The 55605-nt window shown below is 39.7% G+C and carries 64 protein-coding genes, 8 tRNA genes, 2 riboswitches and 1 other annotated feature (2 of these 75 running past the window's edge); of the genes, 60 read left to right on the top strand and 12 right to left on the bottom strand.

Going from position 1 to position 55605, the window contains the following annotated elements; genetic code table 11:
• Positions 1–353 carry the 3' portion of a Fur family transcriptional regulator gene (locus ACXAHI_RS05790; RefSeq protein ID WP_474846615.1) on the top strand. 58 nt of this gene lie to the left of the window's left edge, so only the last 353 of its 411 coding nucleotides appear in the window; the start codon falls outside the window, past its left edge; the stop codon is at positions 351–353.
• 22 nt (positions 354–375) lie between these two features.
• Here ACXAHI_RS05790 and ACXAHI_RS05785 read toward each other — a convergent pair whose 3' ends face one another.
• Entirely contained in the window at positions 376–948 is a 573-nt protein-coding gene (locus ACXAHI_RS05785; protein ID WP_474846613.1) for a 5' nucleotidase, NT5C type, read from the bottom strand.
• 158 nt (positions 949–1106) lie between these two features.
• On the opposite strand from ACXAHI_RS05785, the gene ACXAHI_RS05780 reads away from it, so the two are divergent.
• Entirely contained in the window at positions 1107–1514 is a 408-nt protein-coding gene (locus tag ACXAHI_RS05780; RefSeq protein ID WP_474846611.1) for a hypothetical protein, read from the top strand.
• A gap of 44 nt (positions 1515–1558) precedes the next feature.
• Here the strand turns inward: ACXAHI_RS05780 and ispG are convergent, their stop codons facing one another.
• Both ispG and ACXAHI_RS05770 read right to left on the bottom strand, forming a co-directional pair.
• Positions 1559–2677, bottom strand: a complete 1119-nt coding sequence (gene ispG, locus ACXAHI_RS05775) for a flavodoxin-dependent (E)-4-hydroxy-3-methylbut-2-enyl-diphosphate synthase (protein WP_474835237.1) — start codon at positions 2675–2677, stop codon at positions 1559–1561.
• 140 nt (positions 2678–2817) lie between these two features.
• Positions 2818–3198 carry a hypothetical protein gene (locus tag ACXAHI_RS05770; protein WP_474846609.1) on the bottom strand — a complete coding sequence of 127 codons (381 nt, stop codon included), beginning with the start codon at positions 3196–3198 and terminating at the stop codon, positions 2818–2820.
• Positions 3199–3312: 114 nt separating this feature from the next.
• Here ACXAHI_RS05770 and ACXAHI_RS05765 point away from each other — a divergent pair, with 114 nt between their 5' ends.
• Positions 3313–4188 carry a DUF1002 domain-containing protein gene (locus ACXAHI_RS05765; protein WP_474846607.1) on the top strand — a complete coding sequence of 292 codons (876 nt, stop codon included), beginning with the start codon at positions 3313–3315 and terminating at the stop codon, positions 4186–4188.
• A gap of 68 nt (positions 4189–4256) precedes the next feature.
• The gene (locus ACXAHI_RS05760) at positions 4257–4910 is read left to right on the top strand and encodes an NfeD family protein (protein ID WP_474846605.1); all 654 of its coding nucleotides are present in this window, start codon (positions 4257–4259) and stop codon (positions 4908–4910) included.
• 45 nt (positions 4911–4955) lie between these two features.
• On the opposite strand, the gene ACXAHI_RS05755 is transcribed toward ACXAHI_RS05760, so the two are convergent.
• Positions 4956–5729, bottom strand: coding sequence for a DUF1189 domain-containing protein (locus ACXAHI_RS05755; protein ID WP_474846603.1), 774 nt, complete (start codon positions 5727–5729; stop codon positions 4956–4958).
• Between the two features lie 222 nt (positions 5730–5951).
• Between ACXAHI_RS05755 and ACXAHI_RS05750 the strand changes: the two genes are divergently transcribed.
• The 10 genes from ACXAHI_RS05750 (at position 5952) to ACXAHI_RS05705 (ending at position 9991) form a co-directional block, all read left to right on the top strand.
• On the top strand, positions 5952–7580 hold the full coding sequence (locus tag ACXAHI_RS05750; protein WP_474846601.1) for a Na/Pi cotransporter family protein: 1629 nt from the start codon (positions 5952–5954) through the stop codon (positions 7578–7580).
• A gap of 69 nt (positions 7581–7649) precedes the next feature.
• Positions 7650–8132, top strand: a complete 483-nt coding sequence (locus tag ACXAHI_RS05745) for a DUF456 domain-containing protein (RefSeq protein WP_474846599.1) — start codon at positions 7650–7652, stop codon at positions 8130–8132.
• Positions 8133–8266: 134 nt separating this feature from the next.
• A tRNA-Asn gene (locus ACXAHI_RS05740) sits at positions 8267–8341 on the top strand.
• A gap of 3 nt (positions 8342–8344) precedes the next feature.
• Positions 8345–8421: transfer RNA gene (locus ACXAHI_RS05735), tRNA-Met, on the top strand.
• A gap of 18 nt (positions 8422–8439) precedes the next feature.
• Positions 8440–8515: transfer RNA gene (locus ACXAHI_RS05730), tRNA-His, on the top strand.
• Between the two features lie 8 nt (positions 8516–8523).
• Positions 8524–8600: transfer RNA gene (locus ACXAHI_RS05725), tRNA-Ile, on the top strand.
• Between the two features lie 5 nt (positions 8601–8605).
• Positions 8606–8698 (top strand) — tRNA-Ser (locus ACXAHI_RS05720).
• Positions 8699–8890: 192 nt separating this feature from the next.
• A tRNA-Met gene (locus ACXAHI_RS05715) sits at positions 8891–8967 on the top strand.
• A gap of 128 nt (positions 8968–9095) precedes the next feature.
• Positions 9096–9171: transfer RNA gene (locus tag ACXAHI_RS05710), tRNA-Phe, on the top strand.
• Between the two features lie 208 nt (positions 9172–9379).
• Positions 9380–9991 carry a superoxide dismutase gene (locus ACXAHI_RS05705; RefSeq protein WP_270179293.1) on the top strand — a complete coding sequence of 204 codons (612 nt, stop codon included), beginning with the start codon at positions 9380–9382 and terminating at the stop codon, positions 9989–9991.
• A 36-nt stretch (positions 9992–10027) separates the two neighbouring features.
• On the opposite strand, the gene ACXAHI_RS05700 is transcribed toward ACXAHI_RS05705, so the two are convergent.
• Positions 10028–10306 (bottom strand): hypothetical protein, encoded by a 279-nt coding sequence (locus ACXAHI_RS05700; RefSeq protein ID WP_474846597.1) that lies wholly within the window; start codon positions 10304–10306, stop codon positions 10028–10030.
• A gap of 100 nt (positions 10307–10406) precedes the next feature.
• Here ACXAHI_RS05700 and ACXAHI_RS05695 point away from each other — a divergent pair, with 100 nt between their 5' ends.
• The 16 genes from ACXAHI_RS05695 (at position 10407) to ACXAHI_RS05620 (ending at position 26579) form a co-directional block, all read left to right on the top strand.
• Positions 10407–11654, top strand: a complete 1248-nt coding sequence (locus ACXAHI_RS05695) for an MFS transporter (protein WP_474846595.1) — start codon at positions 10407–10409, stop codon at positions 11652–11654.
• A gap of 108 nt (positions 11655–11762) precedes the next feature.
• A complete protein-coding gene (locus ACXAHI_RS05690) occupies positions 11763–13793 on the top strand; it encodes a peptidoglycan D,D-transpeptidase FtsI family protein (protein WP_474846593.1) in 2031 nt (676 codons plus the stop codon).
• A gap of 261 nt (positions 13794–14054) precedes the next feature.
• Positions 14055–15023 (top strand): PstS family phosphate ABC transporter substrate-binding protein, encoded by a 969-nt coding sequence (locus ACXAHI_RS05685; RefSeq protein WP_474811110.1) that lies wholly within the window; start codon positions 14055–14057, stop codon positions 15021–15023.
• A 102-nt stretch (positions 15024–15125) separates the two neighbouring features.
• A complete protein-coding gene (gene pstC / locus ACXAHI_RS05680) occupies positions 15126–16037 on the top strand; it encodes a phosphate ABC transporter permease subunit PstC (RefSeq protein ID WP_474814753.1) in 912 nt (303 codons plus the stop codon).
• Complete coding sequence (gene pstA, locus ACXAHI_RS05675) at positions 16037–16915, top strand: phosphate ABC transporter permease PstA (protein ID WP_270179287.1); 879 nt, start codon at positions 16037–16039, stop codon at positions 16913–16915. The genes pstC and pstA overlap by 1 nt, the downstream gene beginning before the upstream one ends.
• A 54-nt stretch (positions 16916–16969) precedes the next feature.
• Positions 16970–17785, top strand: coding sequence for a phosphate ABC transporter ATP-binding protein PstB (gene pstB, locus ACXAHI_RS05670; RefSeq protein WP_442865119.1), 816 nt, complete (start codon positions 16970–16972; stop codon positions 17783–17785).
• 21 nt (positions 17786–17806) lie between these two features.
• Positions 17807–18466, top strand: coding sequence for a phosphate signaling complex protein PhoU (phoU, locus tag ACXAHI_RS05665; protein ID WP_270179286.1), 660 nt, complete (start codon positions 17807–17809; stop codon positions 18464–18466).
• Positions 18467–18583: 117 nt separating this feature from the next.
• Positions 18584–20566 (top strand): glycoside hydrolase family 15 protein, encoded by a 1983-nt coding sequence (locus tag ACXAHI_RS05660; protein WP_474811113.1) that lies wholly within the window; start codon positions 18584–18586, stop codon positions 20564–20566.
• Between the two features lie 76 nt (positions 20567–20642).
• Positions 20643–20792, top strand: coding sequence for a 50S ribosomal protein L33 (gene rpmG, locus ACXAHI_RS05655; RefSeq protein ID WP_136947542.1), 150 nt, complete (start codon positions 20643–20645; stop codon positions 20790–20792).
• A gap of 85 nt (positions 20793–20877) precedes the next feature.
• Positions 20878–21444, top strand: a complete 567-nt coding sequence (locus ACXAHI_RS05650) for a 5-formyltetrahydrofolate cyclo-ligase (protein WP_474846591.1) — start codon at positions 20878–20880, stop codon at positions 21442–21444.
• On the top strand, positions 21441–22214 hold the full coding sequence (locus ACXAHI_RS05645) for a DUF92 domain-containing protein (RefSeq protein WP_474846589.1): 774 nt from the start codon (positions 21441–21443) through the stop codon (positions 22212–22214). Before ACXAHI_RS05650 ends, ACXAHI_RS05645 begins: the two co-directional genes overlap by 4 nt.
• On the top strand, positions 22193–22807 hold the full coding sequence (locus tag ACXAHI_RS05640; protein ID WP_474846587.1) for a molybdenum cofactor guanylyltransferase: 615 nt from the start codon (positions 22193–22195) through the stop codon (positions 22805–22807). The genes ACXAHI_RS05645 and ACXAHI_RS05640 overlap by 22 nt, the downstream gene beginning before the upstream one ends.
• A complete protein-coding gene (locus ACXAHI_RS05635; protein WP_474846585.1) occupies positions 22804–23823 on the top strand; it encodes a ThiF family adenylyltransferase in 1020 nt (339 codons plus the stop codon). The genes ACXAHI_RS05640 and ACXAHI_RS05635 overlap by 4 nt, the downstream gene beginning before the upstream one ends.
• A gap of 107 nt (positions 23824–23930) precedes the next feature.
• Positions 23931–24134, top strand: a binding site (T-box leader).
• A gap of 84 nt (positions 24135–24218) precedes the next feature.
• Positions 24219–25604 (top strand): Na+/H+ antiporter NhaC, encoded by a 1386-nt coding sequence (nhaC, locus tag ACXAHI_RS05630; RefSeq protein WP_474846583.1) that lies wholly within the window; start codon positions 24219–24221, stop codon positions 25602–25604.
• A 56-nt stretch (positions 25605–25660) separates the two neighbouring features.
• A complete protein-coding gene (locus ACXAHI_RS05625) occupies positions 25661–25834 on the top strand; it encodes a hypothetical protein (RefSeq protein WP_270179281.1) in 174 nt (57 codons plus the stop codon).
• Between the two features lie 40 nt (positions 25835–25874).
• Positions 25875–26579, top strand: coding sequence for an HAD family hydrolase (locus tag ACXAHI_RS05620; RefSeq protein WP_474846582.1), 705 nt, complete (start codon positions 25875–25877; stop codon positions 26577–26579).
• 1 nt (position 26580) lies between these two features.
• Here the strand turns inward: ACXAHI_RS05620 and ACXAHI_RS05615 are convergent, their stop codons facing one another.
• Positions 26581–27483, bottom strand: coding sequence for a hypothetical protein (locus tag ACXAHI_RS05615; protein ID WP_474846580.1), 903 nt, complete (start codon positions 27481–27483; stop codon positions 26581–26583).
• A 108-nt stretch (positions 27484–27591) separates the two neighbouring features.
• Between ACXAHI_RS05615 and ACXAHI_RS05610 the strand changes: the two genes are divergently transcribed.
• The 15 genes from ACXAHI_RS05610 to ACXAHI_RS05540 all read left to right on the top strand — a co-directional run bounded on the left by ACXAHI_RS05610 (position 27592) and on the right by ACXAHI_RS05540 (position 41387).
• Positions 27592–28644, top strand: a complete 1053-nt coding sequence (locus ACXAHI_RS05610) for a M42 family metallopeptidase (protein ID WP_474846578.1) — start codon at positions 27592–27594, stop codon at positions 28642–28644.
• A gap of 106 nt (positions 28645–28750) precedes the next feature.
• Positions 28751–30214, top strand: a complete 1464-nt coding sequence (locus ACXAHI_RS05605) for a spore germination protein (RefSeq protein ID WP_474846576.1) — start codon at positions 28751–28753, stop codon at positions 30212–30214.
• Between the two features lie 94 nt (positions 30215–30308).
• Complete coding sequence (locus tag ACXAHI_RS05600) at positions 30309–30524, top strand: YqgQ family protein (RefSeq protein WP_270179276.1); 216 nt, start codon at positions 30309–30311, stop codon at positions 30522–30524.
• Positions 30508–31257, top strand: coding sequence for an oxygen-insensitive NADPH nitroreductase (gene nfsA, locus ACXAHI_RS05595; RefSeq protein ID WP_474846574.1), 750 nt, complete (start codon positions 30508–30510; stop codon positions 31255–31257). Before ACXAHI_RS05600 ends, nfsA begins: the two co-directional genes overlap by 17 nt.
• 28 nt (positions 31258–31285) lie before the next feature.
• Positions 31286–32251, top strand: coding sequence for an ROK family glucokinase (locus ACXAHI_RS05590; protein WP_474846572.1), 966 nt, complete (start codon positions 31286–31288; stop codon positions 32249–32251).
• A gap of 289 nt (positions 32252–32540) precedes the next feature.
• On the top strand, positions 32541–34424 hold the full coding sequence (locus ACXAHI_RS05585; RefSeq protein WP_474846570.1) for an LTA synthase family protein: 1884 nt from the start codon (positions 32541–32543) through the stop codon (positions 34422–34424).
• 111 nt (positions 34425–34535) lie between these two features.
• Positions 34536–35723 (top strand): M14 family zinc carboxypeptidase, encoded by a 1188-nt coding sequence (locus ACXAHI_RS05580; RefSeq protein WP_474846568.1) that lies wholly within the window; start codon positions 34536–34538, stop codon positions 35721–35723.
• A gap of 50 nt (positions 35724–35773) precedes the next feature.
• Positions 35774–35890: riboswitch (TPP riboswitch) on the top strand.
• A 72-nt stretch (positions 35891–35962) separates the two neighbouring features.
• On the top strand, positions 35963–36613 hold the full coding sequence (thiE, locus tag ACXAHI_RS05575) for a thiamine phosphate synthase (RefSeq protein ID WP_474846566.1): 651 nt from the start codon (positions 35963–35965) through the stop codon (positions 36611–36613).
• Positions 36597–36794, top strand: a complete 198-nt coding sequence (thiS, locus tag ACXAHI_RS05570; protein ID WP_474846564.1) for a sulfur carrier protein ThiS — start codon at positions 36597–36599, stop codon at positions 36792–36794. The genes thiE and thiS overlap by 17 nt, the downstream gene beginning before the upstream one ends.
• Positions 36791–37570 (top strand): thiazole synthase, encoded by a 780-nt coding sequence (locus ACXAHI_RS05565; RefSeq protein ID WP_474846562.1) that lies wholly within the window; start codon positions 36791–36793, stop codon positions 37568–37570. Before thiS ends, ACXAHI_RS05565 begins: the two co-directional genes overlap by 4 nt.
• 14 nt (positions 37571–37584) lie before the next feature.
• A complete protein-coding gene (gene thiO / locus ACXAHI_RS05560; protein ID WP_474846561.1) occupies positions 37585–38685 on the top strand; it encodes a glycine oxidase ThiO in 1101 nt (366 codons plus the stop codon).
• A gap of 16 nt (positions 38686–38701) precedes the next feature.
• Positions 38702–39517 (top strand): bifunctional hydroxymethylpyrimidine kinase/phosphomethylpyrimidine kinase, encoded by an 816-nt coding sequence (gene thiD / locus ACXAHI_RS05555; protein ID WP_474846559.1) that lies wholly within the window; start codon positions 38702–38704, stop codon positions 39515–39517.
• A gap of 93 nt (positions 39518–39610) precedes the next feature.
• Positions 39611–40306, top strand: a complete 696-nt coding sequence (locus ACXAHI_RS05550; RefSeq protein WP_474846558.1) for an ABC transporter ATP-binding protein — start codon at positions 39611–39613, stop codon at positions 40304–40306.
• 3 nt (positions 40307–40309) lie between these two features.
• Positions 40310–41080: an ABC transporter permease gene (locus ACXAHI_RS05545; protein WP_474846556.1), complete on the top strand. Its 771-nt coding sequence runs from the start codon at positions 40310–40312 to the stop codon at positions 41078–41080.
• A gap of 1 nt (position 41081) precedes the next feature.
• Positions 41082–41387, top strand: coding sequence for an MTH1187 family thiamine-binding protein (locus tag ACXAHI_RS05540; protein WP_474846554.1), 306 nt, complete (start codon positions 41082–41084; stop codon positions 41385–41387).
• Positions 41388–41412: 25 nt separating this feature from the next.
• Here the strand turns inward: ACXAHI_RS05540 and ACXAHI_RS05535 are convergent, their stop codons facing one another.
• Together ACXAHI_RS05535 and ACXAHI_RS05530 are read right to left on the bottom strand one after the other, a co-directional pair.
• Positions 41413–41598: a DUF2759 family protein gene (locus ACXAHI_RS05535; protein ID WP_474846552.1), complete on the bottom strand. Its 186-nt coding sequence runs from the start codon at positions 41596–41598 to the stop codon at positions 41413–41415.
• Positions 41599–41749: 151 nt separating this feature from the next.
• A complete protein-coding gene (locus tag ACXAHI_RS05530) occupies positions 41750–42220 on the bottom strand; it encodes a hypothetical protein (RefSeq protein ID WP_474846550.1) in 471 nt (156 codons plus the stop codon).
• Between the two features lie 76 nt (positions 42221–42296).
• Here ACXAHI_RS05530 and ACXAHI_RS05525 point away from each other — a divergent pair, with 76 nt between their 5' ends.
• Entirely contained in the window at positions 42297–42938 is a 642-nt protein-coding gene (locus tag ACXAHI_RS05525) for an MBL fold metallo-hydrolase (protein WP_474846548.1), read from the top strand.
• 3 nt (positions 42939–42941) lie between these two features.
• On the top strand, positions 42942–44015 hold the full coding sequence (locus ACXAHI_RS05520; RefSeq protein WP_474846546.1) for an SAM-dependent methyltransferase: 1074 nt from the start codon (positions 42942–42944) through the stop codon (positions 44013–44015).
• Positions 44016–44062: 47 nt separating this feature from the next.
• Here ACXAHI_RS05520 and ACXAHI_RS05515 read toward each other — a convergent pair whose 3' ends face one another.
• The gene (locus ACXAHI_RS05515; RefSeq protein ID WP_270179261.1) at positions 44063–44308 is read right to left on the bottom strand and encodes a DUF2626 family protein; all 246 of its coding nucleotides are present in this window, start codon (positions 44306–44308) and stop codon (positions 44063–44065) included.
• A 247-nt stretch (positions 44309–44555) separates the two neighbouring features.
• Between ACXAHI_RS05515 and ACXAHI_RS05510 the strand changes: the two genes are divergently transcribed.
• Positions 44556–44939 (top strand): Spx/MgsR family RNA polymerase-binding regulatory protein, encoded by a 384-nt coding sequence (locus tag ACXAHI_RS05510; protein ID WP_474846544.1) that lies wholly within the window; start codon positions 44556–44558, stop codon positions 44937–44939.
• Positions 44940–44942: 3 nt separating this feature from the next.
• Here ACXAHI_RS05510 and ACXAHI_RS05505 read toward each other — a convergent pair.
• Positions 44943–45017 (bottom strand) — tRNA-Gln (locus tag ACXAHI_RS05505).
• Between the two features lie 267 nt (positions 45018–45284).
• Between ACXAHI_RS05505 and ACXAHI_RS05500 the strand changes: the two genes are divergently transcribed.
• Genes ACXAHI_RS05500 through ACXAHI_RS05455 form a run of 10 tightly spaced genes read left to right on the top strand, consistent with a single transcriptional unit; the run spans position 45285 to position 50897 of the window.
• On the top strand, positions 45285–46124 hold the full coding sequence (locus ACXAHI_RS05500; RefSeq protein ID WP_474846542.1) for an alpha/beta fold hydrolase: 840 nt from the start codon (positions 45285–45287) through the stop codon (positions 46122–46124).
• Between the two features lie 41 nt (positions 46125–46165).
• Positions 46166–47299 (top strand): competence type IV pilus ATPase ComGA, encoded by a 1134-nt coding sequence (gene comGA, locus ACXAHI_RS05495; protein WP_474846540.1) that lies wholly within the window; start codon positions 46166–46168, stop codon positions 47297–47299.
• The gene (gene comGB / locus ACXAHI_RS05490) at positions 47202–48302 is read left to right on the top strand and encodes a competence type IV pilus assembly protein ComGB (RefSeq protein WP_474846538.1); all 1101 of its coding nucleotides are present in this window, start codon (positions 47202–47204) and stop codon (positions 48300–48302) included. The genes comGA and comGB overlap by 98 nt, the downstream gene beginning before the upstream one ends.
• Positions 48303–48319: 17 nt before the next feature.
• Positions 48320–48643, top strand: a complete 324-nt coding sequence (gene comGC, locus ACXAHI_RS05485) for a competence type IV pilus major pilin ComGC (protein WP_474848087.1) — start codon at positions 48320–48322, stop codon at positions 48641–48643.
• The gene (gene comGD, locus ACXAHI_RS05480; protein WP_474846536.1) at positions 48627–49079 is read left to right on the top strand and encodes a competence type IV pilus minor pilin ComGD; all 453 of its coding nucleotides are present in this window, start codon (positions 48627–48629) and stop codon (positions 49077–49079) included. Before comGC ends, comGD begins: the two co-directional genes overlap by 17 nt.
• Positions 49066–49377 (top strand): hypothetical protein, encoded by a 312-nt coding sequence (locus ACXAHI_RS05475; protein ID WP_474846534.1) that lies wholly within the window; start codon positions 49066–49068, stop codon positions 49375–49377. The genes comGD and ACXAHI_RS05475 overlap by 14 nt, the downstream gene beginning before the upstream one ends.
• Positions 49367–49792 (top strand): competence type IV pilus minor pilin ComGF, encoded by a 426-nt coding sequence (gene comGF / locus ACXAHI_RS05470; protein WP_474846532.1) that lies wholly within the window; start codon positions 49367–49369, stop codon positions 49790–49792. The genes ACXAHI_RS05475 and comGF overlap by 11 nt, the downstream gene beginning before the upstream one ends.
• 13 nt (positions 49793–49805) lie before the next feature.
• Positions 49806–50168 (top strand): competence type IV pilus minor pilin ComGG, encoded by a 363-nt coding sequence (comGG, locus tag ACXAHI_RS05465; RefSeq protein WP_474846530.1) that lies wholly within the window; start codon positions 49806–49808, stop codon positions 50166–50168.
• On the top strand, positions 50165–50662 hold the full coding sequence (locus tag ACXAHI_RS05460; protein WP_474846528.1) for a shikimate kinase: 498 nt from the start codon (positions 50165–50167) through the stop codon (positions 50660–50662). The genes comGG and ACXAHI_RS05460 overlap by 4 nt, the downstream gene beginning before the upstream one ends.
• 55 nt (positions 50663–50717) lie before the next feature.
• On the top strand, positions 50718–50897 hold the full coding sequence (locus tag ACXAHI_RS05455) for a YqzE family protein (protein ID WP_474811168.1): 180 nt from the start codon (positions 50718–50720) through the stop codon (positions 50895–50897).
• 29 nt (positions 50898–50926) lie between these two features.
• On the opposite strand, the gene ACXAHI_RS05450 is transcribed toward ACXAHI_RS05455, so the two are convergent.
• Both ACXAHI_RS05450 and ACXAHI_RS05445 read right to left on the bottom strand, forming a co-directional pair.
• The gene (locus tag ACXAHI_RS05450) at positions 50927–51703 is read right to left on the bottom strand and encodes a YqhG family protein (RefSeq protein WP_474846527.1); all 777 of its coding nucleotides are present in this window, start codon (positions 51701–51703) and stop codon (positions 50927–50929) included.
• Positions 51681–53351 carry a DEAD/DEAH box helicase gene (locus ACXAHI_RS05445; protein WP_474846525.1) on the bottom strand — a complete coding sequence of 557 codons (1671 nt, stop codon included), beginning with the start codon at positions 53349–53351 and terminating at the stop codon, positions 51681–51683. The genes ACXAHI_RS05450 and ACXAHI_RS05445 overlap by 23 nt, the downstream gene beginning before the upstream one ends.
• A 209-nt stretch (positions 53352–53560) precedes the next feature.
• Positions 53561–53650: riboswitch (glycine riboswitch) on the top strand.
• A 199-nt stretch (positions 53651–53849) separates the two neighbouring features.
• Between ACXAHI_RS05445 and gcvT the strand changes: the two genes are divergently transcribed.
• Both gcvT and gcvPA read left to right on the top strand, forming a co-directional pair.
• The gene (gcvT, locus tag ACXAHI_RS05440) at positions 53850–54950 is read left to right on the top strand and encodes a glycine cleavage system aminomethyltransferase GcvT (RefSeq protein WP_474846523.1); all 1101 of its coding nucleotides are present in this window, start codon (positions 53850–53852) and stop codon (positions 54948–54950) included.
• 27 nt (positions 54951–54977) lie between these two features.
• On the top strand, positions 54978–55605 hold the beginning of the coding sequence (gene gcvPA, locus ACXAHI_RS05435) for an aminomethyl-transferring glycine dehydrogenase subunit GcvPA (protein ID WP_474846521.1). Its footprint extends 716 nt past the window's final position; the window shows 628 of its 1344 coding nt (coding positions 1–628); it begins with the start codon at positions 54978–54980; its stop codon lies off the right edge, out of view.

The raw sequence follows: 55605 nt of genomic DNA, 5'->3' as shown, positions 1-55605 counted from the left end.
AACGAGAGGACCTTGTGGTATTCTTTGCCAAAGAAAAAAGATACCTTTCTGCTAGGGAAGTACTGACGTATATGCAAAAAACGTACCCTGGCATGAGTGTGGATACAATTTACCGAAACCTTACTCTTTTTAGAGATTTAGGTATCCTTGAGGAAACAGAATGGAATGGTGAAAAGCGCTATCGACTCAGCTGTGCGACTGATGCTCACCATCATCATCTAATCTGTCTTGATTGCGGAAGAACAAGGCAGATCGAGGCTTGTCCAATGGACGATCTTCCTGTTTACGATGCAGATTTTGAAGTAGTTGGGCATAAATTCGAGATTTACGGTAAATGCGGAGAATGTCAATAAGGTATGAAAAAAGCGGAAGGGGCTACCTTCCGCTTTCGTAATGATAAAGCCATTTTTTTGCTTCAATCCAATTATTCATCCGAATCACTCCCGAGGGAACTGATCCTTGATTATATGGTGTGTTAAAAAGGATGACGGGAATGTTGCAGTCTTCAGCGATCGCACACGCATTATCGTGTTTATCTTCGAAGAAAACGTCAACTTGATGACGCTTTATTGATTCGATTTTATTGTGTTTACCGATTAATTCAATATGATGATACGGGACATCGTTAGAGTTGAACCATTCTTTCGTCGTTTCAAAAAGGTGATTTCCTCTTGCGCTAATGTAAACCAGCTCATAATCCTCTTTCCATCCATGTAAAGTGGGGTGAGCGTGTTCCGCCATAAACGCGTTGGAATAAATTTTTTCCTCATTTGCTTTTAACCAATTTATAAAATCATCTTTAGACACATTTAATAATCCTGCAAGATCATATTGTGTAATATCTTCGAGGACTAATTGTTTGTTGAAGGACGAATTTAAATAAGGTAAAAAGGTTTTTGGACTTGTAACAGTTCCGTCTATATCAAGCCCTAGTCTTTGTAGTGGCATAAAAAAACTCCTTTTCATTCACTCTCCTTCAATCATATCATATTCAGTCGATCTCGATTGAGGAATTGGTAGTAACTTACTTCATAATAGCAAATAACCTACCGTAACTTTGCGAATACTAAACATGCTCCACTACAGATTAAAGGTGAGGGATGTATATGACAGAAGACAAACGTGAGGATTTGGAACTTCTGGAGGAAGAAAGAGTTGATCTAAAATCGGAAGAAGATTACCTCGAAGAATCAGCTGCAGAAGTAGCACCTTCTGGAGTTCTTGATCGTCCTTATTTACAGTCGCCTGAAAATGAACGTCCAAGAGCTGAGGAGCGAGAAGAACATTTTGAAGCTAAAAGACAGGAGCAAGAGAAAACGGGAGTCGGTGTTGGTATAGCCGCACTTGCTCTTTCGGTTATCTCCCTGTTTATTTTACCCGTCATATTTGGAGCAGCGGGTATCGTAGTAGGGTTTATAGCGAGAAGGAGAGGACTTACGACTCTTGGTAGCTGGGCTATCGGCGTCGGGGTAGCCTCAATGATCATTTCGTTATTCTTTGCACCGTTCTTTTAGTGGATAAATGTAAAAGAGCCTGTTCATTTGAACAGGCTCTTTCTTTATGCGTTTGATTCAGCTTTAGCTTTTTCTTCTTCCATCTTCTTGTAATGCTCTTCAGCAATCTTGTCGACTTCTTTTTTCAGTTCGTCAACCATAATTTCTTCCGGGACTTTTCGTATGATTTCACCATGACGGAAAAGTAGCCCTTCTCCACGTGCACCTGCTATACCGATATCCGCTTCACGTGCTTCTCCTGGTCCATTTACTGCGCAGCCTAAAACTGCAACTTTGATAGGAGCCTTGATTGTGGAAATGTACTCTTCAACTTCATTGGCGATGCTGATCAGATCGATCTCGATCCTTCCGCAGGTTGGGCAAGAAATCAACGTTGCTGCATTTGCCGCAAGTCCAAATGATTTAAGGAGTTCTCTTGCAACTTTAACTTCTTCTACAGGGTCAGCACTTAATGAGATACGTGCTGTATTTCCAATCCCTTTTGAAAGGATGACTCCGAGACCTGCAGCACTTTTTACAGTACCTGCGAAAAGCGTACCTGATTCTGTAATCCCAAGATGCAGTGGATAGTCGAATGCTTTAGCAGCAAGCTCGTATGCTTCTGTTGCAAGATTTACGTCAGAAGCCTTCATAGACACGATGATGTCATAGAAATCAAGGTCTTCTAGAATCTTGATGTGATGAAGTGCACTCTCCAACATTCCTTGTGCTGTTGGATAACCATACTTCTCCAAGATCTTTCGTTCAAGTGAACCAGCGTTTACACCGATACGAATAGGAATGCCTTTTGCTTTAGCTGCTTTAACAACTGCTTCGACTTTCTCTCTTCGTCCGATATTACCTGGATTGATACGGATCTTATCAGCTCCACCTTCGATGGCTTTGAGAGCGAGCTTATAATCAAAATGAATATCTACTACAAGCGGAATGTTGATGCGCTTCTTTATTTCTGGGATAGCATTTGCTGCGCGCTCGTCAGGACAAGCAACACGAACAACCTGACATCCAGCTTCTTCTAAACGCTCAATCTCAGCCACAGTGGCTTCGACGTCGTGTGTTTTAGTCGTTGTCATACTTTGAATGACGACTTCATTGTTTCCACCTATAGTCAAAGGACCAACTTTTACAGGTCTTGTCTTTGTACGGTGAGTAATTTCATTCATGCGAAAATCGCTCCTTTTACATGTAGGATCATACCTCATGATTAGATAGCTTGGATTATTTCTTTCCTGCATAAGGATTTAGACTCATTAATAATACTATCTCATTGTAGCAACTTATGAATGCGATTGACAAGAAATAATCACTGGGTTTCCACATCCATGTAGGATGGAACTTTATAATGTTCTCCTATTTGGATGTGTGTAGGGAGAATTCCGTTTAACTGTTTAAAATCATCTACCACAGTATCTATAGAAACTGGAATTGAGCCGTTCGTCTTTTCGACAATTGAAAGAACCGTATCTCCCGCAGCTACTTTGTAGAGAACATAAGGCTTTTCTTTCTGCTCGTTGGATTCGGAAACAACTTGTACTGCAGGAGGATTATACGTTGCAAGAGTCCCGGTTGTTAAATCGTAATAGGTGGTGTGAAGCACAAGAATTATTATAAAAGCAGTTAATAGCTTACGCATTGCAAACACCGCTTTCTTAACTGTTTTTACTTTTACCTTATGCTTGTCCAACGAGGTTATTCCTCTGTTTTTCGAATTTTCTTTTCTTTGAGCAAGGACTGCAGTAAAATAACATGCATATAGGTGCATTACTTTCCTTACTTCTAAAATAAAGGAGAATGAATGATGATCAAAAAACTTTTACCATACTTATTAACAGTTAGTTTGCTTGTGTTCGTATTACCTATAGATGCATTGGCTGATGCCAGTGAAGGGGACGTCATCATTACGCTGGGTGAAGATTTATCAGAAAGTCAACAACAGGAGTTATTGAAAGAAATGAATGCTCCAGAAGAAGCATTAACCGTTACGGTATCTAACGAAGAAGAACATCAATACCTTGGTGACTATATAAGCAAAGGCTTGATCGGAACACGTGCTCTTTCATCATCTTCGATCACGATAGGCAAAAAGGATGAAGGGTTGAGTGTAGAAACGAACAATATCAATTGGGTAACAGATGAAATGTATACAAACGCTTTGATAACGGCTGGTGTTAAGGACGCTGACGTTTATGTTACTGCACCTATTGAAGTGTCTGGAACGGCTGCACTCACTGGTTTGATAAAAGCATACGAAGTCAGCACGGACAAAGTGATACCAGAAGAGCAAAAACAAGTCGCAAATGAAGAGTTAGTAAAGACAGCTAAGCTAAGTGAAAGCATTGGAGCAGAAAAAGCTACGGAATTAATGACAAAGATAAAAGATGAGATAGCATCGAATCCACCTGAAACAGAAGAAGAGCTTAGAAGTCTTATCCAACAAATCGCAAAAGACTCTGGTATTGAATTAACAAATGAGGAGTTAGACGGCCTTGTTGCGTTATTTGAACGAATGAAGAATTTGAATATTGATTGGGATCAAGTTAGAAGTCAATTAGAGAATGCAAAAGAAAACTTGAATGAATTTCTAAACAAGGAAGAAACCAAGAATTTTATTAGCAAGTTTATTGATTTTGTTAAATCGATCATCGATAGCATTGCTGGGGCGTTTCAATCATAAAAACCGAGAAACTTTTTTGATGTTCATTCGTATATAGGAAAGAGGAATAAATAGGGAGGCGGTTTTGGATGGATATTTTAGCTGTACCTGCGATTGGATTCATCGTCGTCTTATTAGGGGTCTTATTCTTATTCGGTGAAATTCTAGTGCGCACAAAAGGGATTTTTGGACTGATTGGGTTATTGATTTTAACGCTTTATTTCAGTTTCCACCTTACGTCGACAGTTTCAATCCTCTGGATGGGACTGGTCTTTGCAGTAGGTCTTGGTTTGGTGGTGCTCGATGGAAAGTTACTAAACGATGGTACGTTTGGATTAATCGGTATCCTTATCATGATTACTGCAGTCGCGTTACCTTCACCTTCTTTCATTTACGGACTTCTCGTATCTAGTGGTTTTCTATTAGGAGCAGCTGCATCATTCTTATTCTTGAAGGTATTTACTGCGAGGAAGATGTGGACGAAAATGACCTTAAAAGATCGATTAAGTGGTGATATGGGTTATAACTCGATGAATAATGAATACAAAGACCTGGTAGGTCATACAGCAAAAGCGATCACACCATTTAGGCCAAGTGGAACGATCGAAGTGAATAATAAGAAGTATAGCGCTATTTCAGTTGGAAGATGGATTGATGAAGGTACCATCGTAACGATTACAGATGTGGATGGAACAAGAATTCTGATAGAAGAAAAAGTAGCTGATGAAACTCAGCAAGTGTAAAAAAATCCCCCCGGTACACCGGGAGGATTTTTTTAGTTCTAATGATTATTCTTGCCTCTTTTTGGGGAGTGGAATTTCTTTCAGTACCATATACAATAGCAAGATCGCTACGAACCAGTATACTAAAAAGCCAAATGGAACTTGGGTACGTAACAGGCTCATAATAGTGAAAAATAACGTTGGAATGGTTACAGAATAGGCAGAGAGTATCCAAAGCTGTTTATAGGAAACTCTTCTCTTGGTCATATTTTTTAAGGTCAAACCAATTGTAGCAAGGGCCGTCACACCTATAAATTTAAGACCGGTTTGTAAAAGATACACGACGAAAATGACAAGCGGTATAAAGATAGGGAGCAAATCATCGAGTGTTTGTGAAAGTTCAATCACATCGCTTTTTGTAAAACTCATCGTACTGAAGTTACTATAATCAAATTCCTGTAATGTACCAGAGTCTTTAATCATTATTCTGTCTCCTAAAAATGCGATGACAGTCTTATATCCTTCTACATCATCAGGTTTTGTTTCACCAGTAGCGTCAAAGATAAATGTTTCTCCGTCTTCCTTCGTGATATACGGCTCATCTTGATCAGCAGATAACGTTCCATCTACAAGTTTAAATTCAGGAACATCACTTATATGGGATTTCAATTCATCGTAAGCATTCGTAAATGTAACGGTGGTTAGAATTCCAACTGGTACGGATGCAAGAAGCATTAAAAGAAAAACATATAAGATCGGTTTGCCAAGCTTTTGAAAACGAAAGCGCGCCATCATCTTTGGAGAATAAAGGCTGTAAAATAATTGTTTAAATATGTTCAAATTCAAATCTCCTTCCATTGATTACACAAACCCATAAACTAGTTTAGCTTATATTCCACTTAGGGAACAATAAACTCGGTTAAAGTTTTTCATTCCCTTTGTGAATAAATCATTACAAAATCTATATTTAGTCTTTACAAAAGATAGGGTGATGTAGATAATAGACAAGGGACTTTGTTGAGTATTGTCGAAAAAAATAAAATGGTGCAAGGGGTTGAAATGATGGAACTCAACGTTCAGGAGATGATCTTTCAGTTTGTGGGAGGTCTAGGTATTTTCCTGTTTGGACTTAAGTATATGGGTGATGGCCTTCAAAGATCAGCGGGCGATCGATTAAGAGATATATTAGATCGCTTCACAACGAACCCATTCATGGGTGTATTAGCAGGTATAGTCGTTACGATCTTGTTACAAACCAGTTCAGGCACTACAGTTCTTACAGTAGGACTAGTAAATGCAGGGTTTATGACTCTTAAACAGGCTATCGGAGTTATAATGGGAGCCAATATAGGAACAACTGTAACAGCATTCATAATTGGTATACCTATCAAAGATTACGCACTACCTATCCTATTTATTGGTGCAGCATTGATCTTCTTTGTTAAAAACAAAAAGATAACGTATCTTGGACAGATCATCTTTGGTTTTGGTGGTTTATTCTATGGTTTAGAACTGATGAGTAACGGTATGAAACCTTTAAGAACGCTTCAGGTATTCCAAGATCTTACGGTTAGTATGAGTGAAAACCCAATATTGGGAGTAGTCATCGGTACCGTATTTACTGTCATCGTACAGAGTTCAAGTGCTACGATTGGCGTTCTGCAAAGTTTATTCTCTCAGGATGCAATGTCCCTACAAGCTGCTATGCCAGTTCTATTCGGAGATAACATAGGAACGACAGTAACTGCTGTTTTAGCATCGATTGGTGCCTCAGTTGCAGCAAGAAGAGCAGCACTTACACACGTTATATTTAACTTAATTGGTACTACAGTGTTCTTGATTATATTATCACTGTACACACCTTTCATTGCATATATCCAAAATGCACTTAATTTAAATGCAGAAATGACTATTGCATTTGCACACGGTATTTTTAATGTTTCTAATACAATTATTCAGTTCCCATTCATTGCATTACTTGCTGTATTAGTAACAAAAATTATTCCTGGTGATGATACTGCGATCGAGTATAAGCCAAAGCACCTTGATCCGGTATTTATCGAACGTTCTCCATCTGTCGCGCTTGGACAAGCAAAAGAAGAAGTTATTCGTATGAGCGAATTTGCTTATAAAGGTGTAAAAGAAGCTTCGAAGTATGTCACTTCAAAAGAGCAAAAGAGTGCAGAGAAAACTGCTCAATATGAAGATGCGATCAATAACTTAGACACAAAGATCACAGATTATTTAATTCAGTTATCTGCAACCTCTCTTTCAGCTGAGGAATCAACTCGACATGGTATGTTGATGGACTCGGTTCGTGATATTGAGCGAGTTGGAGATCATATGGAAAATATCGTCGAGCTGGTTGATTATCAGATCAGTAACAAAGTGAAGATGACGGATGTAGCTATGAAAGATCTTGATCAGATGTTTGAGCTTACGCTAACGACTCTTCACCAAGCATTTGATGCATTGGATAATTGGGATGTTGAGAAGGCTCGTGATGTCGTGAAATTAGAAGATAAAATTGATAAAATGGAAAGATCTCTTCGTAAGCAGCATATCTTGAGGTTGAACGAAGGCGAATGTACAGGAAGTGCAGGGATCGTCTTTGTAGATATGATCAGTAACCTAGAACGTATTGGTGATCACGCTGTTAATATTGCTGAAGCAGTTATCGGAGAAGAGTGATAAAAAGTCGGGGCTAATCTAGCCCTGACTTTTTTTATTCTATATAATAGAAGAAAAAGGGGGGGCACCATGGATATCTTATTCTGGGTACTCGTAATAGCATCGTTTGTAGTGGCGTTTGTAGGACTAATCTATCCAATTATTCCATCGGTTCTTTTTATTTACATAGGATATATTGTGTACGGTGTATTTTTCGAATTTAGTTCAATGACAGTTTCTTTCTGGATTATTCAAATTCTATTTACCGCGTTACTATTTCTTGCTGATTATGCTAGCAACTTATTTGGGGTCAAAAAATATGGGGGATCAAAAGCCGCCATATGGGGAAGTACAATTGGCTTATTGGTTGGACCATTCGTTATACCGTTTCTTGGAATTATTCTTGGTCCTTTCATTGGAGCAGTTGCAGCAGAGTTAATCTTTCATCGAAAACCATTAAGAGAGTCTATTAACGTAGGAGTCGGATCTTTACTTGGTTTTCTTGGGGGAGCGTTAATGAAAGGTGCTATCCAAGCAATAATGATTGTTATCTTTCTTGTATATGTTCTATAGTAATCTTGATGAAGGGACAAAACCATGCTATAGTAATTTCATCGCTGATTTTTCAGCAATGAAAATTATATTACAAAAGTTATTGACTTCTTTTTAATCTCTATGGTATAGTTATTCTTGTCGTTAAGAGATATTCCACAGTAGCTCAGTGGTAGAGCTATCGGCTGTTAACCGATCGGTCGTAGGTTCGAATCCTACCTGTGGAGCCATATGGCGGTGTAGCTCAGCTGGCTAGAGCGTACGGTTCATACCCGTGAGGTCGGGGGTTCGATCCCCTCCGCCGCTACCATATTAACTTAACACAATGGCGATTGTGGCGAAGTGGTTAACGCACCGGATTGTGGTTCCGGCATTCGTGGGTTCGATTCCCATCAGTCGCCCCATTTAAATTGGACCCTTAGCTCAGCTGGTTAGAGCTGACGGCTCATAACCGTCCGGTCGCAGGTTCGAGTCCTGCAGGGTCCACCATACGCGGAGGAATACCCAAGTCTGGCTGAAGGGATCGGTCTTGAAAACCGACAGGGGCTTAACGGCCCGCGGGGGTTCGAATCCCTCTTCCTCCGCCATCTTTCTTCTAAGTATGGAAGTAGCAAGAACAAAATTTAAATTTTCATATCGTCGCGGGATGGAGCAACGAGCGAAACTTCATAGAAACACAGCGAGTTGTTTCGACGGATACGCATCGTAGCAATCCTTGCAGAGGAAGAAACAGTGCACAGCATATAGAAGCAAGTACGAAATTCATTCATTCATATCGTCGCGGGATGGAGCAGTTCGGTAGCTCGTCGGGCTCATAATCCGAAGGTCGCAGGTTCAAATCCTGCTCCCGCAACCAATTTAAAAAAATTAACTACGTCGAATAATCTTCTTCGTTAATTTTTAATCGTAGTCCCTTTAGGGGCAACCTAAACTCACAATTTGAGTTCACTCTTTCAAACATAATAGTACATAAGAAAAAAACATGGCTCTGTAGCTCAGTCGGTAGAGCAGTGGACTGAAAATCCACGTGTCGGCGGTTCGATTCCGTCCGGAGCCACCATATTAACATCGATTCACCACCTTGTAGGTGGTTTTTTTATGTTTACGATTCTATATGTGTGGAATTATAAAAGTGGTGACAACATCACGATGTTAAACATTTGAAAACAGAGGATAAATCTGCTACTGTAAAAATGTGATACATTGTGATCACGACTTGTGACGCAATAGTCACAAGGGTTACATACTTTTAAAGGAGGAGATTTACAATGGCTAAATTTGAACTACCACAACTACCTTACGATTTTAACGCTCTAGAGCCACATATCGACGAAGAAACAATGAAGATCCACCACGGCAAACACCACAATGCTTATGTTACAAAGCTAAACGGTGCACTTGAGGGTCATGAAAACTTAGCTGACAAAAGCCTTGAAGATCTTCTTGGCAACCTGGATGCTGTACCTGAAGGAATTCGTACTGCAGTAAGAAACAATGGTGGCGGACATGCTAACCACACACTTTTCTGGCAAGTACTTAGTCCAAACGGTGGCGGCGAACCATCAGGTGACTTGAGCGAAGCAATCAAAAAGAAATTCGGAAGCTTTGAGAGCTTCAAAGACGAGTTCGCTAGTGCTGCTGCAGGACGCTTTGGTTCTGGCTGGGCATGGCTTATCGTTAAAGGTGGAGAACTAGAAATTACTAGTACTCCTAACCAAGACACTCCGGTAATGGAAGGCATTACTCCAATTCTTGGTCTTGACGTTTGGGAGCATGCTTATTATCTTAAGTATCAAAACAAGCGCCCAGATTACATCAGTGCATTCTGGAATGTTGTTAACTGGGATGAAGTAGCTAAGCGTTACGAAGCTGCAAAATAATAGCCAAAACCCCGACAGAATTGTCGGGGCTTTTTTTTATGGTTCTATTTTTGTATAGACGCTTCCTAGATGTTCTAAGAGATAATCAATAACAAGGTCTGTAATCGCACAACCATCATTGAAATCGTACTTGCTATAGGAAAAAATTTGATTTTCCCTGATCGATATGAAGAATGTAGGCAGCGTTAATGAATTTTTTTCTTCATTATATGTATGTGGCTGCTCAAGTTTTTTAGCAAAAGAAATCAGTTGTGATAAAAGAGTATTCTTAATTTGATGAGAAATGACGTCCCCTGTATAGATAAAATAATACATCGAACTCTCCTTTCAAAAACATCTTACCCATTTCTAATCTTTCGCATAAGGAGACAGAATTAATACAAAATAAGGGAGGAGGAAAAAAGGGGAGTTTGCCATGAAAGTACTTAAACACGTAATGGGTGATATAGCTGTTACAAAAGATCTACTCTTATTATTAACGATCGGCGGATTGTATGCTTTGAGCATTGCTCTTTCAAATACGTTTGTAAACGTTTATTTATGGAAACAAACAGGTGAATTTGCAGATATTGCGATTTACAACCTTTCAGTTGTCATCAGTCAACCGCTTACATTTATTTTAGCTGGACGATGGGCTAAAAAGATGGATCGAGTGATTGTATTGAGAATCGGCGTAATCTTTTTGGCGCTATTTTATATTACGGTTTTACTACTAGGGCAAAATGCTGGCCAGTTACTCGTCTTATTGGGAGCACTGCTTGGAATTGGGTTTGGGTTTTATTGGCTTGCGTTTAATGTATTAACATTTGAAATAACTGAGCCTGATACGAGAGATTTTTTTAATGGTTTTCTAGGACTTCTAACTTCTTTTGCTGGAATGATCGGTCCTATTTTCGCAGGAGTAGTCATTTCAAGTCTTGAATCATACACGGGGTACAAAATTATATTTGGAGTCTCACTGCTGCTTTTCTCAGCGGCGGTTATCTTGAGTTTTTTCTTAAAGAGGCGATCGGCGAAAGGCAACTTTTCATTCATGCGAGTTTTCAACGAACGTAAATCGAACAGCGATTGGCTAAATGTTCTTCATGCTCACTTCTTCCAAGGGTTAAGAGAGGGAACATTTATTTTTGTCATTGCTGTTCTCGTATTTATTACGACTGGCAGTGAGCTTGCGATAGGAACATTTGGTTTGGTGAATTCCGCTGTTTCGTTCCTGGTTTATTACCTTGCGACAAGATTAATAAAACCACGTTTTCGTATAAAAGCAATTCTATATGCAGGAATTATGCTATATGTCTCAGTGGTTATTCTTTTATTTGAATTAACGTTCTCGCGCTTGTTGCTTTACGGCATTTGTATTTCTATCGCTTATCCCGTTTTGTTTGTTCCATATGTATCACTAACATACGATGTGATCGGAAAAGCTTGGAATGCTGCGGAAATGAGGATTGAGTACATTGTAGTAAGAGAAGTGTATTTAAACTTTGGAAGGGTTGTATCAATCACAGTGTTTCTAATAGCGATCTCGATTTCAAACGATGTTCAAATCGTACCTACACTATTGATGATCCTAGGAATTGGTCATTCCATTATTTTCTTCTTCTACAGAAAACTCAAGATTGTTAGGACTTTTAGTGAAAAGTCGGTAGAGCCAGTTCAATAGCTCATTATACCCTTTACAATTGGTGTATCACTAAGTATAGTAAATAAATATGGGATAGGGCACCTGTACTCTACAGGTGCCTAATTGTGTGTTGAAAGGAAGAATAACGTGAATCCTAATAGAAAGAAAAAGAACCACGTGCCGATAAGGTTAAATATATTATTCTTGTCCGTTTTTATTTTATTTTCAGTTCTTGTATTGCGTCTTGGTGTCATTCAAATTGTGGACGGTGAAGAATATGAACGGGTATCAGAGCAGACTGAAAATGTAACGGCAGAATCAAGTGCCCCTAGAGGAAAGATGTATGACCGTTACGGAAGAGTTCTTGTAGATAATAATCCCGAGTTCGCTCTTACGTACATAAGAACACAAAATACGAATCAATCAGAACGGTTAGATCTTGCAACAAAACTCGCCGAACTAATCGAGAAAGATTCTGAAGAAGTTACAGATCGGGATTTAAAGGATTATTGGATCGTGACTCGCCCAGAAGAAGCAAAACAGAAGCTCTCAGAACAAGAGTGGGAGAATTTAGATTCAACAGAGGCTTACAAGCTCCAAATAGAGCGTATCGATGATAAAGATTTAGCTGAAATAAAAGGTGATGAGACTGAACTAGAAGTAGCAGCCATAAAGAGAGCGATGGATAATGGGTACGCTCTTTCTTCTCAAACGATTAAGATGGGGTTAACGGAAGATGAGATCGCACGCATTAGTGAAAACCTCGGTGAATTACCTGGAGTTGATATTCAAGCTGACGCGACAAGGGAATATCCATATGGTGAGACGCTTCAAACAATCTTTGGAAATGTAGGACACATTCCTCGTGAAAGCCTTACTTACTACAGAATTAGAGATTATGATAGGAATGACCAAGTAGGTATTAGCTATCTTGAGAAGCAATATGAAGAATTTCTCAAAGGACAAAAAGAAAAACAAAAGTTTGTGACGGATAAATCCGGTGAGCCGATTGGTGAGCCAGAAGTAATAGAGGGACAACGGGGAAATGATCTTGTTTTATCGATCGATATCGATCTACAACAACAAGTAGAGGAAATTTTAGAAGAAGAATTACGTGATGCCAGAAAATATGGTGCGACTAGAGGGTATGTTGTGATGATGGACCCTGCTACTGGCGAAGTTTTATCAATAGCAGGTAAAGCTTATAATAATGGGAAGTATACGGGCAGAACCTTTGGTGTGATCGGAGATTCATATGCGATGGGCTCTACGATTAAGGGAGCTACAGTATTAGCTGGGTATCAATATGATGTCATTAATCCCAACGATATGCTAGTAGATGAGGTGCTTCGATTTTCGAATGGTCAAACCAAAGCTTCTTATACCTCTAGAGCGATGGGCAGAATATCGGATTTAGTGGCAATACAAAAGTCTTCAAACGTCTATATGTTTAAAATCGCAATGATGATGGCAGGGTATGACTACGAACCTAATAAGAGGAGTAGCTATAATCCTGAAGCGTACAATCAAATGAGAGAAGCATTCTCTCAATTTGGATTAGGTGTTCCAACTGGAATCGATCTCCCTGGTGAAAGTGCAGGTCTTAATGGAGGAATTGGGGTGTTCGGTAATTTACTTGATTTGTCGATCGGACAGTATGATACGTATACGCCAATGCAAATGGCGCAATACGTTTCTACGATTGCAAATGGAGGCTATCGCATTAAACCTCATCTATTAAAAGAAGTACATGAACCATCAGAAAGCGATACACTGTCCAATACTGTCCTTTTTCAACATACTCCTGAAGTATTGAATAAAGTAAAAATGAGCAAAGATGAAGTAGAACACATTCAAAGGGGAATGTGGATGGTTATGAATACGAAAGAAGGAACTGCAGGAACGAATTATAACTTCTTTCAGAGTGATGACTATGTTGCAGCTGGAAAGACAGGAACGGCTCAGATCGGAGAGGATTACAATTTGACCCTTGTAGGATTTGCTCCTTATAACGATCCTGAGGTTGCCTTTTCTGTTGTCATACCGGAAGTAAACGATTCGAGCTCTGGCTTTGTTAATAAGAAAATAGGCGGAAGAATATTAGATGCCTATTTCGACCTCAAAAACAAGGCGAAAGTACCTAGTGGAAGTGAAATTGAAAATAAGGATAAAGAATGAGATAAAAAACCGCAGAAATGCGGTTTTTTCTTTTTGGTTTGGGAAGAGTAAGGATTAATCAGGTCTAAAGTCCTGCGATTTCGACAACAATTCACAATTATATGCAAGAAAATCAGCATTTCTACAAGCATTTACACTATCTTTACAATCGGTTTATATGCAATTAATAAACAAGCTGTATTCTTGTAATTGTGGTTGAGAGGTCAGTAGCAGTCCTAATGACCCATACAAAAAAACACATCCATTTAGGGGGAAAAACACATGAAGTTTAAAGGCATCGCACTAATGCTAGTAATGTCATTGATTTTGGTTTTCGCAGCAGCTTGTGGAAACAACTCAGAAAACGCAGGAAACAACGCTGGCGGTGAGTCTGGAAACGGAGAAGAAGTATCAGGAGAAGTAATGGTTGACGGATCTTCTACTGTATTCCCGATCTTTGAAGCTCTAGCTGAAGAATATGCAGCTGCTCAACCTAAGGTTCAAGTTAGTGTAGGTGTTTCCGGTTCTGGCGGTGGATTTGAAAAATTCTCTAACGGTGAGACTGACATGAGTAACGCATCTCGTCCGATCAAAGAAGAGGAAGTCGCTGCACTAGAAGAAGCTGGAATTGAATTTACTGAATTCGAAGTTGCAAAAGATGGACTTTCTATCGTTGTAAACGCTGAGAATGATTGGGTAGATCAGCTTACAATTGAAGATCTCAAGAAAATCTGGACTGGCGAAGTTTCAATGTGGAGTGAAATCAACTCTGAATGGCCTGAAGAAAAGATCGAACTATTTAGCCCAGGTACTGACTCTGGTACGTATGACTATTTCAATGAAGTTGTTCTAGAAGAAGAGCAAATGAATAAAGAAGCTACACTTTCTGAAGATGACAACGTTCTTGTTAACGGTGTAACTGGTTCTAAAAACGGTATGGCATTCTTCGGATATGCTTACTACCTTGAAAACAAAGATAATCTAAATGTTGTTCCAATTGTAAATGGTGAAGGCGAAGCAATTGAGCCAAACGCTGAAACAATTCAAGATGGAACGTACGAGCCACTTTCTCGTCCACTATTCACTTATGTTAAGCATTCTGCTGTAAAAGACAATCCTGCAGTATATGACTTCAATAAGTTTATGATTGAAAATGCTGGTGAGATGGCTGAAGCTGTTGGTTATGTAGCTCTACCTGATGAGAAGTATACAGAAGCTATGGATAAGCTTAACGAGATCGCTGGAAAATAATGAATTGAAAACAGTTTGGTGAGGAGTGAACTTACTCCTCACTTTAACCTGTTTTGCTCTAGTGTGAGGGGGAGTACTATTATGGAAAGATCAATTCGTCAGATGATTAAAGATAGAAAAGATAAGCAAAAAACAAGATTAAATTTTATGGAGAAATTGGTTCCTGGTTTATTGCTTGTATGTGCTATTCTTTCAGTTCTAACGACGCTAGGAATCGTGTTTACACTTATTGTTGAAACCATTACGTTCTTTAGCCGCGTTTCAATAGTGGAGTTCTTTACAAATAAAGATTGGTATCCTTTCTTTGAAGGAGATCCTGACTATGGTATTTGGCCGCTTATTTCAGGAACTCTTATGATTACAGTTATTGCTATGCTTGTAGCAATCCCATTCGGATTAGCTGCTGCCATTTATTTGAGTGAATATGCAAGTGATCGTGTAAGACGATTTATTAAACCGATATTGGAAGTACTAGCAGGAATTCCAACGATTGTTTACGGATTCTTTGCGCTAACATTTGTAACTCCGGTATTGCAGAACGTTATTCCTAATCTTCCTGTATTTAATGCTTTGAGCCCAGGAATTGTGGTTGGGATTATGATCATACCAATGGTCGCTTCCCTATCTGAGGATGCTATGAGTTCTGTCCCAAATGCAATTAGAGAAGGTGCTCTCGGACTAGGTGCAACTCGTTTTGAAGTTGCGGTGAAAGTCGTTCTACCTGCAGCTCTCTCTGGTATCATCGCTTCATTTGTTCTAGCTATTTCAAGAGCGATCGGAGAAACAATGATCGTAACGGTAGCTGGTGGTGCTACACCTAAGCTAACAATGGACGTAACCGAGTCGATTCAAACGATGACTTCGTATATCGTTCAGGTGAGTCTTGGAGATGCTGGATTTGGTACAACGATCTACTATAGTATCTATGCAGTAGGGATGACGCTGTTCTTATTCACTCTGATCATGAACCTCATCGCTCAATATATTTCTCGAAGATTCAGGGAGGAATACTAATGCAATTAATCGATCAATCAAAAGTTAAAAGTAAAATGCAAACGAGGTTGATGAAGAACAACGTACTAAAAGGAGTCTTTTTTGGGGCTACTATGTTCGCCCTTGTTGTTCTCGTTATCCTCCTTTATCGGATATTCACTCAAGGAATTGGGTATTTAGACTTGGAATTCTTTCAAAACTTCGCATCACGTTTCCCTGAAAAAGCAGGAATAAAGGCTGCATTTTATGGGTCACTGTGGGTAATGGGAGTCATTGCACCTGTTTCATTAATTCTAGGAGTTGGAACAGCGATTTACCTTGAAGAATACGCAAAGAAAAACCGATTTACAACGTTCATTCAATTGAACATTTCAAATCTTGCGGGTGTGCCATCTATTGTATTTGGTTTACTCGGTCTAACTGTATTCGTTCGTATGCTTGAGATGGGACGTAGTGTTCTTGCCGGTGGGTTAACGATGAGCTTATTGATCTTGCCGATCATCGTTGTAGCTTCACAGGAATCCGTTCGTTCTGTGCCGAAAGAATTAAGGGAAGCATCTTACGCAATGGGAGCGACGAAGTGGCAAACCATTCGCAGAGTCGTACTACCAGCAGCAATTCCAGGAATCTTGACTGGGGGAATCTTGGCACTATCAAGAGCTATTGGTGAAACAGCACCACTCCTAATGATTGGAGCTCTTACGTTCGTTGCCTATTTACCTGAGAACCTTCTTTCTGGTTTTACTGTTATGCCGATTCAGATCTTTAACTGGACAAGTCGTCCACAAACTGAATTCCATGACGTAGCGGCAGCTGGAATTATCGTTTTACTCGCTATGCTTTTAATCATGAATTCTATCGCAGTGTTAATTCGTAATAAATTTTCAAAACGTTTATAAGAAAAGTCGTGCTCTACTCATCAACATGAAAAGGGGAATGTTATCATGAAAACAATTATGGATGAAAAAAAGATCCAAAAACCTCAACGTGCTGAAGCTGAACAAAAAGCAGATGGTCAATCAGTATACAAAATTGAGAATTTCAACTTATGGTATGGGAAAGATCAAGCGTTAACGGATATTAACTTTGAAATTCCTGAACATAAGGTCACTGCAATTATCGGACCTTCAGGTTGCGGAAAGTCTACATTTATCAAAGCCCTAAACAGAATGGTTGAAATGGTGCCGATCGTAAAAATGTCTGGTGATATTAAATACCGTGACAATAATATCTTCGATAGCAAATATAAAGTTGAAGATCTTCGTACAAAAGTAGGAATGGTGTTCCAGAAGCCAAACCCATTCCCGAAATCTATCTATGAGAATGTGGTATACGGCCCTAAAATCCACGGAATCAAGAATAAAAAAGTACTCGATGAAATCGTAGAGAAAAGCTTAAAAGGCGCAGCTCTATGGGAAGAAGTGAAAGATCGATTGAATGAAAATGCATACGGTCTTTCGGGTGGACAGCAACAGCGTCTTTGTATTGCACGCTGTCTTGCAATCGAACCAGATGTCATCTTGATGGATGAGCCAACATCCGCACTTGATCCGATCTCTACACTTAAAGTTGAGGAACTCGTTCAAGAATTGAAGAAAGAATTCAGTATCATCATCGTTACGCATAACATGCAGCAGGCAGCTCGAATCTCCGATAAAACAGCCTTTTTCCTTAATGGTGAAGTGGTTGAATTCTCTGATACGAACAAGCTGTTTTCTAATCCATCAGATAAGCGTACAGAAGACTATATTACTGGCCGTTTCGGTTAAAAATTTCGGGGGTGACTGTTTATGGTAGTTAGAGAAAATTTCCAAGAACAATTAGATGAAATCAAAGCTCAACTGTTAGAGCTAGGTTCTCTTGCTCAGCTCGCTGTTGACGAATCAATTAAAGCATTGAAAAACCAGGATGTAGAGAAAGCTCTTGAAATCATCGATAATGATCACGAAATTAATGAACTCGAAGAAGAGATCAACGAAAAAGTAATCTGGCTTATTGCAAAAGAGCAACCACTTGCTTCAGACTTACGTCGTTTGATTTCAGCGCTTAAAATTTCTACTGATGTTGAAAGAGTAGGCGATCTGGCTGTTAACATCGCGAAGTCGATCATCCGAATCGGTGATAAACCTTTCGTAAAGCCAATCGAAGAGATACCTGCTCTTGCTGAAAAAGCAAACAACATGCTAAGAGAAGTATTGTCATCCTTCTATGAAGAAGATGTGAATCAAGCGAAAGCTGTTGCGGATGCTGATGACGAAATCGATACGATGTATGGTCGATTGGTAAAAGAACTACTCGAACTCATGACAAAATACCCTGATAGTATTAGTCAGATTCAGCAACTCGCATTTATCTGTCGTTACATTGAGAGAATTGGTGATCACTGCACGAATATCTCTGAAAGTGTGATTTATGTTGTAAAAGGTAAACGATACGATTTGAACGCTTAATATGTAAGCCGTCTTCCTATATAGGAAGGCGGCTTTTTTTATGTTTATCTCTCGTACAAGTAATCTCTCGAAGGTTTGTGAAATACACTAAAATAGATGTGGACGAGGAGGGACAAGATGCCTAGACACTTAGTGATTGGAAACGGACAGCTTTTGATCAATATGGATCAGTTCTTGCAGATCAGAGATATCTATTACCCTTATGTAGGTCAGCAAAATCATGTTCAAGGACATGCAAACAGGATTGGGGTATGGGTAGATGGGAATTTTTCGTGGTTACATTCATCCGAATGGGAAATAAACCCTGATTATGACGAAGATACTCTTGTTACTTACAGTTCAGCATACCATCCTCATCTTGGATTGAAATTGATATTTGAAGAAGGTGTCCATCAGAGGGAAATGTTGATGATACGTAAGATCACGATTCAAAACTTAGAAGAAAAAGAAAAGGAAGTCCGTTTGTTCTTTCATCAAGACTTAAACATATATGAAACTGAAGTAGGAGACACGGCTTACTTTTGTCCAGACACTAAATCCATTATTCATTACAAGCGGTATCGATATTTCTTGTTTAATGGAGAGGTGGATGGTGGAGGTATCGAGCAATATACAACAGGGGTCAAACGATTTCAATCTGCAGAAGGTACGTGGCGCGATGCAGAAGATGGTCACCTCCATGTGAATCCGATCGCACAAGGATCTGTTGATAGCACATTTTCGCTTGAAACGAAAATTGCTGCTAACTCTGAAACGACTGCCTATTATTGGATGACAGTCGGCAGAACGAAGGAAGAAGTTAACAACCTACATGCGTATGTGAGTGAAATCGGAACTCGTTTAACGGTTGAAAAAATCCGAATGTATTGGAACAGGTGGGTAAACAAATCAGTTATTCCTGAATCTGATCTTAGTCCTCATCTACTATCTCTATATAAGAGAAGTCTTCTTATCGTTCGTACTCAAACTAACCAGAACGGAACGATCATCGCTGCTAATGATTCTGATATCCTTCATTATAATCGCGATCACTACAGCTATATGTGGCCGAGAGATGGGGCATTGATAGCCGCTTCATTATCTAAAGCAGGTTATCACGGCATGGTCTCAAACTTTTATAGATGTTGTGCTGAGCTGTTGTCCGTTGATGGCTACCTTCATCATAAGTATAATCCAGATGGATCGGTTGGTTCGAGCTGGCACCCTTATATCGATCGAAAAGGATCTCCGCAGCTTCCTATTCAAGAAGATGAGACGGCTCTTGTTCTTTGGGCCTTTTGGGAGCATTATCAATCAACGGGAGATATCGAGTTTGCTCAATCACTTTATAAATATCTTATTCGGCCTGGTGCTAGATTTCTGCTCGATTATATGGATGAATCGCTCAGTTTACCTCACCCTTCCTACGATCTATGGGAAGAGCGTCTAGGTGTGTTTAGTTTCACTGCAGCAGCAACGTATGGTGGGTTAATGGCCGCATATTCATTTGCGACACTATTTGGTGAAGACGATCGTGCAGAGAGTTATTTTGCAGGTGCAGAGAAAATTAAAAAAGGAATCGAAAAACATTTTTACGATGAAGACCGCTCGTGTTTTATTAGGGGGATTTATACAAATAGTGAAACAGGTGAGATAACGAAAGATTATACGATCGAGAGTAGTGTATTTGGATTATTTGCATTTGGAGTACTACCGCCAGATGATCCGAGGATTGTTAGAACAATGGAATTAATAGAAGAGCGCCTTTCTGTAAAAACATCCGTCGGTGGAATAGCTCGCTACGTAAGCGATTATTACTTTCAACAATCACAAAACGTAGAAGAGGTACCGGGAAACCCTTGGATCATTTGCACATTATGGATGGCGAAGTGGAAAATCGCAAAAGCAAATTCGGTCGAGGAGTTAGCCCAAGCAAAGGTACACCTTGAATGGGCACACCAGCACTCCTTATCAAGTGGCATACTGCCTGAACAAGTCAATCCCTATACAGGAAAGCCGCTCTCGGTTGCTCCGCTTACGTGGTCACACGCTACGTATGTTGATGTAGTCAAGGATTATATAGAAAAATATAAAGTTCTCTCAGCACTAAAAACAACTTGATAGAACCATATTTGTTTGTTATCATAATAAAGTATGTTGTTAAATGAACAGTTTGATAGGATTTGGAGGGATATTCATGCGCGTACAAATTACATTGGCTTGCACTGAAACTGGCGATCGTAACTACATTACAACAAAGAACAAACGTACAAACCCAGATCGTCTTGAACTTAAAAAATATAGCCCAAGACTAAAGAAACACACGTTACATCGCGAAACAAAGTAAGCAGTAGGTTATCCTACTGCTTTTTTATTTGTCTTCTTTCCCTTACACTGATAGTTAGTAACGATCATATAGAGGAGAGGTATTAATGCAAACAAAACAAATGTTTCGAACCAATATGAAAAGCCGTCTAAAGGAATTGACAAACAAGGAAAAAGTAGAGCTTGATAACCGGATCCTCGATAACCTTTTTACATATGATCCTTATAAAGAAGCGGAGACAATCGGACTAACAGTTGCAATGAAAAATGAAGTAAATACGAAGAAAATTATTGAGCATGCGTGGTCAGTGGGGAAGAAAGTCGCTGTACCAAAATGCCATCCAGAGGATAAGTCGATGACATTCCGCTACTTAACTAGTTGGGATGAATTAGAAACAGTGTATTTTGGATTGCAAGAGCCTAAACCTGAGCTTACCAAAGCTTGTGAGCCAAAGAACATTCAGCTATTGGTTGTACCGGGATTATTGTTTGATGAGAACGGATACAGGATTGGATTCGGAGGCGGCTATTATGACAGGTTTTTGCAGCAATATGATAATCAAACCGTGTCATTAGCATATAGCATTCAATTAGTCGAGAAATTACCTGTCGAGCCATTCGATCTTCCAGTTGAAACGCTTATCACAGATAAAAAGATTTTACGCTTCATATGATGCTCCTTTATTTCATCGTTGTCCTTTTGACAGGTGTCGTTGGCTTGAAGATGGGAGCATTGACTAGAAAGGGTACCGTTGCCGCTATATTCACCGGAAATGCCATCGCATATGGGTTTGGGTGGAAAGGACTAGTGTTACTAGGGGTGTTTTTTGGCACTTCTACACTATGGAGTAAGTATAAACAAGATCGAAAGCAAGAAACAGAACGAATCATTTTAAAGGGTTCAGCGAGAGATGAGTACCAAGTATTAGCTAACGGAGGAGCAGCAGCTTTTGCTGGTGTTATGATGGCAATATTTCCTTCTCTATGGTGGATTGCTTTTTTTATTTCAGCTCTTGCTGCATCAAATGCAGATACGTGGGCATCAGAGCTCGGCGTACTCGCAAAGAGAGACCCATACCATATCCTTAAGTTACGTACTGTACCTAGAGGCACCTCTGGGGCAGTGAGTATGCCTGGTTTACTAGCTTCTTTTCTTGCTTCACTACTAGTAGCGGGAGTTGGCTTCTTTCTTTTTGACCTACCATTCACACTTTTCCTTGTGGTTATTGGGGCTGGAGTACTGGGTAGTTTAATCGACACCATAATCGGTGCTACCATTCAGGAAGAGTTCTATTGTATGAAATGTTCTCTCAAAACTGAACACCACGTACACTGTGGGGCCAGCACCACAAAGACAAAAGGAATTAGTGGAATAAATAACGATGTCGTTAACATGGTTTCCTCTCTATGTGGAGGCATAGCATGTGGAGTGTGGTTCCTATGAAAGTCTGTGGTGTGTTGTTAGCAGGAGGGGAATCACGAAGGTTTGGTCGCGATAAAGCTTTTGTCCAATATCAAGGTTTACCTTTCTATAAGACAATCGTCATTGAGTTAACGAAACAGGTTCATAAATGTCTCATCGTTACAAAGCCAGAGCTTATGACGAGGTTCGAACCCGAAAAGCAAGCAGATGTTATCACGGATGATCGGAGATTTGCAGGGATGGGCCCACTAGCAGGCCTTGTTTCTGCGATGGGTGTAATAGATGCAGACTACTATGTTGTGGTGGCTTGTGACATGCCACTCGTTACTGCAGATCTTTTTTCAAAACTTATTCAAGAGGCAAAGCACCATCCGCAGGCTGATGCCATTATCCCAATTGCTAATGATCGTATACAGCCACTCTGTGCATTGTACAAAAACACGTGTAAGGACAGCATTGAACGTGAATTAATACTAGGCAATAACCGTGTGATGGCTGCACTTAAACAACTTAAAGTACGACATATAATGTTTGAAGATAAAGAACTTGAATCCTTTACGAACGTGAATACCATAGAAGAATATATGTTAATCCGAAAGGGGCAGAATCAATGAGTCAGTACCATCGTTATTCACGTCAGATGTTATTTTCACAAATTGGAGAAGAAGGACAGAAGAAATTTGGAGAGACGAGTATTCTCATAGTTGGAATGGGCGCGTTAGGAACTGCTATAGCGAATCATTTGGTAAGAGCAGGCATAGGCAAAGTTCGAATCGTAGACCGTGATTATGTAGAGAAGAGCAACTTACAACGTCAGATGTTGTTTGACGAGGATGATGTTGAAGCTACTCTGCCAAAAGCTGTTGCAGCGAAACGAAAGCTTGAAAGAATGAACTCTGAGGTGACGATTGAAGCCATTACAGCTGATGTGAATGCTTCAAACATCTTTGAACTAACCGAAGAGATCGATATGGTGATGGACGGAACGGATAATTTCTCTACGCGCTTCCTACTCAATGATGCCGCATTCAAACAAGGAATTCCATATGTTTATGGAGGTGCTGTTAGTTCTCGTGGAATGACCGCACTCTTCATACCTGGTGAAACCCCTTGTTTGAGATGCTTTATACAGGACGCTGGAGGAACTACTGGTGAAACATGTGATACGATTGGTGTTATCTCACCGATAGTAGATATTATCGCGTCTTATCAAGTGACTGAGGCGATGAAATACATTGTGGGTGCTTATGAGAAATTAAATCGTTGTTTACTGACAGTAGATATATGGAATAATCACACGTACTCGATGAAGTATTCTTCGCCGAAAACAGACTGCCCTGCTTGCCAAAAGAAAGAGTTTCCAGCATTACAACATGGTGCAGCCAGCGAGGTTGCTTCCTTATGTGGTAGAGAAACGATACAGATTAGTCTTGAGAAGGCGTTTGATTTGAAAGAGTGGTCTCTTAAACTCGAAAAAGTCGCTAAAGTAAAGAAAACGCCGTTCTTACTCAAAGCAGAGCTAGATGAAGGTGAGCGGTTGGTCATTTTTCCTGATGGTCGAGTGCTCGTTCAAGGAACAAGTGATAGTGGGCGAGCTAAAGCTCTTTATTCTAGGTATATCGGTATGTAAAAAAGCACCAGTTCTCACTGGTGCTTTTTTATATGACTTTGTCTTGACAGACTAAAGGATCAGGTATAAAATAACGGTATTACTTAAACGCACAAAAGCATAAAAGTGGAAAAGTTATGAATCAGTCGAGTAGCTTATGAAATAGCAGCATCAGAGACCCGGTGGAAGGTGTGAATCGGGGCAGTCAGAAAGTGAACTTACAGCTGAGGAACTAGGTAGTAATACCCGGCATTCCAGTCGATATTATGGAGCTTAAGAGGACAGCATTAGCTGTCAATTAGGGTGGTACCGCGAAATCATTCGTCCCTTCTTTTCAGAGAAGGGATTTTTTTATGGAAAAATAGAGATAGGACAAACTTATTAATAGTCATCTAAGAAAAAGGGAGAGTTAAATTGTGAAAAAATTATCATTTTCATCTGCGCTCATCGTCATTTCATTACTTATGGGCTGGATGCTTTTCAGTATTATCATTATGAAGGTAGAACCACACATGCCTTTATTAGTTGGAATTATAGGGACTGGTCTTTTTGGTCTACTAAGGGGAATCAAGTGGGAGTCTATTGAGAAAGGCCTGTTAGAAAGTATTACTACTGGATTAAAACCTGTTTTGATCTTGTTCATTGTGGGAATGATGATTGCGATCTGGATGCAAAGCGGAACAGTTCCTGCCCTGCTTTCTGGAGGGTTGAAGTTTATACAACCCGAATGGTTTTTAATTAGTGCCTTATTAATTACAATCATTGTTTCGAGTTTCACAGGTAGTTCGTTTACAACAATCGGTACGATTGGAATCGCTATGATGGGGATTGGGACAGCGATGGGAGTCAATCCAGCTCTAGCAGCTGGGGCCGTCATATCCGGTGCCTGTTTTGGGGATAAGATGTCTCCTTTATCAGATACGACAAACTTTGCTCCTGCAGTTTCAGGGGTCAATCTATTTACACATATTCGACATATGATGAATACGACTATTCCTGCTATCATCGTTACGATAATCTTTTTCTTCATCATGAGCAATCAATTTTCCGCTTCTGTTGATCCAGAAGATTTATCGAAAGCTCTTTCCGTGTTATCGAGTGAGTTTAACCTTACGTTTTGGACTTTATTACCTCCAATAGTAGTCCTGATTTTAGCTCTTAAACGTGTTCCAGTATTATTAACGTTAATTTCTGGTTTGATCGCAGGGGTTCTAGTTTCGATCGGAGCACAAGGAGTCTTTTCTGCAACAGCAATTTTAAACACGATGCAAAATGGATTTGTACTTGAAACATCCAGTGAGCTAGTTAATGGAATAATTAACCGAGGTGGCTTACAATCAATGATGTGGAGCGTTTCCTTAATTTTACTTGCTCTTGCACTCGGAGGCGTACTGCAAGTATTAGGAATTATTCAAGCGCTCATGACGGGGCTCACAAAATTATTGGATCGCAAAGGACATTTGATTTCAGCAACTGCTGGTTCGTCCATCGGTGTTAATTTGTTAACAGGAGAACAATATTTATCAATCTTACTTCCCGGTCAAACATTTGAGCCGTTCTTTGATAAGGCAGGTATCGATCGAAAGTACTTATCAAGGACGTTAGAAGATGCAGGGACACTTGTGAACCCTCTCATTCCGTGGGGAGTATCTGGAGCATTCTTCGCAGAAACATTAGGTGTTTCTGTACTGAGCTATTTACCATTCGCTATTTTCTTATGGCTGTCTCCGATATTTACGATCGTATTAGGATACGTAAACGATATCCGCTTTCAAAAGTCTAATACGCTCCAAAATGGATAAAACAACACGCTCCTGTAAACAGTATTAGTAACATTCTGTTTACAGGAGGAAATATCATGAAACTATCTAGATTGATCTTGTTGTTATCGTTTGTAATCGTTATTTATGAATACCGTTATAGAATAGTAAACAGCTTACTTGGCATTGCGATGGTAAGACGTTTCGTAGTAGGAAACTCATTGAAGATACCAGGGGTTCGCAAAAAGCTGTTCTCTTCGTTTTTATCTTAAATCTCTGCCATCTGGCGGAGGTTTTTTAGGTGGTGGAAACATGTATTGGACACATATTTATTTTGATTTAGATAATACCCTCTATGATCACGAGCAGGCTTTTCAGAGAACAATCCTGCATTGTGCTGATGAAATGCTTACTAGAAAAAAGGCATCTGTTTCTCCTGAAAAGTGGTTTTCGGTTTTTAAACATTACTGTGACGAATACTGGAAGTACTATGAATCTGGACAGTGGACGAGAGAAACCTATCAAATCAATCGTTTCCAAGCTGCAAATAAGACATTTGATATCTCAACTCTTAATGAGGAAGCACTCATCTTTCAAGATCAATATGAAGCCAACGTAGCTGCATTTGCTGAATTATTTCCGGGTGCAGAAAGACTTTTAAATGAACTCTCAGATCAACATGTACGATTAGGTATCATTACGAACGGTTCTAATGAGGTTCAGCGTTCAAAAATCAAAGAGTTAAGATTAGATACATGGTTCAAAGATGAAGATATATATATTTCTGAACAAGTTGGTATAGCGAAACCAGATCTTCAACTCTTCTACTATGCTAAAGAAAATAAAGGAAACTACTTATATATTGGGGACTCGTTGAGTCAGGACATTAATCCCGCAGTAGAAGCTGGGTTTGATGTCATCTACTTTAATTCAAGACAGACTGATTCAAACCAAAATGACTTAGCGCCAGAGGTGAGTAGCTTTCAAGAACTTTCAACTGTGATAAAGAGAAATTAAGCTAATTCTTATCGGGCTTTCGAATGATAGGTTTATTAAGATATTGGATGAGCTGAACATTTTTACCGCTTTTTGTTTGATAAAGCACTAATAAATAGGGTGATTCTTTGTGAAGGAGAATATATGGAATCGTACTTCCTATAGGTGTTTCAAATTCACCTTCTTCTGGCTGAATCCCAAGAAAATAATATTTATATAACCCTTCCCATATTCCACCGATCGCATCTACCGACTGTGTCTTTGTCAGACCCGGTAGAGGAGAATCTTGATAGTTGTGCAATTTTGTTAATGGAATTATATAATAATCACTTGGATTCACCTGAAACTGATCGATTAATGATTTAAATACGATTTGTGCTTGTTGTGATGTGGCGTGATCTAAGAGTTTCTTCCACTCTTCCTCCTCACTGCTAGTTGGAACTGTAAAGGATTCGAGTGGTGTCATCGGAGAATCAATCACATAGAGTTGATCATAGCTCATCGCTTGTGAGCTTTTAATAACATCATTAGGGTAATGAATCTCACCATAATGGTACGAGATCGCTTCGTAATGACCGCTATCTTCACTCTTAACTTTTTTTCGATTGGTAAGCTTTTTGGCATTTTCTTCCCACTTGGACATCGTTTCTAATAAGCGTCCTTCTTCATACAGTAATGAGATGTCCTGTCTTAGGTATGCTGTTTCACTCAAATTTGATTCTGTTTTCAAGCTTAGCGTGTATTCATCTTCATCTTCCTGCGTTAAGATGGAAAGAGAGGTTTGTGATGACTCAAACGTAGTGTTTGGATCAGGAGGAAAATAAGTGAATGTTTCCCTCACCGGATTACTGTTTGTGTTTACGAGGATGAGTGCAAAAAAACCTATCATACTAAGCATGATGATATAATGTATTTTTTTAATCATCCTGAACCTCCAAAATTAATAAGCTTGTCATCATACTATGATGGAATGTTGATTTTTAGTAGAGTAAAAAGCATGACGATTATTGGGATAGGAAAGGGAGTATTCGAAATGGGTAATCAATTTAATGCAGATGAATTATTGAAAACGACAGAAGAACTAGTCAGTATCCCTAGTCCATCAGGATATACAGATGAAGTGATCAGCTGGGTTGAAGGAAGACTTCAAGAATTAGGAATGACATGCAGGAGAAATAATAAAGGTGGCCTTATCACAACGATTGAAGGAAAAGACACATCGAAACATCGGATGCTAACTGCTCATGTTGATACTTTGGGGGCGATGGTAAAAGATATTAAGAGCGATGGTCGACTCCAATTGTCTTTAATCGGAGGTTTTCGTTGGAATGCCATCGAAGGGGAATATTGTGAAATCATTACGTCCTCTGGTAAGAGGTACACTGGAACGATCTTACTTCATCAAACATCTGTCCATGTCTATAGAAACAACGGCGAAATTAAAAGAGACGAGAAAAACATGGAAGTTAGATTGGATGAGCAAGTACATTCTAGAGAGGATGTATTGAATCTTGGAATCAGCGTAGGAGATTTCACATCGTTTGACCCACGCGTCCAGATAACAGAAAGTGGATTCATTAAGTCAAGGCACCTTGATGACAAAGCGAGCGTTGCTTTGCTTTTAGCAACGATTAAGAAGGTTAAAGAAGAAGAGATAACCCTACCTTATACGACACATTTTCTTATCTCTAACAATGAAGAAATAGGCTACGGTGGAAACTCAAACATTCCTCATGAGACGATTGAATACATAGCAGTGGATATGGGGGCTTTGGGTGATGGACAATCGTCAGATGAATATACGGTTTCCATTTGCGCAAAAGATTCAAGCGGTCCCTACCATTATCGCCTTAGAAATCATTTAGTGAATTTAGCTGAGTCTTTCGATATTGACTATAAAGTAGACATCTATCCATATTACGGGTCAGACGCATCCGCTGCAATTCGTGCAGGAGCAGATATTCGACATGCTCTTATTGGACCAGGAATTGATGCATCCCACGCATATGAGCGCACTCACAAGTCATCCATGCTTCACACAGCAGAATTAATATATCGATACATCCAGTCTTCGATGATCGATTAAGAAAATCAGCCCTTTCGGCTGATTTTTTTTGTGCCCAATTATTCTCCATGTATGCACAATATGGTATTGGTTAATGATGGATATATGGAAATGAGGAGGGGGACGTATGTCTGAGGATAAAATTAAAAACCCAGTAACGAAGTCATTTGCAGATAACGTGAACTATTTACATAAAGAGCTCGGAGTCGGAAAAAGCTTTGATGTTATTCAGCTTGACTTACAATACGCAGGTAGAAGCATGGCAATGTTTTTGATAGATGGCTTTGTGAAGGATGATATTCTTCATTACTTGATGAAATTACTTTCGCAGTTAGAACCAGATCAGCTTGAACCAGATCCACTTGAAAAGTTGATGCAGGTTCACTTACCCTACGTAGAAATTGATAAACAGAATGATCTCGATGCGGTAATTAATCAGGTGTTATCAGGACCTACTGCTCTCGTAGTAGATGGGATCGATGAAATCATTATGATCGATGCTAGAACTTACCCTATAAGGGGTCCTCAGGAACCAGACTTAGAAAGAGTAACGAGAGGCGCAAGAGATGGGTTTGTCGAAACAATCGTATTCAATACTTCGCTAACAAGAAGAAGAGTGAGAGATAAAACGCTCAGGATGGAGTATATGCAGGTTGGAAGGCGTTCTAAAACAGATGTCTGTATCAGTTATATAGAGGATATTGCGGATCCTTCAATCGTGAAACGAATTAAAGATTCTTTAGAAAAAATTGATACAGATGGCATTCCGATGGCTGAGAAGACCATTGAGGAGTTTATCTGTGGTCGTCCTTTGAATCCATATCCTCTCGTGAGGTATACAGAACGCCCAGACACTGCAGCTGTGCATCTCTATGAAGGACATGTTTTGATCTTCGTAGATGGTTCTCCTAGTGTATTGATCACACCTACTACGTTTTGGCATCACCTTCAACACTCGGAGGAATACAGACAAAAGCCGTTAGTGGGTGCATACTTAAGACTGATTCGCTTTTTTGCTGTTTGGCTAGGTATTTTTATCTTGCCGTTATGGTATTTGTTTGCATCGAACCCTGAATTACTCGGCGAAAACCTGCAGTTTATTGGTACTGAAGATACAGGTACCATACCGATCTTCCTACAATTCTTAATGATTGAGATCGGACTCGATATTTTAAGGATGGCTACGATTCACACCCCTTCTTCACTTGCTACAGCGCTTGGGCTTGTAGCTGCCATCCTTATCGGACAGGTTGCGGTTGAAGTTGGTTTATTTATCAATGAAGTCATTCTATACTTAGCATTAGCTGCGATGGGTACATTCGCTACACCTTCTTATGAATTGAGTCTTGCGAACCGTATCGTCCGAATTGGATTGTTGATTTTGACTGCCGCTTTTGGAGTAGTTGGATTTTCGATTGGAATCACGCTATGGATTCTGCTGCTCATCCGCACAAAATCATTCCATATTCCCTATCTATGGCCGTTCATTCCGTTTTCTTATCGTGCATTTCGAGATGTTATTCTACGTTCCCCTATGCCGATTAAGAACAGAAGACCGACCGTACTGCATCCGAAAGACCCAGATCGGTGATAATAAGGCATTCTCTTAAAAGAGAATGCCTTTTATTTGTGCGGAATCATTTTACTTGAGGGTGTGGATTGCTATAATAAAACAGGTGAGTAAAATGAAAAAAACAGTCTTTGAAGTGCAACAGCTCCTAAAAAGGTTCGGAATGTTCGTCTATACTGGGAACAGACTAGGAGACCTTGAACTGATGGAGGAAGAATTACACGAGTTATATGACATGAAAATGATTGATCAAGATTTGTATCTCGAAGCAAGAATGATACTTAAAGCTGAAATGACTAAAGAGAGGGACAAATATGAATCAAACAATTGAAACACTATTAGAACACCGTTCTATAAGAGAATTTGAGGACAAACCTTTAACAGAAGAACAGATCTACACTATTGTACGATCGGCTCAAGCTGCCTCAACTTCTAGCTATATTCAAGCTTATTCGATCATTGGGGTCAAAGATGAGGTGAAGAAGCAAAAGCTAGCCGAATTAGCGGGTAATCAGAGTTACGTTGAAAAGAATGGTCATTTCTTTGTTTTCTGTGCTGACTACAACCGCCACCATGAAGCAGCGAGTCTTCATGACATAGATGTAACAGAAACAACTGAATCAACCGAGAAATTTATGGTTGGCTTGATCGATGCGTCATTGGCTGCTCAAAATGCCACGATCGCTGCTGAATCTATGGGTCTAGGCATATGCTATATCGGCGGTCTTCGAAATTCACTAAGTGAAGTAAGTGAGCTTTTAAACCTTCCTTCCAAAGTGATTCCATTATTTGGTCTTTGCGTAGGTTATCCAGAACAAACACCAGATAAAAAGCCGCGATTGCCCATGCGAAATGTTTATCACGTTGACGAATACGAACCAAACAAACAAGCGTTCATAAATGGACTGAAGGAATATGATGAAACGATTTCTTCTTATTATGAAGAAAGAACACAGGGGCAGCGTAAGGCTGGGTGGACTTCTCTCATGGCAAATAAGTTAGCAAATCCGGTAAGAACTTATATGAAAGAGTTTCTACAGAAAAAAGGTTTTCCGTTAAAATAAGACAGAGAGAAAAAGGTGGATGATGATGGTGGAAAAGAAATGGTTTATCGGAGTGGACCTTGGAGGCACAACAATAAAATTAGCATTTATAAATTATTATGGGGAAATACAGCATAAATGGGAAATTCCTACCGATAAAAGTGAAGAAGGGCGTCATATAACGACACATATCGCAAGAGCTTTGGATGATAAGATGGAAGAGTTGGGCTTACCGAATAGTCATTTTATCGGAATCGGTATGGGAGCTCCTGGGTTTATTGAAATGGAAACTGGATTTATATATCATGCTGTGAACATCGGCTGGCGAGATTTTCCTTTGAAAGACAAGCTAGAGATGGAGACGGGACTACCTGTAATCATCGATAATGATGCCAATATAGCTGCACTTGGTGAAATGTGGCGAGGGGCAGGAGACGGAGCGCGAGATCTCTTATGTGTAACCCTTGGGACTGGTGTAGGTGGAGGAATTATCTCTGGTGGAGAAATTATTCATGGAACGAATGGGATGGCCGGAGAAATCGGTCATATTACATCGATCGTTGATGGTGGCGTTCAGTGTAACTGCGGAAAGAAAGGATGCCTAGAAACGATCGCATCTGCTACTGGGGTTGTCAGAACGGCACTCGAGACATTGGATGAGCACCCTGAAGGATCTTTACATAAAATAAGCGGAGAAATTACAGCACGAGATGTTTTTGACGCGTATCGAGCAGGCGATGCTCATGCAACAGAAGTCGTAAGCTTCACCACATCTCATCTAGGACTTGCGATCGCAAACCTTGCTAATGCTTTAAATCCGTCGAAGATCGTGATAGGTGGAGGCGTGTCTAAAGCAGGAGATACATTGCTTTTACCATTAAAAGAAGAATTTGATAAATTTGCACTTCCTCGTGTAAAAGAAGGTGCTGATTTTGCAATCGCAACGTTAGGAAATGATGCTGGTGTCATTGGTGGCGCTTGGTTAGTCAAGACGAAGCTTATGCAAAAGTCCTGATAAAACATGTTTAATTTTTAACATTACCGGGAATTAATGAGGTCTGAACAATAAGGCCTCTTTTTTTTTATGTAAAATAACCCAAATTGAAACTTTTTATTCGGATGAATCGTTATTATTAGTAGGGAAAAGACAAGTTTTTAAATGAAAACGCAGATTTTGGAGGAAAATAAGGAGAAAAGGTAGTTGAATTATTTCCAAAAACGTACTATCATATCGTTTATGTATGGTTGATAACGAAACAGATGGTAGCTCTTTCCTTATAGCCAACTAAGGAGGTACTAAGTAAATGATGAAAAAGCTACAAAACAAATATTCATTCTTCTTTATTGTAGCAATTATGCTTTGGATTAAAACGTATTTTGTATATGAATTTGCTTTTAACATTGAAACAGAGAATAAAATGGAAGGGATTATCCTCTTTCTGAATCCATTAAGCTCTATTCTATTGTTCCTAGGTTTTGCTTTATTTGCATCTCCTAAGTATAGAAACAGAGTTCTACTAATAATCGATTTCATTGGTTCTTTCATATTATTCGCTAACGTCGTTTATTATCGTGAGTTTACAGACTTTATCACGATCCCATTGTTATTCCAAACAAATAACATGGGTGAACTTGGAAACAGTATTACGGAGCTTGTAAGTGGATATGACTTCTTCCTGTTCCTTGATATCATCGTGTTAGCTGTTTACCTCATGGTACGTAAGACGAAAACTTTTGAAGTTAAGAAGAAAGAAATCGCAATTGTTTTCGCAAGTGCAATTGCGCTTTTCGCAGTCAATGTAGGTCTTGCAGAGACAGAACGTCCACAGTTGTTAACACGTACATTTGACCGTGAAATGCTTATCAAATATATCGGAACATATAACTACCATGTTTACGATGCTGTTCTCCAGTCTAAAGCAAAAGCGCAGCGTGCATTTGCAGATGGCAGTGAGATTGTGGATATTGAAAACTATGTCAAAGCAAACCACGTCGAACCAAACCCAGAAATGTTTGGAAAAGCAGAAGGTAAAAATGTTATCCTCGTTTCACTTGAATCTACACAAACCTTCGTTGTAAACGAAGAAGTAGATGGTAAGGAAATCACACCTTTCCTTAATGATCTAATTGAAGATAGCTATTATTTCCCTAACTTTTATCACCAAACAGCACAGGGGAAAACATCTGATTCAGAATTTATCGTTGAAAACTCATTGTACGGACTTCCAAGTGGAGCGGTTTTCTTCACACATTCTGGAAATGAATACAATGCTAGCCCTGAGGTTTTAAGTGAAGAAGGTTACTACAGTTCAGTTTTCCACGCAAACAACAAGAGTTTCTGGAACCGTGATGTTATGTATGATGCTCTTAAATATGACAAGTTCTACGACATCAATGATTTTTCTGTAACTCCTGAAAACTCGATCGGGTGGGGACTGAAAGATGAGTACTTCTTTGATCAGTCGATTAAATATTTGAAGACAATGCCTGAACCTTACTATGCAAAGTACATTACGCTCACAAACCATTTTCCTTTTACACTTGAAAAAGAAGATGAGTACATCCCAGAGTGGACTTCTGATGATGGAACAGTGAATCGTTTCTTTACGACTGTAAGATATCAGGATGAAGCACTTAAGAAGTTTTTTGAGCGCATGAAAGAAGAAGGGCTATATGAAGATTCAATCTTCGTATTGTATGGAGACCACTATGGAATTTCTCAAAACCACAACAAGGCAATGGGAGAATTCCTTGGTAAAGAAATTACACCATTTGAGACCACTCAACTACAACGAGTACCTTTAGTTGTTCATATGCCTGGTCAAGAAGGCGAAGTGATGGAACAGGTTAGTGGTCAAATTGACTTAAAACCAACTATTATGCACCTTCTCGGAATTGAAACGAAAGATATGATTAAGTTCGGTAACGATTTATTCGCAGAAAAGCAAGATAACTTTACAATTCTTCGTGACGGAAGCTTTATCACTGAAAATCACCTTTATACCAATAACGTTTGTTATGACAAAGAAACTGGAGAGGAAACGGATAAAGCTGCCTGTGAACCATACATGGAGAAAGCTAAAACGGATCTTGCCTATTCCGATAAAATCGTCTACGGCGATCTGCTTCGTTTCTTTGGGGAAAACAACGAACAACCTGCTGGTGAAAGCGAAAAAACAGAACAGTAAGTAAAGAACCATGCCCACAGGGCATGGTTCTTTTGTTTTTGTTTATTAGCATACAACGATGAGCTCTCTACATAGCATAGTATGAAGGCTTCTAGGGTGGAGGGATTGCATATGAGAGTAAGAGTGAAGAGTGGAGATACGATGTGGAAGTATAGCAGAGTATTTCAAATACCAATGCAGCTTATTATCGATAGCAATGAAAGCGTTGATCCAAATCGGCTAGTCATCGGAGATATGATCAATATACCTGGTTACGTAACGAAAAGCTATACGATACGAAAGGGAGATACACTCTGGAGTATAGCTTTATGGTATGACGCGCCTTTGGATGGAATCTTACTCATTAATGATGCCAATCCTTTCGCGTTACAAGTTGGAGAGAAAGTAAACGTCCCCATTCGAATGGTTTGGCCTCTTGTGAATCCCGAGCAAAACTATACTTATGAAACGATGGTAAGAGATATTCAAAAGCTGTTAGCTGTTTATCCGTTTATAAAACGGTCAGTTATCGGGGAGTCTGTAATGGGGAAGCCTATTCCGGAATTACGAGTAGGCGTGGGTTCGAAGAAAGTCCATATGAACGGTTCATTTCATGCCAACGAATGGCTTACAACAGCTCTATTGATGAAGTTATTAAACGATTACTTAATGGCACTTACGAACACACAGGTGCTAAGTGGTGTTTACTTGCCACCTCTTTACGATTCTACATCCCTTTCAATTGTTCCCATGGTAAACCCTGATGGAGTAAACTTGGTCATTGATGGCTTGCCAGAAGAAGAGCCATATCGCACGTTAGCAAACGATCTAAATAACGGGAGTGACGATTTTAACCGTTGGAAAGCGAACATACGAGGTGTAGATTTAAACAATCAGTATCCTGCTAAATGGGAAATAGAGGCAGAACGGAAGCCGAAGAAACCATCACCGAGAAATTTTCCTGGTTATGAACCTCTAAGTGAGCCTGAAGCAATTGCAATTGCAGAACTCTCACAACGTAGGGAGTTTGACCGCGCACTAGCATTCCATTCTCAAGGAGAGGTCATTTTTTGGGGATATGAAGGTCTTGAACCTCCTGAATCTGAAGTTTTAGTTACTGAATATTCAAGGTTGAGTGGCTATCGCCCGATTCGCTATGTTGATAGTTTTGCAGGCTATAAAGACTGGTTTATTCAAGATTTTAGAAGCCCCGGCTTTACAGTAGAGATAGGAAAGGGAGAAAGCCCGCTTCCTATAAGTCAATTTGGTAAGATTTATAACGATACGATTGGGATATTTCTATCCTCTCTATATATGTAATTTACTTGTCATCATTCTGATTGTTTGCCATAATGAAAGAGAATTGAATAGTTGTTGACTAGGGGTGCCTACGTATTCGGGTAGGCTGAGAATAGGAAACCAATACTTTCTATACCCTTGAACCTGATCTGGTTTATACCAGCGTAGGGAAGTCGGTAGAGGTATTTGATATAATAACTGCCCTCATTCCATACGCGGAATGAGGGCTTTTTATATTTTTTGAGAAAGGAAGGATTCAAATGAAAGATTTTAACCTATATGTTATCACCGGTGAAGAATTTCATCCTGATCGAAGTTTATATGATGTGATGGAAGAGGCAATGTTAGGCGGAGCTGAAATTATCCAACTTCGTGATAAGCACAGTAGCAAGAAGGTGATTTTGGAAAAAGCAAGGATACTGCGTGATATGACGAGGAAGCACAATGTAACGTTTATCGTTAATGATCATATTGATGTTGCACTGGCAGTAGATGCAGATGGTGTTCATTTAGGACAGGATGATCTTCCGATAAGCGTAGCGAGAAAAATAATCGGTACGGATAAAATCATAGGAATCTCGACTCATAAGATAGAGGAAGCCCGCCTTGCAGAAAAAGAGGGGGCGGATTATATAGGAGCTGGACCTGTTTATAAAACGAATAGTAAAAGCGATGTGGTGGATCCAGTGACTACAGCTTACATTCATGCCGTTGCATCAGAAATTACAATACCGTTCGTTGCGATAGGTGGAATCAAGCTCCATAACGTGGAGGAAGTTTTAAGTGCTGGTGCGTCCCGGATATGTGTAATTAGTGAGGTTGTGGGTAGCTCTAACGTTCGAGGTACTAGTGAAGCATTCATCGAAAAGATTACACGTTCAAAGGAGGTTAATCATGAGACTTCACATTAATGGTGAAACGCATGACCTTGAAGTATCGACTATGACGGATGTGATTCATCACTTCCAGTTGCAAAAAAGCTTGGTTGCGACTGAATTAGACGGAACGATTATCGACCGAGAAGACTGGGACGAGACAGAGCTAAAAGATGGCATGAAAATTGAACTTGTTCAATTTGTTGGAGGTGGATGAAGATGAACGATGTACTAACAATCGCTGGAAAACAATTCGAATCTAGATTATTCCTAGGTACTGGGAGATACCCTAATCCCTTCGTACAAAACCAGGCGATCGAAGCTTCGGAGGCTGAGGTATTAACGTTTGCGATCAGGAGAATCAATTTGAACTCTCCTAACGAGGATGCAATTCTTCAGCACTTGGGTAACAAAACGTTTCAATACTTGCCTAACACTTCTGGTGCTACATCTGCTGAGGAAGCAGTTAGAATCGCTAAATTAGCTAGGTCTTCAGGGTTGAGCAACTGGATAAAGATCGAAGTGAGCAGAAATGACAAGACGCTATTGCCAGATCCAATTGAAACAGTAAAAGCGACAGAAATTTTAGCGAATGATGGATTCGTAGTCTTACCTTATACATCGGATGACCCAGCATTGTGCTACAGGTTACAGGAAGCTGGAGCAGCTGCAGTGATGCCTGGTGGTTCTCCCATCGGAACTGGGCTTGGAATCTTGAATCCATATAACATTGAACTTATTACAGAGGAGTTGACGGTTCCTGTCATCGTTGATGCGGGATTAGGTAGTGCAGCGGATGTAACAAAAGCGATGGAGCTTGGTGCTGATGGCGTGTTGTTAAACACGGCAATAGCCAAAGCAAGAAATCCAGTCAAGATGGCTGAAGCAGTAAAGCACGCGATTAAGGCAGGAAGGCTTTCTTATTTATCAGGTCGAATACCTAAGAAAAAGTATGCTACCGCTAGTAGTACGATCGACTATATTTCGAAGTAGGAGGGTGTTAAAGCATGGCTAGCGTTTCAATAGTTGGTGGAGGTGTCATCGGCCTGTCGATCGCGTATGAGTGCAGGAAACGTGGGTTTGAAGTTACCGTGATTGAAGCGGGAGTATGTGGTGGACAAGCTTCTGGTGCTGCTGCTGGGATGCTTGCTCCTTATTCCGAGATAACCGAAGACCCTGATGATTTTTTCCGATTATGCCAGAGAAGCCTTAATCTATACCCTGATTGGGTCGAGCATATCATGCAATCATCCAATGAATCATTTGAATTTAGCAACTGTGGAAGCCTTTATGCTATTTTTCATGAAGCCGATCTCCTTTCGCTAGAAGCAAAGAAACGGTGGCAAAGTGAATATGGTATTGAGTCCTATATCTTATCAGGAGATGAAGCTAGAGAAAAGGAGCCTTTACTCTCTGACGATGTATACGCTGCCCTTTGGTGCCCTGCTGAAAGTCATATCTATGCACCGGGATATGTAAAAGCCTTGATTCAAGCGTGCAGAAATGTTGGCGTTAGCATCATAGAACATGCTGGAGACGCAGAGTTAGTAGATGGTGAGCCCCACCTTGTTACCACAGATAAAGGCTTGATAAAAAGTGACTTTATTGTGCTTGCAACAGGAGCATGGTCACAGAAGTGGGAAATAGGACTAAATTGCTCATTACCTGTTTTTCCGATCAGAGGACAGATTTGTGCATATGATGGCCCATCACTAGGTCATATCGTGTTTACGAGTCAAGGTTATTTTGTTGGAAAAGAGAACGGAACCCTCATTGCAGGTGCATCTGAAGATATAGCGGGTTTTGACACAAGTGTTACGGAGCATGGGATAAACCGTTTAGAATCTTGGAGCAAAAAAGTGTTACCAGATCTGAGAGAAGAACAACCTTTTCATAAATGGGCAGGCTTAAGGCCAGCCTCACAGGACGGTTTTCCGATCATAGGAAAGGTTATAGGAAAACCATCAATCCTTATAGCGTCAGGACATTATCGTAATGGAATATTACTCAGTCCAGTAACGGCGGAAATCATCGCAAATGAAATCGAAAAAATGCCACAAGAAATTCCAATCGAGAGCTTTAGACCTGAACGGTTTCAGTTCGTTTAGAAGGGGATGAAAGGAAATGTTTAAAGTACTAACGATTGCAGGGTCTGATAGTGGTGGGGGAGCTGGGATTCAGGCTGATCTAAAGACGTTTCAAGAGAGAGATGTGTATGGGATGAGCGTTATAACTGCACTCACTGCCCAAAACTCTCTAGGTGTTCACGGTATCTATCCGCAATCTTTAGAAGCAATCACGAAACAAATCGACGCAGTGTTATCGGACATCGGAGCGGATGCAATTAAAACAGGGATGCTCTTTTCTGCAGACATTATCCAAACCATTGCTTTGAAATTGAAAGAGTACAGCGTAACGAATCTCGTGATTGACCCTGTCATGATTGCAAAAGGAGGTTCGACGCTTTTAGAAGAAGAAGCAGTTGAGTCATTAAAAACAGACCTATTGCCGTTAGCTTCCGTTATTACTCCAAATATTCCTGAAGCTTCGGTGTTACTGAACGGTATGGAAATTCAAACGATCGAAGACATGGAAAAAGCGGCAATGGAACTGTCTCACTATGGATGTCAAGGAGTGTTAGTCAAAGGTGGTCATATGAATGGGAAGGATTCTGTTGATGTTCTTTACGTAGATCAAAAATACTATTACTACGAATCTAATAGGATCAACACGAAACACACTCATGGTACAGGCTGTACCTTTTCGGCTTGTATCGCAGCGGAACTTGCAAAAGGAAAGTCCATTTCTGAATCTGTATCCGTTGCAAAAGAATTTATTACTTTTGCGATAAAGCATTCCCTTCCGTTAGGTAGCGGGATCGGTCCTACTAATCATGCTGCTTATCGAATAAATCAAAGAGTTGATACCCACTCCTATTGAAGTGGGTATTTTTTTTGAACCCTTATAGCTGGTGAATAGAAACGGGATATGTTATAAACGATAATGATAACTCTATTGAAGAAAGGTCAAGTAATGAAACCAATAATCGCTGCAAAAAATGTGAGAAATGAACGTGTGAAGAATGTTGATTTTGAACTAATGGAAGGAACTTTAACTACGGTTATTGGACCTTCAGGTTCTGGGAAAAGTAGTTTGCTCATGCTATTAAATCGCCTAACGGATCCTGAAGAAGGTGAAATTTCTTACAAAGGAAGTCCGATGGCTGACTATCCGATTGATGAATTAAGAAGAAAAGTTGGTATGGTGTTTCAGCAAGCTAACTTATTCGATGGTACTGTTGAAGACAATTTAAAGTTCGGTCCTTCCCTGAAAAAGGATTGGGATTCCAAACTAGGCGTTTCTTTATTACAAAAAGTCCACCTACCTGAGGATATGCTAACGAAAGATGTGGAACATCTTTCTGGTGGGGAACAACAAAGAGTAGCGTTAGCTAGGACGCTTGCTAATGATCCTGATGTGCTTTTACTCGATGAAGCAACGAGTGCGCTAGATATGAGAACAGTAGAAATAATAGAAGAATTATTAGATTGCCTCGTAACAGAAGAAGGGAAGACCATCGTAATGATCACGCATGATTTGAAACAGGCGAAAAGAATTGGGACGTACACCCTCTTTATGAATGAGGGAAGTCTTGAGGAGAAAGGGAACTCTAAAGAGTTATTCAATAATCCGACTTCTGAAGCTCTTATGAGATTTCTCGAGGGATAAGGTATGACAGAGATATCAAACTTGTCCCTTCTGACCATGATTATTTTTGTAATGATTCCAGTCTCTATGTCATATTATTTCTCGCTCGGAATAAGTAAATCAGCGATATGGTCATCTTTCCGAGGAGTCGTTCAATTATTTTTAATCGGCTATGTTCTTACTTTGTTATTCTCATTAGAAGACTGGCAAGGTGTTGGCTTATGGGTAACCGTCATGCTTGTGATCGCCTCGTTGCAGGCAGCAAAGCGGGGGAAAGGTGTTCCTTTTGCCTTTACGCTATCGTTTATTTCTCTATTGATTATTGAGGTTTTCGTACTTTCCGTTTGGATCGTTTTTGATATTATCCCATTCAAATCAGAGCAGGTTATTCCGATGAGTGGTATGATCATTGGAAACAGTATGGTTGCTACAGGGCTTGCATTTGAGAGAATGAAAAGTGAATTCAATGACGGCAGGGGGAAAATCCTCGCAGCATTATCATTAGGAGCTAAGCCAGCAGATGCGTCCAAAATGATCATACGAAAAACAATCAGAGCATCAATGATTCCGAACGTAGATACACTGAAAACAATCGGGTTGGTTCAGCTCCCTGGAATGATGACTGGACTTATTTTAGGTGGAGCTTCACCGATAGATGCGATTAGGTATCAAATCGTTGTATCGATAAGTATCTTTTCGTGTGTTTCAATATGTGCAATGATCATATCGCTTGTTACATATAGATTTTTCTTTAACAATGATATGCAATTACAAACTCTTGGAGGAGGAGATTGATATGGCAATTGTAGATGTAACAGTTATTCCAATTGGAACAGAAGAGCCAAGTGTTAGCAAATATGTAGCAGAGGTCCAAAATATCCTAGATTCTTATACAGATCGAATTACGTACCGTTTGACTCCTATGAGCACACTGATTGAAGGTGATTTATCAGATCTATTAGAGGTCATTCAAGCGATTCATGAATCACCATTTCAACAAGGAATTGAAAGAGTAGCAACAAATATTCGAATAGACGATCGAAGAGATAAAAAGGTTAAGATGGAAGATAAACTAGCGTCAGTAAATAGACATAGAAACTAAAAAAAACAGCCAAATGGCTGTTTTTTTAGTGGCCTCCGCCGCCTCCAGATCCGAAGAGAACATCGACCATTGTAGCAACGGTAAATGCGCCAAAAACTAGAACAGTTAAACCTGCAAAGGCAAGGCCCATAAAGTTTTTTTCACGAAAGGAACGTAATAAGCCCCAAACGGAAAATAACGTGACGAATGCAAAAATAATTGCTAAACCCATCCGGAATACCTCCTTATCCATGCAATCATTATCAGTATACCCTTAATCTAGGATGATATGGCATGGTTAAATCTGAACAAATTTTAACTTTAGTGGATATGTACATAAGTCCTTTATTATTTTAACCGTTTTCTTATGATTTGTCGAGGCGTCATTCCTTTAAAAATGTTAGCTCGATTTGGTAAGCCCTTGCGATGCCTTCCATCAGCTCTTTTTGCATAACGTCTACATAAAACACATTATTGTCAGAAGCAATGAGATGTTCTTCAATTTGTAGAAGCGCCATTTCAGCTTCATCTCCACGATCAATAGAAAATGCTGTCACCATATTTTCGTATAAATAATGCCTGTTGTTTTGAGAAGTAAAGCCATAATCTGTTAGTTGAGGTGTCGGTTTACATGTTTCGGACAACAGGAGAAGCGTATATCTTTCACCAAATGCGTGTTTCGAATCATAGTATTCAGCTAACGAATCAGCTTCTTCTTCGAATGTTACGATGACGAGTTTTCCATCACGGTCAATTGCATGAACGAGTTCACCTGTTTTTTTTACAAGCTGAGAAATGAGACCTGGCAATGCACCAGAAGGAGGGTTTAATTCGACTCCATAAACGATAGACATCTCGTACATCTCCTTTTAAATCGAGTTTTTTATAGTGTAGAATAAGTATCATAAACTTTCAATGGAGGCGATTTGAATGAATTGGAAACAGGTAGCGGTTGGTCCTGTACAGGCTAATGCTGCAATAGTATGGAACGACAACAAAGAAGCTCTCATCATCGATCCAGGAGCAGAAGGACGTAAAATTTCAGGAGAAATTGAATCTCTAGGACTGAAGCCTATTGCAGTGTTACTCACGCATGCTCATTTCGATCATATCGGAGCAGTTGATTTTATCCGCAATCAATATCGTATTCCAGTCTATTTACACAAAGCGGAAGCGAATTGGCTTGAAGATCCCAATTTGAATGGTTCTTCATTGTTCCCAATGGTAGAAGATATCGTCGCGAAACCAGCTGACAATCTTATTCAGCAAGAACAAACGTTAACTGTCGGATCGTTTAGTATTGATCTATATGAAACACCGGGACATTCTCCAGGAAGTGTATCTTTTTATTTCAAAGAGATTGGCGTTGTGTTCTCAGGAGACGCACTTTTCCAGGGAAGTATCGGTCGTACGGACCTTCCATTAGGAAACCATGAGCAGTTGATCGAAAGTATACATAGCCGTCTTCTAAAGTTGCCTGAGAGTACGATAGTAGCGTCAGGTCATGGTCCTGCAACAACAATCGAGAACGAAATGATGAACAATCCGTTTTTAAATGGTTTTACACTATGAGATATGTCAATTTTAACTAAGATCAAGTCAGAAATAGCTAACTCTACTGAAAAAGCAATTTCTTATGAGCGGTTTATGGAAATAAGCTTGTATGACGAAGAAGGGTATTATGGAACTAACCGTAAAAAGACTGGTAAAGCAGGAGATTTCTACACTTCACCTGGGGTACATGAGGTATTTAGTCGTGTTATGGGAAGAGCTCTTGCAACAGCGATAGAAACAGATATACTACATCCCTCAATCGTTGAGATTGGAGCAGGAGAAGGTGAATTTCTTCTCTCTTGCCTTGATGAAATACAATCGTTTGATGAGGAACTGTACAAACGTCTTACGTACTATATAGTCGAGACAAGTCCATATCATAGGAAAATCATTCTTGAAAAAACAAAGAACCTCGATAAAGTTATGGTTTACAGCTCGATCGAAGAGTTAAAGAGCGAACTAAAATCATTCGAAGGCATCGTTTTTTCAAATGAGTTACTAGATGCCTTTCCAGTCAGAGTAGTTGAGAAAAAGAACGAAATGTTGTACGAAGTTTTAATTGGGCTATCCGAGAATGATGAAAGTTTAACCGAGGTATACAAACCTTGTACAGACTCTACTATCTTATTTTGGATAGAAAACTATGGCTTCCAAATTAACGAGGGGCAAAGAATTGAGGTACCTCTTTATATGACGAGTTGGTTTATATCAATTTCTAATTGGATGAAGAAGGGGCGAATCTATACGATCGATTACGGCTACACAGATGAAGAGTGGAACCATCCAGCAAGAAGCTCAGGGAGCTTAAGAGGTTATTTTAAACATCAGCTCGTTCAAAATCCTCTAGAAAATATAGGTGAAATGGATTTAACGACTCACATACCGTTAGATGCTTTGAGAAGAATCGGTGAAGAACATCAATATAGATGTCTTGAGTGTGAAGTACAGGGGCGTTTTCTCGTTAATCATGGCTTACTGGGTTTTGTTGAAGATAACCAAGAGAATGATCCCTTTTCCCCTGTACACAAAAAGAATAGAGCAGTAAACTGGCTGTCACAAATGAACCAATTTCATGTTGTCGTGCAGCAAAAGTGAGCAACAAAAAAGACGATGCACATGCATCGTCTTTTTTGTTGCTTTAATTAATGACCGCCAGAGCCTGGTGTCATCATAAACACTGACCAGTAGGAAAAACCGACCATAAATAACGTTAAGTATACACCGAAAATATAAAGATAAGTACGTTCAGTTAAGTTCAAAAGACTTAACGCAAAAAACATGCCGGCCTGACCAAGGAAAAGCAGTCCGACTACAGGCATACCACCGACAAAACCCATCAGTGAGAAAATACCTGTCCAGAAAGCCAATACTTTGTACATTCTAGGCATAAGAAGTTCCTCCCTTGCTCGTTCATTCCCATACATAACGTATTATATATGAGTTGTTGATAAAAAGTAAATGCTAGCCTCATGGCAAATTTGTGTCGAGTACATCCTACCCTTGTAAAGGGTTCCAATTTATTATCCCAAATCGTTATTAAAATTACAAATCATTTTCTTGTACAATATTTGTTTAATAGTTGTATAATTTGGGTAGAGTTAGTTAACGCGAGAAAATGAAAAGGGGAGAAATAAAATGGAAGATAAATTATTATTTTATACGTATCCAAGCTGTACATCATGTAGGAAAACGAAAGCTTGGCTAAAGGAAAATCACGTTGATTTTGAAGAAAGACACTTATTTAAGGATACACCGACTATTGAAGAGTTGAAGCAAATTATCACGATGTCAACAGAAGGCATTGAAGAGATCCTAGCAAAAAGAAGTACATCTTTCAAAAAGCTCGATATGAACATAGAAGACCTAACTGTGACTGAGATGCTCGAATTGATGCATAATGAACCAAAGTTACTAAGAAGACCAATCGTAACAAATGGAAAAAAACTTATTGTTGGATACAATAAATCTGAATTACAGAATTTAAACCAGCGAAAGAAGAGTCTCGCAGTCGTATCATAAAATTGGCTGGGCTAGCTGGATTCGAACCAACGCATGACGGAGTCAAAGTCCGTTGCCTTACCGCTTGGCTATAGCCCAATGCCTGTTTACAAATGTTAGTATGAGCCTATAGTAAAAACTTATACATTTATTTTGGAAGTTATATTAATTACTTGGACCTAAAATAAAAAAAACGGTAATGTCCAACCAGTTTCTTGAATACGATGAAACATAATCTATGTCACAGCGATATGCAGGAATTCTTTCCGCGTATCGCTTTTTTATTGGTTTTGTTACATAATTGTGAATTGAGAAGGGTTATTTACCTCTATGATGAAGCTAATACGGTAGAGGGAGGTAATAATAATGGAGTGGGAAACTAGAAATGTTGTGACAGATAGAGGATATTTTGAAGTGTTTGTAAAGGGGAGTGGCTCTCCGATATGTGTGACGCACCTTTATTCAGAATTTAATGCGTCAGGTGATTATTTTGCAGATACATTTACAGATGGTCACACTGTTTATCTTATTAACTTAAAAGGTGCAGGGAAATCTTGTTCGGCGGATGATCCTCATGAGTATTTTATGCTCGACACAGTATTTGATCTAGAATCGATTCGAAAAGAGCTAGGCTACGAAAGCTGGTCATTCGCAGGGCATTCAACGGGAGGAATGCTAGGCTGTGTATATGGAATCTATGCTACAGAAGGGCTTTCTAAACTAATTCTTACAAGTGCAGCTGCACGTGAATATGCTTCTTCGTCTAGAAACTGTATCTATCATCATGAACATCCAGAATATGATGACATGCAGCGTTATATTGAACAATTGAAAGATCCTGCTTTGTCTCCTGATGAGCGTAAAACGATCTCAATGAATCGTACAAAACTTTCTCTTTATAACCGAGATCAGTATGAAAAATTATTTTCTAAGGAGATAAATAAGGGGCTTTCGGCAGTAAGGATGAATTTTTTTGCTAGAGAAATCATGCACTTCGATGTAACGAGAAAGCTCAAGAAGATAACCACACCTGTGATAATCCTTTGTGGGAAGCATGATGTGCAGTGTCCACTACCTTTTTCACAAGAAATGGCTGACAGTATCCAAAATTCAGAGTTCGTTGTTTTTCATGAAAGTAATCATTATCCATTCCTTGAAGAGCAGAAAAAGTTTCGAAAAGTCATACAAGATTTTCTTAAAAGTTAGAAGGGATAAAGAACTAGGTAACGAATACTTCTTCTTACGGTTTGAAAAGTGTCGTTTTCTACCGTCAAATACAATCGGAAGAAGGTGTATTTTATCTGAACATCGAAGCAAAAGGCCAAGAAATTATCAAACAAGCAGTGGAGGTGGGAGCATCAGACGTTCATTTTCATCCTAAAGAAAAGGGAACGTTGATCCAATTTCGAGTGGATAATAAGCTTTATGATGCAATGTGGCTCTCATCTTTAGTAAGTCAAAAGGTGTTATCACATTTTAAATTCCTCAGTGGAATGGATATTGGAGAGAAACGGCGTCCACAAAATGGAGCGATGGACATTGTCCTTTATCCCCACCGTTTTCACCTTCGTTTATCTACAATCCCAACGCCGTATCACGAAAGTCTCGTACTCCGCATTCTCCCACAAGATGAAACACATGCCTTTAAAGAACTCTTCTTATTTCCTACTATAGCAAATCGTCTCCTTCAAATTGTCAGCTACAATAGTGGACTTTTCATGATTACAGGCCCAACAGGATCTGGAAAAACCACTACGCTTTATTCTCTTCTGCAAACACTCAGTGTTAAACGCCAGCGTCGTGTATTAACGATCGAGGATCCTATCGAGAAGCGAAACCCTGACTTTATTCAAATGGAAGTGAATGAAAAAGCAGGACTGTCTTTCTATGAGGGATTTAAAGCAGGACTACGACATGATCCAGACATACTGGTCGTTGGAGAAATTAGAGATGAGAAGACTGCTCAACTTGCGATAAGAGCAAGCATGACAGGGCACTTAGTGGTATCTACCCTCCATACAGGCAGTACGCTTGAGTGCATCCCCCGCCTTCTTGAATTCGGCATCCCCCTTAGCTATATTGCACAAACCCTCAGAGGAGTAGTGACACAAAGACTCGTCCCAATAAAATGCCCTTTTTGTGAAGTTTGCTCTCTTGAATGCTTAAAGAGAAGAAAGCATCGAAAACTTGCGATTGTTGAAATACTTGCCGGTTTACATCTCCAAAAAGCCCTTTATGATCCAACGCTTCTTTCAATACAAGGTCAAACGACGATTAAGGATTATGTTCTTAGAGCGTATGCCCTCGGATTTATCGATAAAGAAACTGTTGAAAGAGAATTGGGGTTATGGAACCGTGAATCGATCCAAATGGAGGCTTGAGCAGAAAGCTGATTTTCTTTGTCGCACAGGTAAGATGCTAAGAGAAGGGTACACATTGGGGAATACCCTCGAAGTTTATTCGATTTATCAAAAAGATCATATAAAGAAGAACATCCAAACGATGATCATTCGTCTGAAAGAGGGAAATGCATTCCACGACGTGCTATCCGAGTTTCAATTTCCAGATGACATCCTCTCCTATCTGTGTATGTCGGAACAGCGTGATTTCGCTAATGGGATAGTTGCTTCAGGAGAGCTAATGAAGAAGAGGAGTGAATGGCAGAAGCGACTGAGAAATACCCTTGCTTATCCCATCATCTTATTCTGGATGACAGCTGTTATGCTGTTTATTGTCGGCCACTACTTATTACCGAAGTTCAACGTTCTCTACCAGTCCCTCGATGTTCCTCTTCCTATCGTTTCACGTCTCTTCATGTATCTTATCCAACTAACCCCATTATTTTTAACTTTATTAGTTTGCACGATCATCGTAAGCTATCTTATTTTCGTCATGAAACAAAGACAGTCGTCTGCTGTTGCAAAGATCGAGATGTATTGTAAGCTCCCATTCGTAAAAACCTTCCTTCCAATATATATCACTCATCATCTTGCTCTTCATCTAGGTTTGTTATTGAATAGTGGGTTATCAATTTCAGCTGCGTTCGAGCTACTACGAAAACAATCTCATTTCATCCTTTTACAAGAAGAAGCACACCGTATTTCGATTTCACTTTTGAAAGGGGAGAAGCTAGAAGGTTTGTTCGAGTGTAAAAGCCTTTATGTTCAAGAAGTAAAAGAGATTTTCATGCATGGACAAGCGAGCGGTAATTTGGGTAACGAGTTAATGCTTTATGGGGAGGTGATGGGGGAACGGTTCGAAGAGCTTGTAAGAAAAGGGTTTCTTTTATTGCAGCCTATTAGTTTTGTTGGAGTAGGTGTAGTAGTTATGCTGATGTTCATGGCGATATTATTACCGATGTTTTATTATTTGCAATCTATATAGGAGAGGAACATGTGTCGATGAGAATACTTATAAAAAAGGAAGAAGGTTTTACACTGATCGAAATGATGATCGTGATCATGATCATTTCGATGCTTTTATTAATTGCTGTGCCAAGTTTAACGAAGAATAACGAAGTGGTTGGTGAAAAAAGCTGCGATGCAACTGTCAAAGTGGTTAAGGCTCAAGTTGCAGCCTATAAAGCTGACAACGACAGTTTGCCTGCTTCAATCAGTACGTTAACAAGCGAAGGCTATTTAGATGAAGGAGCAACAGCATGTCCAAGTGGAGAAGCGATTACAATAGATGGTAGTGGAGTCGTATCTGTTGAGAAAACATCGTGATCAGCTGTCTTGTTCTGGATATACCTTAGTTGAAATCTTGATCGTTTTATCTTTGTTTTCTTTTTTGCTTGGAATGGTGATTTTGCAAATCACACCCACTCAGTCAGCCTCTTCCACACGGCAATTCCTCGAAAAGCTCCAATCTGATATACGGTATACTCAGCAATTAGCGTATAGCACAGGAAAGCCTCATCGTTTGTCTATCGCTCCATCCTCACACACATATACCATCATCAATAATGCAGCGAACGTGGTGAAATCAGTTAAACTCCCTAAGAATATTACAATTCATCAAGGCACGTTAGGACATCAAATCATATATGTCGGAAGTGGGAATATACAAAAAGCCGGAACACTAATGATCAGTGATGGCAAGGAGGAATATAAACTTGTCGTTCAGCTTGGAGCGGGTCGCTTTTATATTGAAAAAAAATAATGGGTACACACTGATGGATGCGCTCGTTGGTTTGACGATTCTCACCACGCTCTCCATAAGTATCTTACCTCTATACACCCTCCTATATGAGAAGCGCATCATTACATCACAACGAGTAGAAAGTCTAACGATTTTGGATGGAGTCTGGACTGACTATGTTCTACTGCATTTACCGCCTCCTACAATGATTGAAAAAGAAACAGAAATTTATCTGGTTGATTTGGAGGATAATCGGTTGTGCGTTAAGCCGCAAAATGGTCATGGTGAAGTCTGTCGGAGTTTACCTCATGGTACGTAGCGAGAAAGGGTTTACTTTGATTGAGATATTGATCACGCTCATGGTAGTACTTGTCTTGATCGGGCTACTTCCATCCTTGATGATAACATCTGTAAGTCCAACTGGTTTGGATTATCAGCACGAGGAAGAACAGCTTTTTCATTCATTGCTATCAAGAGAAGTTAGAGGAGCAACCGCTATTGTAACGAATGGGAAACAACTTACCTTTACTAGCGCAACGGGAGACACCATTCTATACGAACAGTACGGAAATGTAATAAGGCGGCGTGTGAATGGAGCAGGGCACGAAGTTGTACTACAAAAAGTGAAGATGCTAAAAGTTATAGTGCAGGGTCAGCGGGTTGTCGTTACCATCGAATTTTCTAACGGATCTAAAAAGGAGGAAATGTATTATCAACTGGGAGGAGTGTCTTAGCGAGAGAGGATACATGACGGCAACCATGATGTTAGTAAGCACGCTACTGATCGGTTACATGCTCCACCTTTGTACTATTACAGCAAGTGAACGAGCATTTGTAGAACAGAAGGAATTGCACCTTAACAAGGGAGCCTTGCTAGTTCTTGGTATGAAAGATACAATTTTATATATACAAAAAAGTGGAACGGTTGATGGAGAAAAAAGCTTCGCCTATAAAGAAGGTACGTTGATTGCCAAAATCACCTCGATTTCAGATCGTGATCAACAAATTATTTTGACTGGCGTAACCGCATCAGGTCAACAAACATCTGTAACGTTCCACTATGATCGATTAAATAACAAAGTGTTGAAGTGGGGAGACGAGTTGGGATGAGAGCAATATACTTAACAGGGTTCATGGGGTCTGGTAAAACATCTGTAGCTTATCAGTTGGCAAAAGAACTATCGATGCCTCTTGTTGATACAGATGAAACGATTGTTTCGGAAACAGGGAAAGAGATTTCTTCGATCTTCAAAAATGAAGGTGAGGAAGCCTTTAGAGAGTATGAGACAGCTACCCTTAAAAAATTACCAGTAGAAAATGTCATCGTTAGTACGGGTGGTGGCATCATATTAAAAGAAGAAAATCGGAATTTTATGGAAGAAAATGGAAAGGTGATCTATTTACACTGCGAACCACTCGAAATCGTAAAACGACTTGAAGGTGATTCTTCGAGACCGTTGCTCGATGTTAAGAATCGAAGTGAGCAGATTGAAAAGATTTTTTCTGAGCGGCTGTCCTTTTATGAAGAAGCACATGTCACGATTGATACAACTAACTTAACAGTAGAGGAAGTCGTTGAAGAAATTAAGCGGATAATCGGTTAAATGTAGTAAGAAATGGACATCCTAAAGCTAGAAAAACGTAAAGGGTGATCCTAAGATGTCCTCGAATGATTTAGTGAAATTCATGACGCAGCAAGTTGTTTCGTATATAGATCAGCCAAAAGAAGAAAGAGTAAACCAGAGGGAGAAACGAAAAGCGGCAAAGCAGCCTTTTCTATTTAGATGGTTTGGCGTTATTCCGATGGCGATCGGCATGTTCATAAGAAGGAAGAAATAATGCTCGGACCCATTGTCCGAGCATTTTTATTATGGAGAAAGATAAAAGATACCTCCGTTAATAACCTCCGCTATAATGACTGGCTCATATTGTTTTCGTAGGGCTTCTTTTTCAACAGCATAACTTTCAGCATCAACGTTATCCTCATAAAATTGATCAAGTAGAATCTGATCTGCAGCCCACCTTTTTTTCGCCTCTTCAGACCATGAATGATCTTCTTTGGCGATTACCATTTCAACAACTTTCTCAAGCCGTGCGATCCCGCTTGCTGGTTTAATAATCGGACTGATTGTGAACGTGTAGTCAGGGATTTTGGGAGTTAAGTTCTTTTCATTAAGTGTATCATGAAAATCATCTACTACTGTTCCACTAACAAGGTGCAGACCGAGTGACAGAAGACGGTCTTTTTTTCGATCACAACGATAAGAAATTTTAACGTTCAAACATAGCCATGGGTGAAGAGGAGAGTGCTGCTGTGACGTCGATTGAATGTTTTCATAAAGCCGTATGAACGATGCTAGTTTTTTTGTTGATGAAAAGATTTGATGAAGCCTTGGTGCTCCGAAGTGGACGAACTCTCCTTTAATCTCATCCTCATCCTGGTTCGTGATCAACGTTAACGACATTGGATTAGGTGTTCCGCCTGTCTTTTCTAGATAATGCCAATAAAAAGGGCGGTTCATCAATTCTTTGTCTAAATCGACCGTCAGTTGAACAGAGAGGACTCCTTGTTTTTCTTGTATGATCGGACAATCGTTCGCAAGAAAGTATGAGCGTAAATAGTTATGAATATTTTCTTGTTGCATCACTTTCCTCCTTGTGATAATTGATCAATTCTTTTATGTTGTCCATCTTAATACGGATTTCACCCTCACTTTCAGAGTGAAGTAAGATATCAGAGATATGTTTTTCGATATCACGCATACCTAAACGAGTCAGGATTTCATCCAACTGTCCTATGACGCTTTCAAATAACTGTATTTTTTCATAAAGAAGTGAAAGGATGTGTTCTTCGACGGTATTTTTCGTAGCAAAATTATAAATATGAACGTCTCCTTCTTGTCCCAACCGGTGAATTCGTCCGATACGTTGTTCGATTCTCATTGGGTTCCAAGGAAGGTCGTAGTTAATGATGTGCTGGCAGAACTGCAGGTTTATTCCTTCTCCGCCTGCTTCTGTCGCGATCAACACCTTGGCGTGATTTTTAAAAAGCTCTTTCATCCAGTCTTTTTTGCTACGTTTGAATCCTCCTCGGAACGGTACAGATGAAATACCATGCTGTTGAAGAAACCACTGCAGATAAAGCTGAGTAGCGCGATACTCTGTAAAGATAATTACTTTCCCATCGATTGATTGAATGATTTCAAGCGCTTTCTCAGCTTTCGAGTTTGAAGGAATCGTTTCGATCTTCTTCATAAGTTCTAAAATGATGGATTCCGTGTTGTCTTCTATCGTCTCTTTTTCAAGCATTTTCTTAAGCGTCATGTAAGCCGCTTCTCGGCTAGAACATATTTCACGGAGCAACGTGATAATAGAAAACTGGCTTCTTGTCGCAACGGGATGTTGTTTTAAACTTTCCACAGCTCTATACAGGGATTCTTCTTCCTCACTCAAGTGAATCGGTACAGTTTTTACAATGCGTTCTGGCCAGTCCATCTCAGTATCTTGTCTTCTGTTACGAACCATAACCTTTTGGATCAACGTACGTAAGCGTTCTTCGTCCTCGATGCTTTTTTCTTTCCCCTTATAATCCTTCTCAAAATGTTCATAGCTTCCAAGGTGTCCTGGTTTTAATAAAGATACGAGGTTAAAAACTTCCTCCAACCGATTTTGAACAGGTGTTGCTGTAAGGAGAAGACAGAATTTCTTTTGCAGGTGTTGGACAAATTCATAGTTTTTAGTACGGCTATTCTTCAGTCGATGAGCTTCATCGATAATTACCATATCGTAGTCTTGTTCATACACGATGGAACGATGAGGTTCTCGTTTTGCCGTATCGATTGAGGAAACGACAACATCGCATTGATCCCAAACATAACTTTTTCTTTGAACGACAGCAGGTATGTAAAACTTTTGGTTCAATTCCATCGCCCATTGTGAGACAAGTGACGCAGGTACGAGGATGAGTACTTTTTTTACAAGTCCTCTTATCATGTATTCTTTGATGATGAGTCCAGCTTCAATCGTCTTTCCTAATCCTACCTCATCTGCAAGGATCGCTTTGCCGTTCATTTCTTCTACAACTCTTCTTGCGGCTTCAAGTTGATATGGATGAGGCGTCAAATGAGGAAGGTGTGCAGGAGCCTGTAACCCAGTAAATGAGGGGATCGTCGTATGTCTTTCTGCTTCTATCGCTAGTTTAAAAAGCTCCCAGTTTGTCCATGGACCATCATCTTCTATGTGTTTTAGAAAATCAGATTTCCATTCCTCGTTTAAGGCTAGTTCCATCCTCATTATGAAAACCCTCTCTTAATAATTGTTATTCACGAATCTTAAAAGAAAATGGTTGCTTATTGTTCGTGATTTGTCTACTTGTGATAATACTCTTATTCTTAAAAATATTGTTGCCAATGCATTAATGGTAGTGGTAGGATTGAAATCGAAAGCATTATTAGTATGAAACAAACAGTATCATCCAATACCTTAAAACTGAAAATTGGCGAATGAAAGCAAGAGGAGAGACTGTCGAAGGACAGCGCCGAAGGAGCAAGCTATTATGTGAATCTCTCAGGCAAAAAGACTCTTGCTAGACGCACCTCTGGAGAGAGCTATTTTTAGCCGCCAAAGATGTAATTCCCGTATCTAGGGAAGAAACTTTCAGGTCAACAGGACAGAGAAACTATGCTGGAAACAGCGGGTTTTTCTGTCTTTTTTTGTGCTTGATAAGATGGTTTTAAGAAGTCTCTCTTATGTAGAAAGAAAGCACTGATGTAAAAATCAAGGAGGGTAATGATGGAAACGTTATTGAAAACACCGTTATATGATACGTATAAAGCTATGGGAGCGAAGACGATTGACTTTGGAGGATGGGCTCTGCCAGTTCAATTCTCGAGCATCAAAGAAGAGCACCATGCTGTAAGAAATAAAGCAGGACTATTCGATGTTTCTCACATGGGCGAAATTGAAGTAAGAGGTGAAGGTGCATTAAGCTACCTCCAGAAAATGATGACCAACGATGTGAGTAAGCTTAAAGTAAACGGTGCTCAATACACAGCAATGTGTTATGAAGATGGTGGAACAGTCGATGATCTTCTTGTATACAAGTTTTCTGATACTCATTACTTATTAGTCGTGAACGCAGCGAATATTGAAAAAGATTATGAATGGTTAAATAAGCATGTCGATGGAAACGTTTCACTTGAAAACAAATCTGAAGAAATGGCTCAGCTTGCGATTCAAGGGCCAGAAGCGGAGAAAATTTTACAACGTTTGACTGAAGCTGATTTAAGCGAGATTGGATTCTTTAAGTTTAGGAATGATGTTGATCTATCCGGTGTAAAGTCTTTAGTTTCAAGAACGGGTTATACAGGCGAGGATGGTTTCGAAATCTATTGTGCTTCTGCAGATGCTCCTAAACTTTGGGACCTAATTCTGAAAGAAGGAGAATCAGAAGGGATTTTACCTTGTGGGCTCGGAGCAAGAGATACGCTTCGTTTCGAAGCGAAGCTCGCTCTTTATGGTCAGGAATTAACGAAGGACATCTCCCCACTAGAAGCCGGGATCGGATTTGCTGTTAAAACGAAGAAAGAAGAAGACTTTATTGGTAAAGAAGCTCTTGTATCACAGCGTGAGAATGGTCTTGAGCGCAAGCTAGTAGGTATAGAAATGATTGATCGAGGTATTCCTCGTACTCATTACAATGTGTATATTGGTGAGGAGCTTATTGGAGAGGTAACAACAGGTACTCAATCGCCCACGCTACAGAAGAACGTTGGACTAGCATTATTGAAGAAAGAATATACAGAACTTGGTACGGTAGTAGAAGTTGAAGTAAGAAAGAAGCGACTAAAAGCAAAGGTAGTTTCAACGCCATTTTATAAAAGACAGAAATAAATGGGAAACAACGAGGAGGAGAAATACATGAAACATCGCTATCTGCCTACAACGGAACAAGACAAAAAAGAGATGCTCCAAACAATCGGTGTGAATTCAATAGAAGAATTATTTGCAGATATTCCTGAATCTGTTCGATTTAAAGGAGATCTACAAGTTGAAAAGCAGCTTTATGAGCCAGAGCTGATACGCTATATGTCTAAGCTCGCTTCAAAAAATATGAACACGATTGAAAATGCCTCGTTTCTAGGAGCTGGCGTCTATGATCACGCGATTCCTTCCGTGGTAGATCACGTGATTAGGAGATCTGAATTTTATACCGCATACACGCCATATCAACCTGAGATTTCACAGGGTGAGCTTCAGGCTATCTTCGAATTTCAAACGATGATCTGCGAACTAACTGGAATGGATGTAGCAAACTCTTCCATGTATGATGGTCCAACAGCGCTTGCTGAAGCTGGATTATTGAGTGCAGGACAAACAAAGAAGAAGAAAATTATCGTATCCAAATCTGTTCATCCAGAAGCTCGAGCAGTTATCGACACATATGCAAAAGGGCAGCATCTACATGTAGTTGAAGTAGATTCGGTAAATGGAATAACGGACCTTGAAAAGTTGAAAGAAGAAATGGACGATGAAACGGCATGTGTGA

The sequence above is a fragment of the Anaerobacillus sp. ABD4_527 genome, from assembly GCF_056160805.1.
Note: the sequence above shows the minus strand (reverse complement) of the source record. Positions and strands in the feature narration are given on the sequence as shown.

Coding starts and splice junctions, on each gene's coding strand:
- ACXAHI_RS05640 (WP_474846587.1), top strand. CDS start 22,193: ATGTGGAGTGTGGTTCCTATGAAAGTCTGTGGTGTGTTGTTAGCAGGA.
- ACXAHI_RS05745 (WP_474846599.1), top strand. CDS start 7,650: ATGGATATCTTATTCTGGGTACTCGTAATAGCATCGTTTGTAGTGGCG.
- ACXAHI_RS05585 (WP_474846570.1), top strand. CDS start 32,541: ATGATGAAAAAGCTACAAAACAAATATTCATTCTTCTTTATTGTAGCA.
- ACXAHI_RS05635 (WP_474846585.1), top strand. CDS start 22,804: ATGAGTCAGTACCATCGTTATTCACGTCAGATGTTATTTTCACAAATT.
- ACXAHI_RS05625 (WP_270179281.1), top strand. CDS start 25,661: ATGAAACTATCTAGATTGATCTTGTTGTTATCGTTTGTAATCGTTATT.
- ACXAHI_RS05750 (WP_474846601.1), top strand. CDS start 5,952: ATGGAACTCAACGTTCAGGAGATGATCTTTCAGTTTGTGGGAGGTCTA.
- ACXAHI_RS05550 (WP_474846558.1), top strand. CDS start 39,611: ATGAAACCAATAATCGCTGCAAAAAATGTGAGAAATGAACGTGTGAAG.
- ACXAHI_RS05580 (WP_474846568.1), top strand. CDS start 34,536: ATGAGAGTAAGAGTGAAGAGTGGAGATACGATGTGGAAGTATAGCAGA.
- phoU (WP_270179286.1), top strand. CDS start 17,807: ATGGTAGTTAGAGAAAATTTCCAAGAACAATTAGATGAAATCAAAGCT.
- comGG (WP_474846530.1), top strand. CDS start 49,806: ATGACGGCAACCATGATGTTAGTAAGCACGCTACTGATCGGTTACATG.
- ACXAHI_RS05450 (WP_474846527.1), bottom strand. CDS start 51,703: ATGCAACAAGAAAATATTCATAACTATTTACGCTCATACTTTCTTGCG.
- thiD (WP_474846559.1), top strand. CDS start 38,702: ATGTTTAAAGTACTAACGATTGCAGGGTCTGATAGTGGTGGGGGAGCT.
- nfsA (WP_474846574.1), top strand. CDS start 30,508: ATGAATCAAACAATTGAAACACTATTAGAACACCGTTCTATAAGAGAA.
- ACXAHI_RS05600 (WP_270179276.1), top strand. CDS start 30,309: ATGAAAAAAACAGTCTTTGAAGTGCAACAGCTCCTAAAAAGGTTCGGA.
- ACXAHI_RS05540 (WP_474846554.1), top strand. CDS start 41,082: ATGGCAATTGTAGATGTAACAGTTATTCCAATTGGAACAGAAGAGCCA.
- ACXAHI_RS05445 (WP_474846525.1), bottom strand. CDS start 53,351: ATGAGGATGGAACTAGCCTTAAACGAGGAATGGAAATCTGATTTTCTA.
- ACXAHI_RS05685 (WP_474811110.1), top strand. CDS start 14,055: ATGAAGTTTAAAGGCATCGCACTAATGCTAGTAATGTCATTGATTTTG.
- ACXAHI_RS05605 (WP_474846576.1), top strand. CDS start 28,751: ATGTCTGAGGATAAAATTAAAAACCCAGTAACGAAGTCATTTGCAGAT.
- ACXAHI_RS05660 (WP_474811113.1), top strand. CDS start 18,584: ATGCCTAGACACTTAGTGATTGGAAACGGACAGCTTTTGATCAATATG.
- ACXAHI_RS05785 (WP_474846613.1), bottom strand. CDS start 948: ATGCCACTACAAAGACTAGGGCTTGATATAGACGGAACTGTTACAAGT.
- ACXAHI_RS05535 (WP_474846552.1), bottom strand. CDS start 41,598: ATGGGTTTAGCAATTATTTTTGCATTCGTCACGTTATTTTCCGTTTGG.
- pstC (WP_474814753.1), top strand. CDS start 15,126: ATGATTAAAGATAGAAAAGATAAGCAAAAAACAAGATTAAATTTTATG.
- ACXAHI_RS05460 (WP_474846528.1), top strand. CDS start 50,165: ATGAGAGCAATATACTTAACAGGGTTCATGGGGTCTGGTAAAACATCT.
- thiE (WP_474846566.1), top strand. CDS start 35,963: ATGAAAGATTTTAACCTATATGTTATCACCGGTGAAGAATTTCATCCT.
- ACXAHI_RS05455 (WP_474811168.1), top strand. CDS start 50,718: ATGTCCTCGAATGATTTAGTGAAATTCATGACGCAGCAAGTTGTTTCG.
- thiO (WP_474846561.1), top strand. CDS start 37,585: ATGGCTAGCGTTTCAATAGTTGGTGGAGGTGTCATCGGCCTGTCGATC.
- thiS (WP_474846564.1), top strand. CDS start 36,597: ATGAGACTTCACATTAATGGTGAAACGCATGACCTTGAAGTATCGACT.
- ACXAHI_RS05515 (WP_270179261.1), bottom strand. CDS start 44,308: ATGCCTAGAATGTACAAAGTATTGGCTTTCTGGACAGGTATTTTCTCA.
- ACXAHI_RS05650 (WP_474846591.1), top strand. CDS start 20,878: ATGCAAACAAAACAAATGTTTCGAACCAATATGAAAAGCCGTCTAAAG.
- ACXAHI_RS05645 (WP_474846589.1), top strand. CDS start 21,441: ATGATGCTCCTTTATTTCATCGTTGTCCTTTTGACAGGTGTCGTTGGC.
- ACXAHI_RS05620 (WP_474846582.1), top strand. CDS start 25,875: ATGTATTGGACACATATTTATTTTGATTTAGATAATACCCTCTATGAT.
- ACXAHI_RS05530 (WP_474846550.1), bottom strand. CDS start 42,220: ATGTCTATCGTTTATGGAGTCGAATTAAACCCTCCTTCTGGTGCATTG.
- ACXAHI_RS05700 (WP_474846597.1), bottom strand. CDS start 10,306: ATGTATTATTTTATCTATACAGGGGACGTCATTTCTCATCAAATTAAG.
- ACXAHI_RS05705 (WP_270179293.1), top strand. CDS start 9,380: ATGGCTAAATTTGAACTACCACAACTACCTTACGATTTTAACGCTCTA.
- ACXAHI_RS05780 (WP_474846611.1), top strand. CDS start 1,107: ATGACAGAAGACAAACGTGAGGATTTGGAACTTCTGGAGGAAGAAAGA.
- ACXAHI_RS05695 (WP_474846595.1), top strand. CDS start 10,407: ATGAAAGTACTTAAACACGTAATGGGTGATATAGCTGTTACAAAAGAT.
- ACXAHI_RS05610 (WP_474846578.1), top strand. CDS start 27,592: ATGGGTAATCAATTTAATGCAGATGAATTATTGAAAACGACAGAAGAA.
- ACXAHI_RS05510 (WP_474846544.1), top strand. CDS start 44,556: ATGGAAGATAAATTATTATTTTATACGTATCCAAGCTGTACATCATGT.
- gcvT (WP_474846523.1), top strand. CDS start 53,850: ATGGAAACGTTATTGAAAACACCGTTATATGATACGTATAAAGCTATG.
- comGB (WP_474846538.1), top strand. CDS start 47,202: ATGTTCTTAGAGCGTATGCCCTCGGATTTATCGATAAAGAAACTGTTG.
- comGF (WP_474846532.1), top strand. CDS start 49,367: ATGGTACGTAGCGAGAAAGGGTTTACTTTGATTGAGATATTGATCACG.
- rpmG (WP_136947542.1), top strand. CDS start 20,643: ATGCGCGTACAAATTACATTGGCTTGCACTGAAACTGGCGATCGTAAC.
- ACXAHI_RS05765 (WP_474846607.1), top strand. CDS start 3,313: ATGATCAAAAAACTTTTACCATACTTATTAACAGTTAGTTTGCTTGTG.
- ACXAHI_RS05525 (WP_474846548.1), top strand. CDS start 42,297: ATGAATTGGAAACAGGTAGCGGTTGGTCCTGTACAGGCTAATGCTGCA.
- ACXAHI_RS05545 (WP_474846556.1), top strand. CDS start 40,310: ATGACAGAGATATCAAACTTGTCCCTTCTGACCATGATTATTTTTGTA.
- ACXAHI_RS05565 (WP_474846562.1), top strand. CDS start 36,791: ATGAAGATGAACGATGTACTAACAATCGCTGGAAAACAATTCGAATCT.
- ACXAHI_RS05520 (WP_474846546.1), top strand. CDS start 42,942: ATGTCAATTTTAACTAAGATCAAGTCAGAAATAGCTAACTCTACTGAA.
- ACXAHI_RS05500 (WP_474846542.1), top strand. CDS start 45,285: ATGGAGTGGGAAACTAGAAATGTTGTGACAGATAGAGGATATTTTGAA.
- comGC (WP_474848087.1), top strand. CDS start 48,320: ATGAGAATACTTATAAAAAAGGAAGAAGGTTTTACACTGATCGAAATG.
- pstA (WP_270179287.1), top strand. CDS start 16,037: ATGCAATTAATCGATCAATCAAAAGTTAAAAGTAAAATGCAAACGAGG.
- ACXAHI_RS05760 (WP_474846605.1), top strand. CDS start 4,257: ATGGATATTTTAGCTGTACCTGCGATTGGATTCATCGTCGTCTTATTA.
- ACXAHI_RS05615 (WP_474846580.1), bottom strand. CDS start 27,483: ATGATTAAAAAAATACATTATATCATCATGCTTAGTATGATAGGTTTT.
- ispG (WP_474835237.1), bottom strand. CDS start 2,677: ATGAATGAAATTACTCACCGTACAAAGACAAGACCTGTAAAAGTTGGT.